Origin of the sequence: Mesorhizobium salmacidum (SeqCode) (assembly GCF_037179605.1) — a bacterium.
Lineage (GTDB): Bacteria > Pseudomonadota > Alphaproteobacteria > Rhizobiales > Rhizobiaceae > Mesorhizobium > Mesorhizobium salmacidum.
Window position 1 is genome coordinate 1 of record NZ_JAPYKS010000025.1, and the last position, 57,671, is coordinate 57,671.

42 protein-coding genes, 1 tRNA gene and 5 pseudogenes are annotated in these 57,671 nt (G+C 60.9%); 18 read left to right on the top strand and 30 right to left on the bottom strand.

The genetic code is table 11. From position 1 onward, the window contains the following. Positions 1 to 63 precede the first annotated feature (63 nt). The 5 genes and pseudogenes from O7A60_RS32155 to O7A60_RS26295 form a co-directional block, all read left to right on the top strand. Positions 64 to 327, top strand: a pseudogene (locus O7A60_RS32155) (IS91 family transposase); the annotation flags it as partial. Positions 328 to 395: 68 nt separating this feature from the next. Beyond that, entirely contained in the window at positions 396 to 554 is a 159-nt protein-coding gene (locus tag O7A60_RS26280; protein WP_337108663.1) for a hypothetical protein, read from the top strand. Positions 555 to 855: 301 nt separating this feature from the next. Further along, positions 856 to 1,833 (top strand): AAA family ATPase, encoded by a 978-nt coding sequence (locus O7A60_RS26285; protein WP_337108664.1) that lies wholly within the window; start codon positions 856 to 858, stop codon positions 1,831 to 1,833. A gap of 12 nt (positions 1,834 to 1,845) precedes the next feature. Next, the gene (locus O7A60_RS26290) at positions 1,846 to 4,182 is read left to right on the top strand and encodes a S8 family peptidase (protein WP_337108665.1); all 2,337 of its coding nucleotides are present in this window, start codon (positions 1,846 to 1,848) and stop codon (positions 4,180 to 4,182) included. 119 nt (positions 4,183 to 4,301) lie between these two features. Next, a complete protein-coding gene (locus tag O7A60_RS26295; protein WP_337108666.1) occupies positions 4,302 to 7,211 on the top strand; it encodes a hypothetical protein in 2,910 nt (969 codons plus the stop codon). A 389-nt stretch (positions 7,212 to 7,600) separates the two neighbouring features. Here O7A60_RS26295 and O7A60_RS26300 read toward each other — a convergent pair whose 3' ends face one another. From O7A60_RS26300 to O7A60_RS26320, 5 genes and pseudogenes are all read right to left on the bottom strand, one after another. Next, positions 7,601 to 9,889, bottom strand: a complete 2,289-nt coding sequence (locus O7A60_RS26300) for a DEAD/DEAH box helicase (protein WP_337108667.1) — start codon at positions 9,887 to 9,889, stop codon at positions 7,601 to 7,603. Next, positions 9,840 to 11,162, bottom strand: coding sequence for an ATP-binding protein (locus O7A60_RS26305; protein WP_337108668.1), 1,323 nt, complete (start codon positions 11,160 to 11,162; stop codon positions 9,840 to 9,842). Before O7A60_RS26305 ends, O7A60_RS26300 begins: the two co-directional genes overlap by 50 nt. Further along, positions 11,159 to 13,684: a TerB N-terminal domain-containing protein gene (locus O7A60_RS26310; protein ID WP_337108703.1), complete on the bottom strand. Its 2,526-nt coding sequence runs from the start codon at positions 13,682 to 13,684 to the stop codon at positions 11,159 to 11,161. Before O7A60_RS26310 ends, O7A60_RS26305 begins: the two co-directional genes overlap by 4 nt. A gap of 843 nt (positions 13,685 to 14,527) precedes the next feature. Further along, positions 14,528 to 14,767 (bottom strand): annotated as a pseudogene (locus tag O7A60_RS26315) (peptidoglycan-binding domain-containing protein); the annotation flags it as partial. 227 nt (positions 14,768 to 14,994) lie between these two features. Beyond that, positions 14,995 to 15,696: a DUF4336 domain-containing protein gene (locus O7A60_RS26320; protein ID WP_337108669.1), complete on the bottom strand. Its 702-nt coding sequence runs from the start codon at positions 15,694 to 15,696 to the stop codon at positions 14,995 to 14,997. Positions 15,697 to 16,436: 740 nt separating this feature from the next. Between O7A60_RS26320 and O7A60_RS26325 the strand changes: the two genes are divergently transcribed. Genes O7A60_RS26325 through hxsC form a run of 3 tightly spaced genes read left to right on the top strand, consistent with a single transcriptional unit; the run spans position 16,437 to position 19,283 of the window. Then, on the top strand, positions 16,437 to 16,667 hold the full coding sequence (locus tag O7A60_RS26325; RefSeq protein WP_337108670.1) for a hypothetical protein: 231 nt from the start codon (positions 16,437 to 16,439) through the stop codon (positions 16,665 to 16,667). Continuing rightward, positions 16,660 to 18,117: a His-Xaa-Ser system radical SAM maturase HxsB gene (gene hxsB / locus O7A60_RS26330; protein WP_337108671.1), complete on the top strand. Its 1,458-nt coding sequence runs from the start codon at positions 16,660 to 16,662 to the stop codon at positions 18,115 to 18,117. The genes O7A60_RS26325 and hxsB overlap by 8 nt, the downstream gene beginning before the upstream one ends. Before the next feature lie 2 nt (positions 18,118 to 18,119). Then, the gene (hxsC, locus tag O7A60_RS26335) at positions 18,120 to 19,283 is read left to right on the top strand and encodes a His-Xaa-Ser system radical SAM maturase HxsC (RefSeq protein WP_337108672.1); all 1,164 of its coding nucleotides are present in this window, start codon (positions 18,120 to 18,122) and stop codon (positions 19,281 to 19,283) included. Positions 19,284 to 20,051: 768 nt separating this feature from the next. On the opposite strand, the gene scpB is transcribed toward hxsC, so the two are convergent. From scpB to O7A60_RS26350, 3 genes are all read right to left on the bottom strand, one after another. Further along, positions 20,052 to 20,798 (bottom strand): SMC-Scp complex subunit ScpB, encoded by a 747-nt coding sequence (gene scpB / locus O7A60_RS26340; RefSeq protein WP_337108673.1) that lies wholly within the window; start codon positions 20,796 to 20,798, stop codon positions 20,052 to 20,054. Positions 20,799 to 20,800: 2 nt separating this feature from the next. Further along, complete coding sequence (locus O7A60_RS26345; protein WP_337108674.1) at positions 20,801 to 21,754, bottom strand: DUF1403 family protein; 954 nt, start codon at positions 21,752 to 21,754, stop codon at positions 20,801 to 20,803. Positions 21,755 to 22,894: 1,140 nt separating this feature from the next. After that, positions 22,895 to 23,608, bottom strand: a complete 714-nt coding sequence (locus O7A60_RS26350) for a DsbA family protein (protein WP_337108675.1) — start codon at positions 23,606 to 23,608, stop codon at positions 22,895 to 22,897. 922 nt (positions 23,609 to 24,530) lie between these two features. Here O7A60_RS26350 and O7A60_RS26355 point away from each other — a divergent pair. Beyond that, complete coding sequence (locus O7A60_RS26355; RefSeq protein ID WP_337108676.1) at positions 24,531 to 24,791, top strand: hypothetical protein; 261 nt, start codon at positions 24,531 to 24,533, stop codon at positions 24,789 to 24,791. 427 nt (positions 24,792 to 25,218) lie between these two features. Here the strand turns inward: O7A60_RS26355 and O7A60_RS26360 are convergent, their stop codons facing one another. Beyond that, complete coding sequence (locus tag O7A60_RS26360) at positions 25,219 to 25,395, bottom strand: hypothetical protein (RefSeq protein WP_337108677.1); 177 nt, start codon at positions 25,393 to 25,395, stop codon at positions 25,219 to 25,221. 121 nt (positions 25,396 to 25,516) lie between these two features. Between O7A60_RS26360 and O7A60_RS26365 the strand changes: the two genes are divergently transcribed. Then, the gene (locus O7A60_RS26365; protein ID WP_337108678.1) at positions 25,517 to 26,350 is read left to right on the top strand and encodes a serine protease; all 834 of its coding nucleotides are present in this window, start codon (positions 25,517 to 25,519) and stop codon (positions 26,348 to 26,350) included. Between the two features lie 211 nt (positions 26,351 to 26,561). On the opposite strand, the gene fni is transcribed toward O7A60_RS26365, so the two are convergent. The 9 genes and pseudogenes from fni to O7A60_RS26410 form a co-directional block, all read right to left on the bottom strand. Then, positions 26,562 to 27,611, bottom strand: coding sequence for a type 2 isopentenyl-diphosphate Delta-isomerase (gene fni, locus O7A60_RS26370; RefSeq protein WP_337108704.1), 1,050 nt, complete (start codon positions 27,609 to 27,611; stop codon positions 26,562 to 26,564). 93 nt (positions 27,612 to 27,704) lie between these two features. Then, positions 27,705 to 28,577 (bottom strand): annotated as a pseudogene (locus O7A60_RS26375) (terpene synthase family protein); the annotation flags it as partial. Further along, positions 28,574 to 30,124: a hypothetical protein gene (locus O7A60_RS26380; protein ID WP_337108679.1), complete on the bottom strand. Its 1,551-nt coding sequence runs from the start codon at positions 30,122 to 30,124 to the stop codon at positions 28,574 to 28,576. The gene O7A60_RS26380 and the pseudogene O7A60_RS26375, both read right to left, overlap by 4 nt. 217 nt (positions 30,125 to 30,341) lie before the next feature. Then, complete coding sequence (locus tag O7A60_RS26385; protein WP_337108680.1) at positions 30,342 to 31,349, bottom strand: polyprenyl synthetase family protein; 1,008 nt, start codon at positions 31,347 to 31,349, stop codon at positions 30,342 to 30,344. A gap of 142 nt (positions 31,350 to 31,491) precedes the next feature. Beyond that, complete coding sequence (locus tag O7A60_RS26390; protein WP_337108681.1) at positions 31,492 to 32,835, bottom strand: cytochrome P450; 1,344 nt, start codon at positions 32,833 to 32,835, stop codon at positions 31,492 to 31,494. Continuing rightward, on the bottom strand, positions 32,835 to 33,671 hold the full coding sequence (locus O7A60_RS26395) for an SDR family oxidoreductase (protein WP_337108682.1): 837 nt from the start codon (positions 33,669 to 33,671) through the stop codon (positions 32,835 to 32,837). The genes O7A60_RS26390 and O7A60_RS26395 overlap by 1 nt, the downstream gene beginning before the upstream one ends. Continuing rightward, the gene (locus O7A60_RS26400; RefSeq protein ID WP_337108683.1) at positions 33,658 to 33,969 is read right to left on the bottom strand and encodes a ferredoxin; all 312 of its coding nucleotides are present in this window, start codon (positions 33,967 to 33,969) and stop codon (positions 33,658 to 33,660) included. The genes O7A60_RS26395 and O7A60_RS26400 overlap by 14 nt, the downstream gene beginning before the upstream one ends. Position 33,970: 1 nt before the next feature. After that, positions 33,971 to 35,263 (bottom strand): cytochrome P450, encoded by a 1,293-nt coding sequence (locus O7A60_RS26405; protein WP_337108684.1) that lies wholly within the window; start codon positions 35,261 to 35,263, stop codon positions 33,971 to 33,973. A gap of 94 nt (positions 35,264 to 35,357) precedes the next feature. Further along, on the bottom strand, positions 35,358 to 36,560 hold the full coding sequence (locus tag O7A60_RS26410; protein ID WP_337108685.1) for a cytochrome P450: 1,203 nt from the start codon (positions 36,558 to 36,560) through the stop codon (positions 35,358 to 35,360). On the opposite strand from O7A60_RS26410, the gene O7A60_RS26415 reads away from it, so the two are divergent. Further along, positions 36,513 to 36,902, top strand: a complete 390-nt coding sequence (locus tag O7A60_RS26415; RefSeq protein ID WP_337108686.1) for a transposase — start codon at positions 36,513 to 36,515, stop codon at positions 36,900 to 36,902. The genes O7A60_RS26410 and O7A60_RS26415 overlap by 48 nt on opposite strands. A gap of 1,295 nt (positions 36,903 to 38,197) precedes the next feature. On the opposite strand, the pseudogene O7A60_RS26420 reads toward O7A60_RS26415, so the two are convergent. Together O7A60_RS26420 and O7A60_RS26425 are read right to left on the bottom strand one after the other, a co-directional pair. Then, positions 38,198 to 38,535: pseudogene (locus O7A60_RS26420) on the bottom strand (ISNCY family transposase); the annotation flags it as partial. 774 nt (positions 38,536 to 39,309) lie between these two features. Continuing rightward, positions 39,310 to 39,471 (bottom strand): annotated as a pseudogene (locus O7A60_RS26425) (ISNCY family transposase); the annotation flags it as partial. Positions 39,472 to 39,489: 18 nt separating this feature from the next. On the opposite strand from O7A60_RS26425, the gene O7A60_RS26430 reads away from it, so the two are divergent. From O7A60_RS26430 to O7A60_RS26440, 3 genes are all read left to right on the top strand, one after another. Beyond that, positions 39,490 to 40,719, top strand: coding sequence for a cytochrome P450 family protein (locus O7A60_RS26430; RefSeq protein ID WP_337108687.1), 1,230 nt, complete (start codon positions 39,490 to 39,492; stop codon positions 40,717 to 40,719). Between the two features lie 170 nt (positions 40,720 to 40,889). After that, positions 40,890 to 40,966, top strand: a tRNA-Arg gene (locus O7A60_RS26435). 864 nt (positions 40,967 to 41,830) lie between these two features. Further along, the gene (locus O7A60_RS26440; RefSeq protein ID WP_337108688.1) at positions 41,831 to 42,943 is read left to right on the top strand and encodes an omptin family outer membrane protease; all 1,113 of its coding nucleotides are present in this window, start codon (positions 41,831 to 41,833) and stop codon (positions 42,941 to 42,943) included. 712 nt (positions 42,944 to 43,655) lie between these two features. On the opposite strand, the gene O7A60_RS26445 is transcribed toward O7A60_RS26440, so the two are convergent. Further along, positions 43,656 to 43,778 (bottom strand): transposase, encoded by a 123-nt coding sequence (locus O7A60_RS26445; protein ID WP_156938323.1) that lies wholly within the window; start codon positions 43,776 to 43,778, stop codon positions 43,656 to 43,658. A gap of 395 nt (positions 43,779 to 44,173) precedes the next feature. Between O7A60_RS26445 and O7A60_RS26450 the strand changes: the two genes are divergently transcribed. The 4 genes from O7A60_RS26450 to fabG all read left to right on the top strand — a co-directional run bounded on the left by O7A60_RS26450 (position 44,174) and on the right by fabG (position 47,450). Further along, entirely contained in the window at positions 44,174 to 44,764 is a 591-nt protein-coding gene (locus O7A60_RS26450) for a NodA family N-acyltransferase (protein WP_027146604.1), read from the top strand. 232 nt (positions 44,765 to 44,996) lie between these two features. Continuing rightward, entirely contained in the window at positions 44,997 to 45,278 is a 282-nt protein-coding gene (locus tag O7A60_RS26455) for an acyl carrier protein (protein ID WP_027146603.1), read from the top strand. Then, complete coding sequence (locus O7A60_RS26460; RefSeq protein ID WP_027146602.1) at positions 45,279 to 46,487, top strand: beta-ketoacyl-[acyl-carrier-protein] synthase family protein; 1,209 nt, start codon at positions 45,279 to 45,281, stop codon at positions 46,485 to 46,487. A gap of 225 nt (positions 46,488 to 46,712) precedes the next feature. After that, positions 46,713 to 47,450: a 3-oxoacyl-[acyl-carrier-protein] reductase gene (fabG, locus tag O7A60_RS26465; RefSeq protein WP_337108689.1), complete on the top strand. Its 738-nt coding sequence runs from the start codon at positions 46,713 to 46,715 to the stop codon at positions 47,448 to 47,450. A 201-nt stretch (positions 47,451 to 47,651) separates the two neighbouring features. On the opposite strand, the gene O7A60_RS26470 is transcribed toward fabG, so the two are convergent. From O7A60_RS26470 to O7A60_RS26510, 9 genes are all read right to left on the bottom strand, one after another. Then, complete coding sequence (locus O7A60_RS26470; protein ID WP_337108690.1) at positions 47,652 to 48,020, bottom strand: hypothetical protein; 369 nt, start codon at positions 48,018 to 48,020, stop codon at positions 47,652 to 47,654. Between the two features lie 141 nt (positions 48,021 to 48,161). After that, a complete protein-coding gene (locus O7A60_RS26475; protein WP_337108691.1) occupies positions 48,162 to 49,322 on the bottom strand; it encodes a DUF4236 domain-containing protein in 1,161 nt (386 codons plus the stop codon). A gap of 48 nt (positions 49,323 to 49,370) precedes the next feature. Continuing rightward, positions 49,371 to 50,420 carry a hypothetical protein gene (locus O7A60_RS26480; protein ID WP_337108692.1) on the bottom strand — a complete coding sequence of 350 codons (1,050 nt, stop codon included), beginning with the start codon at positions 50,418 to 50,420 and terminating at the stop codon, positions 49,371 to 49,373. Next, positions 50,417 to 51,727: a hypothetical protein gene (locus O7A60_RS26485; protein WP_415926861.1), complete on the bottom strand. Its 1,311-nt coding sequence runs from the start codon at positions 51,725 to 51,727 to the stop codon at positions 50,417 to 50,419. Before O7A60_RS26485 ends, O7A60_RS26480 begins: the two co-directional genes overlap by 4 nt. After that, complete coding sequence (locus O7A60_RS26490; protein WP_337108693.1) at positions 51,724 to 52,542, bottom strand: hypothetical protein; 819 nt, start codon at positions 52,540 to 52,542, stop codon at positions 51,724 to 51,726. Before O7A60_RS26490 ends, O7A60_RS26485 begins: the two co-directional genes overlap by 4 nt. Beyond that, positions 52,535 to 53,974, bottom strand: a complete 1,440-nt coding sequence (locus O7A60_RS26495; protein WP_337108694.1) for a hypothetical protein — start codon at positions 53,972 to 53,974, stop codon at positions 52,535 to 52,537. The genes O7A60_RS26490 and O7A60_RS26495 overlap by 8 nt, the downstream gene beginning before the upstream one ends. 952 nt (positions 53,975 to 54,926) lie before the next feature. Then, the gene (locus O7A60_RS26500; protein WP_337108695.1) at positions 54,927 to 55,217 is read right to left on the bottom strand and encodes a hypothetical protein; all 291 of its coding nucleotides are present in this window, start codon (positions 55,215 to 55,217) and stop codon (positions 54,927 to 54,929) included. 93 nt (positions 55,218 to 55,310) lie between these two features. After that, a complete protein-coding gene (locus O7A60_RS26505; protein ID WP_337108696.1) occupies positions 55,311 to 56,309 on the bottom strand; it encodes a GTP pyrophosphokinase in 999 nt (332 codons plus the stop codon). Beyond that, positions 56,306 to 57,379 carry a nucleoid-associated protein gene (locus O7A60_RS26510; RefSeq protein WP_337108697.1) on the bottom strand — a complete coding sequence of 358 codons (1,074 nt, stop codon included), beginning with the start codon at positions 57,377 to 57,379 and terminating at the stop codon, positions 56,306 to 56,308. The genes O7A60_RS26505 and O7A60_RS26510 overlap by 4 nt, the downstream gene beginning before the upstream one ends. Positions 57,380 to 57,671: the final 292 nt, after the last annotated feature.

The following is a 57,671-nucleotide window of genomic DNA, read 5'->3' on the forward strand; positions in this document are numbered from 1 at the left end:
AGACATCGACTGTGGCCCGCGGGCCGCGGGTTCCTGCATGAGAGGCTTTCGTACGCCTGACGGCACCCGAAGCCGCGAGGCTTTCACCGCATCCGGCACTACGGCATGCTCGCCGGCTCCGCCCGCAAGGCCAGCCTCGCGCTCGCCCGCGAACTGCTGAGCGTCGCTGCGCCACCCGATGACGACACACCAGGCGAACCGGAGGACTTCCGCCCGTCATGCCCGTGCTGCGGCGGACGCATGATCGTCGTCGAGGTACTCGAACGCTGGAGGCAGCCACGCGGACCGCCGGACGCTACCGCGACGAACCGGGAGACCGCTCCATGACCCGGCATGGAATAGTCGAGACTTCAACCGCAGGCCCTCAGCCTCCGGTAACGGACCCACACGCGTCCATGGTGATCATCGACGCCGACGGGGCCGCCTTCAGCCGCTTACCGTGCCGACAACATCGCGCGGAGGCGCAACGAAGCCGCCTGTCCGCATCCATCCCGGCGCTTCACGGCGACGGTCGCGCCATCGCCGACATCAGCCGCAAATCGAAATCCCCATAGACATCGACTGTGGCCCGCGGGCCGCGGGTTCCTGCATGAGAGGCTTTCGTACGCCTGACGGCACCCGAAACCCTTCCCAAAGCCGGCATCCGTGATAGCCGACAAAAGCCCCCTCTTCAGACGCGGTGAATGCAGCAAAATCTCCATGACCGCTTCCGACCAGAATGATTTCTCAGTAAGATACCTTAAGGTCGATTCTGACGGTCTGACGCTAGCCGTCGGGGTTCCGTAGCACGGTGTAAATCTCCAAGTAGCTTGCAAGGACAAAAGCATAGGGTTTCGGATGGCTCGCGGTGAATTGATGAAGAAATTGCTGGCGAGTTATGGCCGCGACGATGAGTTTCGTGCGGTTGCGGAGCAAATAATCGACGAGGAAGAGAAGAAGAACAACAGGGTCCTCGCGCGCATCCTTCGCAAGACGTTGGAAAGCGGCCCTTCGCTGAGCGGACCGAAGCCCATGAAGTCGCTCGCGCCACTTATTCCGTTTCCCGATGCTGCCAAGGATTTCGTCGAGCGCGTCGAGCCAACGCACACGACAAAGGACGTAGTACTCAGCGCTTCAAATACGCGCGTCTTCATCGGGTTGCTCAAGGAATTTCGGCGGGCGGAGGACATCCGGCGCAAGGGTCTGCCGGTGCGCTCTAAGCTCCTGTTTTGCGGGCCGCCCGGGTGTGGGAAGACGCTATCGGCGGAGATTTTTGCATCTGAACTCGGCTTGCCAATGTTTGCGGTCAAACTTGACCAACTGATCTCCTCCTACCTCGGCGAAACTGCAAGCAATCTTCGGAAAATATTCGACTTCGCCCGCAAGCAGCCGTGCGTTCTTTTCCTCGACGAGTTCGATGCTCTGGCGCGCTCTCGCGATGATTCAGGCGAGCACAACGAGCTTCGGCGCGTGGTGAACAGTTTGCTCCTGTTCATCGACCGCCTAAGACCCCAGGGCTTCCTGATCGCCGCGACAAACCTAGACCATACTCTCGATAGCGCCATCTGGCGGCGGTTCGACGAGGTGATTTGGTTCGACAAACCCGACGTGCAACTGATTGGGCGCTATCTACGCACAAAATTCCGAAACGTGCTGACTGCCTTCGATGTCGGGACGAAAGCTGGTGAGCTTGTCGGCTTTTCCTACGCGGAGATCGAGCGCGTCTGCATCCAGGCCATAAAGTCGACGGTCATCGAAAAGCGCAAGGACGTCAGGGAGCGGGATTTTAACGCCGCTATCCTCGACGAACAGCGTCGCAGGTCTGGTCGGTCGCGCCTCACCAGCCAGTCGTAGGGGGCCAGATCTATGGCTCGGTACGACCATTTGCAGCTGTTCAGGCTGCCAGAGCAACTCGAACGTCGCAAACGCCCAGGGTTTGGTGCAGCTCCAGAGCGCGACCGTCCGGAGCACAGCAGACGGATCGCTGCAGAACTCAACGAGGCCGTCGCGGTTCAGCAGCGTCGGCGCCCGCCCGAAACGGTCAATCCATCCCTTATCCTCCGCGTGCGTATGACGGGCTCACTGCTCGAAAGTGACTGGGAGGCTCTCGGCCTCACCGTTCTATCGAGCGATGCCGACCGAACTCTCGTACTCTTCTCATCAAACGACGAATTGCGGGACTTCCGGGCACGGCTTGCTGCCTATGGCGGCCCTATTCCGGCTGGCCAGGCGGGCGCGCCCTATGCCAACTTCGTCGCGTCGATCGCATCGGTTGGCACGGTCGAGCCGAGAGACCGGATCGGGTTGCGCCTGAGGGAAGAGGGTTATACCGAACCCGAGGATTTCGGCGCCGTCGGCGAGCTGGTCGCCGATCTCGAGCTGTGGGACCTCGGCCGACGCGAACTTCGTCAGCGCAAGCTTGGTGACATCGAAGCCTATGTGGTCGCCCGAGGCGGCGAATGGCTCGATGAGTACATAGGGCCGTCGATTACCATGGCGCGGATCCGTGCCAGCGGAGAGGTTTTTCGCTCGCTGCTTTCGCTGGAGGACGTTGCATCCATCGACCTTCCGCCGTCCCCGGACGTCGCGACCGCGGAAGCCATGCGCCTCGAACTCGGCGATCTGCCGGAGCGAGGTCACCTGGCTGACGACGCCCCTCTCATCGGCGTCATCGACAGCGGCGTCAACGACCATCCCCTCATCGAAGATATCCTCGTAGGGGCGATCGGCGTTCCCGAACGGTTGGGCACAGCCGATGAATGGGGGCATGGAACGCGCGTGGGCGGCGTCGCTGCCTTCGGAGATCTCCGCGCCCAACTCGCCGAAGGGGCGCTTGCGCGAGGGGCGCGTCTCTGCGCGGCCAAGGTCGTCAACGAGCGTGGCGATTTCGACGATCGGCGACTCGTGCCTTCCCTTATTCGAGAGGCTGTCACTTCGCTTCACGCCCGTTTCGGATGCCGGCTGTTTGTCATCGCGTTGGCCGACCGCAGGCGCGTGTACGACGGCGGAAAGGTCGGCACCTGGGCCGCCACACTGGATGAGCTCGCGCGCGAGCTCGATGTCGTGATCATCGTCTCGGCCGGCAACCGCGCTCCCCGCAGTGGCAATAGGATCGAGCAGGCTGTGACCGAGTATCCCCGCTATCTGACGGAGGAGGCGAATCGGCTGTTCGAACCCGGCGGCGCGATCAATGTTGTGACGGTAGGCTCTCTCGCGCATGGCAATGGCCTCGATGCAAGGCTCGGCGCCGAAGTTGCGGTGCGGCCGATCACGCAGGAAGGGGAGCCGTCGCCTTTCACCCGCGTCGGGCCGGGGGTGGAGGGGTCGGTCAAGCCAGATTTCATCGATCTCGGTGGGACGATGATCTTCGATCCGCTCGTTCAGAGACTGCGCGACGGACGCGACGTCGCGAGCGCCGGGCTGCTGACGCTCCATCACCGGCCGGTCGAGCAACTAATCACCAGCGGTTCGGGTACCTCTTATGCAGCGCCGATCGTCGCCTTCAAGGCTGCACAAGTGCTGTCGCGGTTACCGGAGGCGTCGGCCAACCTCGTGCGCGCACTGCTTGCTAACTCGGCGACCATTCCTCAGGCGGCCCACCAGTGTCTCTCCCCATTTGGAGACGACGCCATCCGCAGCGTGTGTGGCTACGGCCAGATCGATTTGGAGCACGCCGCTTTTTCCGATGACGCACGCGTCGTCCTCTATGCGGAGGACGAGCTGGCGATGGATCATTTCGCTATCTACGAGCTGCCGGTTCCAGCGCTATTCCAAAACACCAATGGCCGGCGCACGATCCGTGTATCGCTTGCTTACGATCCGCCGGTCCGTCACAGTCGCAGTGACTATGCTGGCATCGGCATGAGTTTTCGCCTGGTGCGGGGATGTGATCCGGCGCTGATCTCCGAACACTATCGGCGCCGGCCGCGCGACGAGACGATCCCCGACATCGCAAATCGCTTCCAGTGCAAGATGGCCCCAGGTCCGCAGTCGAGGGAGAAGAGCACGCTGCAGTCGGCTGTCGCGACGTTCAAGACCGACATCTCAACCTATGGCGACCGCTATTACATCGTCGTGCGATGCGAAGCTGGGTGGGCGACAGAGCTTGACCGCCAGCGGTTCGCCCTAGTCGTGCAGGTGGCACACGAGGCCGAGATTCAGATCTACCAGCAGATACGTCAGCGTATCCAGCTGCGCGGTTGAGCCAGTGAAGGCGGACATTGATATGTGCTCGATCCATGCGCTCACGCGGGCCACGTTTATCGCAATTTTCGCAGATCGTCGGTTTTGGGGCGTGTGTTCGGCCCGCACACGCGCATGAAATGGTAAATCCTGTCCAACTCGCCGCCCAGCTTCGCTTTCATTTGAGCGAGTTGGGTTCCCGTAATGCCCATCACGAGTTTGAGCATCTCGCACGCCATCTTGCTCGCGCCCGTATCTACAGCAACATCCTGCCTGCGACCGGCCCCGTCAGCGCCGGTGGGGATGGAGGCCGCGATTTCGAGACGTTTCGAACCGGGATTGCGCTACCCGTAGCCGGCTCGCCATTCGCGGCGCGCTCATCGCGAGATCGGGCGGTCGCGTTCGCCTGTAGTCTCGAAAAGCGCATAGAAAGAAAGATCCGCAGCGATGTCGAAAGGATCGTCGCGACTGGCAAGGTCGAGGAGATCGTCTATTTTTGCGAATCGAACCTCGCGATTGCCAAACGGCAGGAACTCATAGCCGCGGCCAATCGCAAGGGGACTGAACTCCAAATCTTCGACGGCAACACTATTGCCGAGTGGTTGGCTGAGCCCGACCTATTCTGGATCGCGGAGGAGTTCCTGCACGTCCCGGCCGAGATCAGCCCCCAGGTGCGGTCGGACGACGGATATGCGCAGCATAGGGCGGACTGGAAGGCTCGGAAGGTGCTTCCAGTCAGCCGCGCCGACTTCGTTGCGATCAAGGTGGGCCTGCGTCGTGCTACATTCGAGGCTACCGCGCGACCGGACCTATCCTTCTGGTTAGAAAGAATGGCCGGCTTCCTCGTCCCAATTGCTCCGCGCGATCTGATTCGCTCGGCCAGTTATGAGATAGCAGTCGCGCATTTGCGTGGTCGCGGCGACATGACTCCTCAGGCTCATTTGGTTGCCGACTACTTCGTCGACGTCGAAGCCCATGCAGACATCGGCGATCTGACCACGGCTGCTGCGTTACTGACCTATGCGTTTGGCGGATACTGGCTGGGACAGTTCCGCACGAACGAGATCGATCTGCATGACTATCGGCGCAAACTCACAGGTGCCGTGCAATCAGCGCTGGAGGAAGCGATCGGTCCGGGACGAAGGGCGGGCCTGCTGCACGTGCGGGGCCTTCTGGAGCAGACGCCTGCAGGACCCGGTCTCGCGCCCGATTTTTCTGCTGTGATCGCATTCTGGAACGCGATGTTGGACAGCGCCGAGCAAGCGTTACTTTATCCGATCGAAGCTTTTGCGGACTTGTTGGTCGAGATAGTCAAGCTCCGCGGTGACGATGCGGAGTTGCTGGCTCTTGCCGCGCGAGCCGATGATCTGCTGGGTAAACATATGGGCAGCGTCGCGGCCGGCGAGAAGGCTATCGATCGAGCTCTGTCGCTGCTCGAGCGGGACGAACCCGCAGCGGCCATCCGGGAACTCCATCGAGCCAAAGCCAAGTGGTTCTCTAGCGAGCGATTAGCGGGAGCGGTGCGCATCCTGCTCCTGCTTGCCGAACAATATCGCCAACATGGTCTCGCCTATGCTGCGAAGTACCATGCGATGACGGCCGCGCTTCTAACCCGTTACGAGCGGGACGACGACGTCCGTCGCCAGCAACCTGAGGCCCTGCTCGACTTGCTCGATGCTGAAGACGGGGCCGGCAATTCGTTTGGATTTCTTAGGCTGCTTCCTGTGTTCATCCAGGCCCACATTTTCCATGACGATCATCCGCTAAACACCGAGCAGCACCCCCGCCTCCAAAGCAATCTGGGACAGTTGGTGTCCCTGCTTGGTTTCCTGAAGCGGGGTAGTCCTACGACACGCCAGGCGCTAGACGAACTCTTAGCGGAGTGGCCTCCTGTACTCGGAGATCCGATTTTGAGCGCCGCGAACGAGCCGGATGGCTTTTGGAACCGAGGCACCTGGCCGGTGGTGTGGACCGGCCTTGAGGAAGCACTACTCGATCGACCCTTCGGCGATCTCGGGCTCGAGCGACGCGTGCGCTGGGAGGGGCTGGGCATCCGCTGGACTTGCGTCTTCCCCAACGACTATCGCACGACCCCGCCGGCTGAGCAGATCATCGCGGAATTGCAGCTTCTCGTTTTCGCCTTGGCAGAGAGGGACCTGGGAATCGTCCCGGTCGACATCATCGTGAATATCGAGGTTTCTGACGCAGTTGAGAAACTGACGATAGAAGCGCCGACCGAGACGCGAGCGACATTTCGCGTGACGCTGCCGTCGCGGGACCGGGGGCCGGAGGAGAGTGCCGATGTTGTACTGTTGTTCGCTGCCGTCCTGCGCGCCAGCTCCGTGTTCGACGATGAGGCTTTAACGAGGCAGTTCGACAGGTCCGTGCTGGAACCAATCTTTGTTGGTCGACCCTACGCGGAACTGTTCCGGGAGTTTGTTCCTGAGGATCTATTTGCCGAGTCCTTCCGCCAGTCGGTTGCGCCTCTCGATCCCGAGCGTCCATTCGTCAGTCGGGCGGGCCGTCGTGTTGCATGGTTCGACGGACCGAGTCCAACGTTCGAGTTTGAACGTGCTTTCGGTGACGCGCAAAATAGGTATGACAAACTCCTTCCATCGCTTCGCTATACAATTTCAGACATCGCTCATGATACCGGTATTCGCCCACGATTGCTCGAGATGCATAAAAGAGGAATGAAGGATTGGGAGATTTTGAGCATCATAAGCAACATCGCGATGGGCATTCGGCTTGATGCGCCAGAAGATCTCCCCCTTGAGGAACTAAGAAGGCGGGGGATGGCGCTGCTAGACAAGGTCGAAAGCGAGGCCGATGCGCTCCCACCGGCGGTGTTCTCTGATGAGCTGCTAACCACTCATGCCAAGGTCTACCTTGGTGCCTTTTTCAGCAGCTGGCAGCTGCATTGGCCGCCGAACGTGAACTATGAGGGAGCTGAAAAATTTCTGATCTCGCGATTTCGCCTTCGCGACGTCGACGTTCCGCATAAAGATGTATTTGGGTGGGGTCAGGATGTTGCGCCACTCGACCCATAGGCGATGACCGTGGTGGCCGCTGACCGCATGACACGCGGAATTCTGTCGTCTCGCTCTGGGCGGCGCGAACGAACGGTTCGCCTCCTCGCTGATCGTCGAGGGCCCCAGAGATGATGTTCGTCTACAAGGCCGGAACTCTGTGCAACCGCTCGACTGCTGCCTACTCTTGCTATCGCATCGAAGTAAGCGCAGCTACGATAGCATCTGTCCCTATGGCGCTCAACGAGCTTCCAGTCCGCTGACGGCCCAAACGAGACGCTCTTGTGTGCCGCTGAGTGGCGGCAATTGGCGCACGCAGAACCCGGTCAATTGCCGATGCGTCCTCTCTGGCAGCCTTCGACATATGTAAAAGGCTGCCAGCGCCGAGTGCGAGCAACCGATCCCGGCGGTTATGCGACTTCATGCGTCGTATCGATTCCCAGTGCGTTGGCGGCGATCAGCGGCAAGTCCTTGGCGCTGATTCTCTCCACCATTGTGACCAGTGTCATCAGGTGATCGCTCAGGAACGTGTCGAACTTTGCCAATGCCGGTTGCGCCAGTCGTGCAGCAAGTTCTTTACCGTCTGGCGCCGGCGAATCAGCTATGTCCTGCAGAGTTTCGAGGGTTTTCCCGGCCTCGCATTCCTGAAGCTCAATGGCATGACCGAAATGCGATGCTTTGAACTCGCGCGCCAGCAATGCCAGGGTCAGCGTCTGCAGCTTCATGGTTCCGACCCAGGGGAAAATCAGGACGCCCTCCCCATGCGCTATGACTGAACGGCTATCCAGCTGCAGGTCGAGGAAAGAACTGCGCGCCTCGTCCAGCAGCCGGTTGGCGGCAGGATCGAGATAGGGGTACGCCTCATCGGATGCGAGAACCGCGCGCATCGTTGCCACCACGTGATCGTGGACGGCCGCCCCCTTGCCATTGAAATGCGGTGGTTTTCCCGCCCGTGTCGGCTTGACCATGATGACCCGAGCGCGATCGTCGATTTCGCTGACTTGCCAGCGGCGCCCCGCAAAAATGATGGTTTCGCCACATGCAACCGGGGAACTCAGCGGATAGGTGCCGAGTGTGCGTGCATCGTGAATGATGCGGTACTCTCGTTCCGTGGCGAAAACAGCATAGAATTCGTATGATTCCGTGATCTTTTCCCCGGTCTCTCCGATCATGAGCAAGCCTTGCGGAGATTGCTCAAGCAACCGGTTTTCAGGCGTAGCCATGCACCGAAGCAATTCGGCAAACAGCGTCCTGTCCACGGCTTGGAAAGGGCCGCGCTCGCATAACAGGTTCCAGGCGACCGTCGGGCTTACGCCCCCTGTCTGCACTATCAGTGCCATCACTTGATGGAGGAGCGTTGAAAGATGCAGGCCAGCTGGCAATGGCGGCTCACACCATCCCGCCCGCAGGCACTCAACCATCGCAATCGACTGAACCAGATCCAGGCGAAGCCGGTCGATTGGATGTCGCCCCTTACCAATGGGAGGCTCGATGACGAACATGCGCAGCGCCGCGGGCTTTCCGGCCCTGCGGCCGGATCGGCCGAGGCGCTGGCGAAGTGACGCAACCGAAAAACCCGGCCCGATCTGGGCGATTGTCTCCACCTCGCCAATGTCGATTCCGAGTTCCAAGGTGGTGGTCGCGACCGCAGTGGTCGGGCGCGGATCGTCTCGAAGCCGCGCTTCGACCTCCTCGCGCATAGCCCTTGCGAGATTGCCATGATGGGGGAAGAACTCATTTGGAAAGCTCGCTTCGTCGCACATCGAACGCAGCATGTCGGCATAGACCTCGACATTGGCGCGAGATCCGGCAAACAGCAGATTGCTCTGGCCGCGCAGCAGACGAAACAAGTCGGACGCAAGCGCCGCTGGGACCGTCGATGGTTCAAAAGGTTCGGGCGGCTTTCCCGGCGGATCGCGATCGTCTGCGGTAGCCGTGAGATCGCCTGGAGCGGTGCCGTCCAGCAGGTAACCGCGGATCTGCAAACGGACCCCGTTTCCCTCGTCCTTGCCTTCCACGATCGTGACGCTAGCGCCCTTGCCGGGCCGCAGCGCCTCGGCAGCCAAGCTCATGTCGCCAAGTGTTGCCGACAGCCCAATTCGATCTATGCGGTCTCGCGCGGTCGCCACTTCGATCCTGTTCAGGATCGACTGCAGCTGCATGCCTCGCTCGGTGCCAATGAAGGCATGTAACTCATCAATGACCACCGCATCGAGGCGCGAAAACATGTGCGCAACCTCCACGCCCCTGCGGACGAGCAACGCCTCAAGCGATTCCGGAGTGATCAGCACGACACCCGACGGTCGCTTTCGTGCACGGGTTTTGGCGTCCGCCGACACGTCGCCATGCCATTTGTGCAGGAGGACGCCGCTCCCTTCGCACAGGCCTTCCAGCCGCCGGTGCTGATCGTTGATCAGCGCCTTCAACGGGCTGACATAGAGGATGGCGAACCCATCAGCGCTCCCTGCGTGTTCGGCATACCGGGTCAACAACGGCAGGAAGGCGGCTTCAGTCTTGCCGGCGGCAGTGCGTGCGGAGATCACGACATCGCCGCCCGCGAGGATGACCGGGATGGCCTTTTCCTGCACGTCCCGTAGCGACGGCCAATTCCGCTGCCATATCCAGCGCCTGACCGGCTCGGAAAGCGTGTCAAATGCGGAGGGTTGCAAGCTCGTCGTCCGCTCCGCCTTCGGCGTCATCGATCGGCTGATCACCTGCACCGCCTCGATCTTCCGCGACGTCCATCGTGCCGAGCATGTCTTTCCAATCTGTGCCGGGGTTTTGCTGGAGGATCGCGAGCAGATCGACGAAGGCTTTCACCGTGTTGCGCGGAGTCCGAAAATAAGCCTCGCCGATCCGGTTGGCGCAATGGTCCATAAAATCATGGAGTGCCTCGTCCGGCACCAGCCATTTTTCCTGATCGCCGGCCGCGAAGACGTCGCGTAGCCGCTCCAGGAGATGGTAGAGTTCCTCCGGCGTCAGGTTCGGCAGATTGACCACCGGACCGGAATAGTCGGCCAAGCCATTCCCGGCAAAACTGTTCCCGGCAAGGCGGGATTGCAAGGCCTCGTAGGAGTAAAGGCCGCGCCGTGTGTCGAGCAGAAATTCCGGTGTGCCGCCCAGAATGAAACCGATACCCTGCGTCGTACCCTGCAGGACATCGTTAAAGATGCGCAGGAGCTGTTCGTAATTCTGTTTGCGGGCCTGGGCGCTCTGCAGCTTGTAGAGATTGACGAGTTCGTCGAGGCAGACCAACAGGCCGCCAAAACCAGCGAGCCTTGTGAAGCGGGCGAGCAGCCTCAGGCCATCGTAGAAGGACGCGTCGTCGATGATGGTACGCACGCCCAGATCGCCTCGCGCCTCTGTCTTGGTCGTGTATTCGCCGCGCAACCAACGAAGCGCGGCGTCCTGCAAATTGCTGTTTCCTTCCTCGTAACCCCGCGCATAGGCAACAATGACGGTTGCGAAATCATAGCCACCGACCATCTCGCGAAGATCGCCAAGGCCTTCCTTGATGGCGATTTCAATAGTCGTTCCGTTTGAGGAAGCGCGTTCGGACGCCTTTTGTATGTAACTTTCCAGAATGTTTCTGAGCGCGCCTCCGTCTGGTGCCGTGCGGGTCGCAATGCTGGTGACGAGCTCGGCATAGAGCGTGCGCGCCTGCCCGCCGGTGGCGTGGATGCGGCGATCCGGAGAAAGGTCGGCCTGGCAGACAGCGAGCTTGCGCTGAAGTGCGATTTGCCTGATGAGAAACAGGAAGAAGGTCTTGCCGGCACCATAGGCGCCGATGACGAGACGGATACTCGACCCGCCGTTGCCGATCCGCTCGATGTCCTGGATCAGCGCTTCGATCTCGCGCTGGCGCCCCACCTGAATATGCTGGAGACCGATGCGCGGCACGACACCGGCGCGCAAGGCGCTGATAATGGTGTCTCGATCTCTCGGTTTGATAGGCGGGGGTTTTGTCGTCATGCTGACATTCCTTCGACGGATACGGTAAGCGACGGAGATTGGGGAGTAGCCTCGGAAAACAGGCTGGCGTTGACGATGACAGGGTCCTCGCCCTCCAGGACGAGTTCGTCGAAGCGGTCGAGCGACCAATCGTTCAGTATTTGCTTCGCCGCGCCCGGCATCAGGTCGGCATTGCGCACCAAACGCTCAAAATCCGAAGCCGTCCAGGTTTCCTGCTCGATCAGTTGCGACAGAAGCCACGCATAGCGTCGCTCCAACCCGTCGAAGTGCGCATCCCCATTGGACGTCTCAATTTCCTCGATCGCGGGCTGAAGCTCGATTGGCGGCTCTGCTTCGTCCACGAAGATATCGGCAAGGACGCTGGACGTGCTGCGGGTTTCGCGTCGGATCGCTTCGAGACGCGAGATGTCGACGCGGGTCGCAGGCACGCCAGCAGACGCCGGCGACACCGGAATGCCGGGCGGCTGAATCCCGGCGGGGATAACCAGGGGAAAATCATCATTTCCGTCGCGCGGCCTGTTCTGCGGCGCGACACTGCCATGCAGTCGCGAATACAGGGAGTTTCCGTCCAGACCCATCTGCCGGAATAGCTTCTCGAGTTGCGACACTTCTCGCGCGTGAAGGGTTCCGTCTGCGGCTGCTACAGCCACCAATTCATCGGCGAGATCTTCGCGGCGGCCCGCTGGCACGTCCCCTATGCGTTTGGTCCAGTCCACTACGCGGCCGGCATCGGCTGCGCAGACCTTGAGCTCGGCTTTGAGGCGGACACGTTCGTCCCTAGAAAGACCGGGCGCCTCGTCTATCCTCTCGAAAAGCCTGCTTTCCTCCAGGGGGTGGAGGAGACCGTCGGCGAACGCAATCACCATGCCGAGCATGATCGATAGTTGCATGGGGCGGTAGTGCTGGCCCGGTTCGGGATCGGCTTCAGCTTCGCGCTCCAGGGCAAAGACCATTGCCAGTGCGTCTGGCTTTGAGGACTTCAGAGAAAAGCAAGGGTCGGCGGTGTTGCCATAACCGAGGGCGGCCAGAATTCCCGACAGTTCCTTCTGCTTCGCTCGCGCGGCAATTTTGTCAGGCTCGATCCCAGCCAGCTGGGCGAGTTGCTGAATGGATACCAGGGCACCATCGCTCACTAGTTCCTGGAGCCGGCTCAATGGGCTGCCAGCGAGCGTTTCACAATTCTTCACGCGCAAACCCAAGGGCAGCTGAGCCACGGCCGCAAGGCTAGGCCTCAGTCCCTCCGAACGGCCGAGCATGCGGCTGTAGTTGTCGAGCCGATCCGTGCAGTCGTCGAAGATGCGGCGTGCACCGCCTATCGGTTCGCTGCGGTTTGTGATGTCCGGGAGGACGCCAAAGGGGCGGATTGCAAGATCGAACGTCCCGCTGCAGGCACGGTAGTTGACCTTCAGTTTTCGTACTCCGGCGGCCGGAACGCGCACACCATTTGGATATTGCTTCTCCACCGCTTCCGCGAACAGCTCTCGCAACTGAGTCTGTGCCCGTCGCGCCGGCGTTCGCACCCTCGTTTCGGGGTCGGCAAGGACGTAAGCCAACAAAAGGTCCGGCTCGATCGCCTCTCCGCTGCGCACCCGCATCCCGAGGGCGACCTTCAGCATTATCGGGATCTCGTAGCTATTTTCCTCGACCTCCAGATCAAACTTTTCTGGCAACCGAGCCGATTTTAGCTGGTAGGCCGAAAGCAACTCACCAGCATAACGCTTGAACGAACCATTCCCTCCATACACCTGCAATAGCCGGCAAACCTCGGCAACGACACCATCGGCGTCGGGTGGGCTTTCCTCCAACATGAGGCGGCGTTCGAGACCGTAGAAGTAGAGGAACACGTATCCGATATAGGCGTTGGGATCGGATCGCGATCCGGCGAGCCAGTCCAGATAGGATTTTCGCGCCGGGGGCGAAATGCTCGAGTAGGAAGGCCAGTAGCCCATCGTCTGACCTAGCGGATCGCCGTGAGTGGCGACAGTCAATCTAGGATCGATCAGGCAGTTCTCCGGGTCGGTTGAACTGCCCTGCCTCGGCAGGTGCGCACCTACATAGATCATGCCGCCGGGAATGTTATGGTTTCCCACCATTGCTGCTGTATTCGCAGGAATCCAATGTGCCGACTGGCGCGCGGTGGGGCTCGCTCGCACTGCGGGTAGCCGGTCGAACCACCGCGGCTGGTCCGGCCCTGCGGTGTTGGGAACAATAATAGGGCCGCGCTCCCGAATGAGATCCGAAACCTGAGCATTGTCCGATGCGAGCGATCCATCGGTTGTGGTCGTTACCGGGATGACCTTGGTCGCTTCAATGCTTTGCCAACCCGTTTTTGCTGGAGCGGCTGAAGGATTGGGCAGTGGTTTGGGCGGTCTAATGGCTCCGCGCTGTCTGATGAAGTCATGGACAGCTCTATTATGTGCCGCGACAGAAGTCGCAATATCTGGTGGTAAGGCTTGTTTCTGTTCGACCGGTTGTCTTCCAACTGCAATATTGGCTGGAACGATCAGATCGTTCCGAACCAAGAGGTGCCTGTTGCTTCTGGCCGATTGGTCGAGACCGCTATCAAGTTGGCTGCCCTTGCTTTCGGAACCCGACGGCTGCGTCTGATCCGTTGAGGCCGTAGGGGGAATGAGAACAGGACCGCGTTGTCGAATGGATTCCGCTATCTGAGCATTATTCGATGCGAGCAATCCCTCGCTTGTTGTCGTTACCGGGGTGACCTTGGTAGCCTCTAAGCTTTCCCAACTGGGAGTTGCCGGCTGCCTGGCTGAAGGATTGGCCCCTGATTTGGGCCGTCGGATTGCTCCTCTCTGACGGATGAAATCGTGGACAGCGGCGTTGTGTTCCGCGATTGAAGCCGCAACGTTCGGCGACAGGTTCGGCGTTTGTTCGACTGGCTGCCTTCTATCAGCAATGCTGGCTGGCACCACGCGATCGTTCGGAATACGCAGGCGGTGCCTGCTACTTCTGATCGACCGGTCGAGACCGGGATTAGGTTCGCTGCCGGACCCTGCTGGAACCGAGTCCGCGCCCGGCTTTCTTCGCCGTCTCCGCAAGAAGAACGCGGTTACGACCGCTAGCAGGCCCAAATAGATCAAACGCGGTGTGGGGGTGGTTGGCGCCTCGCCCACCTTGTTGGGCTCGGACTCCAAACGATCGGATTTGGCTGACGCGCCCTCAGTGTGCGTCGCCAAAGGCGGCGCCTGGTGGACATCGCCATCAGCTTGCCGGGCTTCTCCGTGACTTGTTTGTGGAGTTGTCTTCGTTGGAACACCAGGCTTCTCCAAGAGCGACGGGGGCGAGTCCGTGGCTATGGGCGTCAATGGGCCCCGCGTCACCTGGGGTTGCGGAAAAAGTGCGGCTGACGTCGCTTCGTCCAAAGTACCGGTCTGAGGAAGATTGTTCGCTTTCTGGAAAGCCTTGAGCGCACTGATGGACCGACGTCCCCAAATTCCGTCCGCGGTCCCGAGATCGTAGCCATGTTCAGCAACGGCCTGTTGAATCTGTCGTGCAGAATATCGGGAATCCTGGGCAGCTGCGGTGCCTGCAACACTCAGCACTGTCGCCAAGGCGACTGCCATCGTCCAATGAAATGGCAACCTCATCCCGTTTGCCCCGCCCTCCGGTTCTGAGCATAGCTGGGATGAGTTCTTTTGAGAACTCGCCCAGAAGTATTTCCAGTTCGAGCGGGAGGGGACGTTTAGTGGCGTATTTTGACTGCCGTCTTTTACGTGCGATGACGGCCGCCTTGGAGCCGGAAGACGACCGTCTACTATTATGTAAGATCACCGGTTAGCTGCCATTCGGCGACCGTCCAATGCCGACGTTGAGACTACTGGAGCAGCCATGAAAAGGCACGCCGCAAAAAGGCTTCGCCATCCGTCCTGACAACCTCACCATGCGCCACGACGACGTGCTCGGGATGTCTTCCGATCAACTCACGAATCTTTGGGCGCGCGGTTGCGCGGTTGCGGAAACTGATCCGATAATCAATCGGGGGATATCCCCACCCCTCGATCATTTTCGAAAGTTTTGCGATTGACCGCATCCACCAAGGCCAATGGCGTTTCAAGAACGTCGCACTGAACGTCTGCGAGAGGTCGGCGATAATAGCGGTGCGCGACGCGCGGTGAAAGAAGATCAGTTCGTCCATGAAAGGCGAATTGGTGAAATAGAACTGGTCGATCTGCCCGTTCCATTCGGCGGGCGCACCGTCGGCCAGCACCCCGGAAAAGCGGAGTTCCTTGCACTTGACGATTGTCGCCGCCGTCGCCCACAAATTCGCGTCCGGGAATGCGGCCTGCCACTCGCCCAGAAACAAGTGGTGCAGCTTGTTGGGGCTGACGATATTCCGAACAGGGCCCAGCGCCCGAATCTCGTCCTCAATCTCTGCCGTCCTTTCGACTGGCGACCATAACCATAGTCCACCATCGGCAAGACGCACGACGACCATGCGTGTCGGATAATCGAAGCCTTTGAATGAGACGACCCCGCCATCCGCAAACCATAGGTTTAATCTCAGCGGCTCCAACATAGTCGGGAAGTCTAATCCGTTAGATGGACGCTTTCCACACCATGGGGGAGGTCGCAGCGCGATTCCAGCGATAACGAGGCAGGGCGCACACCGCCCGATTGGCATTCGAGCGCTTCCTCTCGGTTGGATCCGCCGCGACGCTTCCATGGAAGGCCGCTCACTGCCGATGGCCGGGACGATCCGCGCCAACAACTCGTTAAAGAAGCAACTTCTAATGTACCGTATCTGTTAAGGATTGACTGTCAAATTAGTTGTGTTTGGGCAGTATCTAAGATATCTGAGTAATGAGGCCTACGGGGGGCTCTCCGAGAACCAAAATGCAATGAGGCGGAACAGCTTTAGTTCCCGTGCCTCTTGTATCGGCCGTACTGTAGGAGGGGTTTGAATGTCAAAACGCAGCTTTCTTTCACCGGTCGCTCTGTCGGCGACAATATTATTGGGCACTCAGCTGCAGCCGGCCCTGGCTGTTGCGGCTGCATCTCAAGTCGAGCCAAGTTCGGACAACAACAGACTTAATGCCGACGGCTTTGGCGTAGTCCTGGATCGCTCCCAGGGCCGAGAGATCCAGATGGCCTATCACACAAGCCATTCCAGCCATTCCAGCCACGGGTCACACTGCTCCGGATATTCGTACTGCTAAGTTCATGCAAGCAGAGCGCCTCGAACTTGTTGCGTCCGCGACTGAAACGTTTGATTTGTCAGTCTTTTCTCTGGACTGTATCAAGCGGGCAGCATATCGGATGACGGCCAAAGCCTCCGTCGACATTTCGACGGAGGCCAGGAACGCAGTCTGCGTCCTTCACTTCACCAAGCCTGTCTCTCCGGAAGACGCTGCGAAGGCCGTGGAGGGATTGCGGCTGGAGGTGCTGGATCAGGACCTGCGGTCAGTCGTGGCCGCCGAGACAGCCACTCTCCGCACCACCATTCTCGCGCTCGCATTCTCTCGCTCGGGCCTGCAATCCGTTGACTAAATTCTCGCCGCTGTCGGAGTTCCAGACAACTGAGGACGGCCGCTATCAGCTGGCGCCATTTCGCTTTTCGCGGTTGGACGACGAGCGATATGTGATCACCAACCAGGCCGGGGAATATTCGGTGCAGCCCCGGTCGGTCGTCGCCGCCTTGGTCAGGCACGAGCTGAAATCGTCCGATCCCGCCTACGCCCGGCTGCGCAGCAAGCATTTCCTGTTTGACGCTTCGTCGACCATTGGACCGGGTATGCTGGCGACGAAAGTTCGCACTAAGGCAATGCGCCTGGCGAACTTCACTGCGCTGCACATTATGGTCATGTCGCTGCGGTGTGAGCATTCCTGCCCCTACTGTCAGGTGTCGAGACAGAGCGAAGATCGCTCGGCCTTCGACATGACCGAAGAGACGGCAGAGAAGGCGCTCAGGCTCATCTTCCAGTCTCCGAGCCCTGCGATCAAGATCGAATTCCAGGGCGGCGAGCCGTTGCTCAATTTCGAGCTGATCAGATTCGTGGTGGAAAGGGCCGAGTCGACCAATCAGGTCGAGAAAAGGTCGCTGCAGTTCGTGATAACTACAAACCTGGCCGTGATTACAGACGAGATATTGGGGTACTGTAGGGAGCACGATATACTTATTTCGACTTCACTGGACGGTCCCGCCAAGCTTCACAACGCCAATCGGCCGAGGCCGGGCAAGAACAGTTATGAGCTCGCCGTCGAGGGCATCCACCGGGCGCGGGCGGTGCTCGGTCACGAGCGCGTCAGCGCCTTGATGACGACGACCAAAGCTAGCCTTGGCATGGGTCGAGAGATCATTGACGAATATGTCAGGATGCAGTTCCCTGGCATATTTCTTCGCCCGTTGTCTCCCTATGGCTTTGCGGTCAAGACCAAGTGGTATGGATCCTACGATACTGAGAGCTGGCTCGATTTCTACTTTGATGGCCTCGAATACATCGTCGAGCTCAATCGCAAGGGGACGCCGTTCATAGAGTTTTATGCCTCAACCATCCTGACCAAGATGCTCACCCCGTTCGAGCCCGGCTACGTCGACCTCATGAGTCCGGCGGGAATTGGGATCTCTGCAGTTGTCTACAATTACGACGGCGACGTCTATGCGTCGGACGAGGCGCGGATGTTGGCTGAGATGGGCGACAAGAGCTTCCGCCTCGGCAATGTGCATCGAAACACCTATGCCGAGATTTTCACTTCCGACGCGTTGCTCGATCCGATCGAACAGTCTTTCGCCGGTTCCGCGCCGATGTGCTCGGAATGCGCGTTCGAACCTTTTTGCGGCTCCGAGCCGGTGTTCCACAAGGCGACACAGGGCGATTTTGTAGGCCTTAAGACGCGATCAGCCTTCTGCTACCGCAACATGGCGATCTTCAAGCGGCTGATCGGGCTGATGGAAGGGGATCCGTCGATCCGAGAACTTTTCATGGGCTGGACACGTTAGCGATGCTCGCCCTTAGCGGATTTGCAACCTGGACCAACGTGGACGGCAGCGCACCAAAGGCTCTGTTGCGCCTCTCGACCAACTCAGTTGTCGGGGCTTGCGATCGCCAGCACGACGCATATCTTTTTCGCGGCGGCCCTGTCAGCCCGGACTACAAATGGGTGGTCACGTTCGAACGCTTCAGGCCTGACGTCGAAGCAGCGCGGACGAGCGGTAAGCTTATAGTGCTGCCCAACCACTTCGAGTACCTCGCCGGGGGCGACGTCATCCGATTCGTTCCAGACAGAAAGGCGGTCCGGGTCCTGTTTCGAGCGTCGGCCAATGCTAACTATTTTCTCACGACCGAACGCTGCAACCATTACTGTTTGATGTGTTCACAGCCGCCAAAGGACGTCGATGATGGCTGGCTGGCGGATGAGATCTGCGAGGCTATCCCGCTTCTGCCGACCACCACGCCGTTTCTCGGCATCACGGGCGGCGAACCGACCATGATCGGGGAACCTTTCTTCAGTATCCTGTCGAACGCTAGAGACCACCTTCCAAATACGCCGGTTCATATCCTTTCGAATGGCCGAAGCTTCAGCGACACGACATTCGCCCGCCGGTACGCCCAGATCGGCCACGGCGCGCTCTCAGTCGGGATTCCGCTCTACGCCGCCGATCCGGAGGTTCACGACTATGTTGTGCAGTCGAAGGGGGCCTTCGACGAGACTGTTGCCGGGATCATGAACCTCAAGTCACTCGGCCAAGAAGTCGAAATCCGCGTCGTGGTGCACAAGCAGACCTATAAGGGGCTGACTGATCTGTCGGAGTTCATCTTCCGGAACCTAACCTTTGTCGACCACGTCACCTTCATGGGGTTAGAGATAACAGGCTTTACGCGGGCGAACATGGACAGCCTGTGGATCGACCCGCAAGACTATAGGTTAGAGTTGAGGAACGCGGTCCGCTATCTCGCCGCGGCTCGAATGAACGTCTCAGTCTACAACCATCAGCTCTGCGTCCTTGACGGATCGATTCACGCCTTCGCAAAGCAGTCGATCAGCGACTGGAAGAATGAATATGTTGCCGAGTGTGAGGATTGCAGGAAAAAGGACGAGTGCGGCGGCTTCTTCGCTTCGAGCAAAATCGCAAGAAGCGCCCACATCTCGCCATTTCTGAGCTAATGCCGACGTATTCCAGGCGTTCGGCGCTTTTCAAGGAAGCAGTCCTCCCACGCCGTCGGAGCTTTGAACAACCTTGTGGCTCATAGTGCAAAAGGCTGTGGCCTTCTTCGTGTCTATCATTCTTGTGCAGATCGGCTGCCAGGAAACGTCCGCGGGTGAGATCTATTTGTGCGGTGATAACGCCAAGCTTGTGGTATTTGATAGACATTCAGGGGCCCATCTTGCCCACAAAGAAGCGATGTCGTTGGATGGTGAGGAGAAAATGTACTGGGCCGGATGCGGTTACAGCAAAATTGTGAGCTCCCTACTGATGGATTTGGGCCAACGCAAGATAAGACTATGATTATGCAAGGCATAGGCGATAGCTGCAGTCAGGGTCAATTGTTACTATTCAATTCTATTACTCTTGATATGCTTGTGATTAACAATCGATCGTTTCGAGTTGAGGAGCATTTACATTGCCGCCCGGATTAAGACGGAGGCGGTGCGAAGCAGCGTTCGAGCGTTCTCAGCTTTCACTGTCAGCGAGTGAGAACCTCGCATTGGCCGACGGCCGCTTCTGGCGTAGAGCTGTCGCCTCCCCATGGCGGCTTTGAGGCGCATTCCGGACGATCGCACTTGCAACGCACTGAGTTGGGGAATTTCGACCGATCGCGGATATGTCGATTCATCTCGATTTCGTCGACATGCGGCGCAACATGTCGATGCCGACGACATGTGCTGGCATGTGTCGATCGAAATGCAGGTGACCTCGCGCGTGAAGACCGCCTACATTCGGTCCGAAGCTCCAACCCCGTCTCGAGAGACCTGATCCTCGACGAGATCCGCCTCCGGCTCTTCGCCGTCGCCCTCCCCGATCGCCAGCCCGCCGGGAATATCGCCCGCCAGCAGTTTCTTCTTCGACAGCAACCCAGCGTCTTCGAGCGCCTCGAAATCCGGCAGCTGGCGCAGCGTGTCGAGCCCGAACTGCGCCAGGAAATTTTTCGTCGTCACATAGGTGTAGGGCGCGCCCGGCTGCGGCGAGCGCGGGCCCGAGGCGATCAGCTCCTGCGCGCGCAGCACGCCGATCAGATCGCGCGACACCTCCTTGCCGAAGAAGGAAGACAGCTCACCCCGGGTGATCGGCTGGAAATAGGCAATACACATCAAGACCAGCGCTTCGGACTGCGACAGTTCTTTTGTCCCCTCGCCCGCCGCCGTGCCTAAGGCGGAGCGGATGGCGTCGCCAAAACTTTTCTTGGTCCGGTGCTGCCAGCCGCCGGCGACCGCGACCAGCTCATAGGGGCGGCCGGCGAGCTCGGCGCGGATGTCGTCGATGATCAGCTCGACATTGCAGTTTTTTCCCACCACCCGCGCGAGGACACTCCGTGTCACCGGTTCGCTGGCCGCAAAGATCACAGCTTCCACGCGGCCCATCCATTCACGCCAGCGCAGTTCCGGCGGCAGGTGGTCCAGTTCCGTGTCGAGCAGCACAGGCTGTTCGTTCGGCTTGCGACGGGCGGACGCTTCGCTCATCGCTACAGCCCAAACAGCCGGAAGCTGGTGCGGCCAGACAGCTCGCGCACGGCCTCGAGCTGCTGCAGGCGCTCGAACAGCCGCCGCGCCGCAAAGCGCGACAGGTTCTTTGTCACCAGCGAGCCGGAAACGGCGTCTTCATTCAGGAGCAAAACAATCACGTCGCCGGCGCCTTTCGCGCGCAGTTTTGGCGCAACCGCCAGGAGCTTTTCGGCACGGCGCGACAACTCGCCGGCCAGCCGGCAGGCCTCCGCCGCCGCTTGAACCAGCGCAACGCAGACCGCCCGCTCAAAATTCTTTTCGCCCGGTTTTCTTCTCCTGCCGCCGCCTTCGGCGCGAAACGCCGCGCCAAAAACCTGCGTCATCAACAGCGGCAGCGGTCGCGGCCACCGAAAACTTTGCGCCAGCACCAGATCGGCGAGCCACCAGGCCAACAGCTCGGCATCGGGGCGCAAGGCGACGACGCGGGCGGCGATCGCCGCGGCGGCGAACGGCGCCGGCCGCTGGGATTCGGCCAGCTTTTCGATCTCCGTGCAGAGGTCGGTGAGCGCCGCGCCGTCCCAGTGAAGGCCAAGCTGGTCGACGATTTTTTCGAGCCGTTCTGCCCTGACGACGAGCGGCTGCCCGGCCAGCTGCCGCCAGGCGGCAAAAATGACGCCGGCGGGGCCGGGATCGGCGCCGGCCGGGCAAAGCTGCCAGGCGTCGCGCAGGGCGGCCTCGTCCTCGGCGCGGCCGGCGAGCCGCATGCTGGCGGCGGCGCATTTTAGCGCCAGCCGCTGGCGCCAGGCGCCGGCCCAGGCAGGCTGCGCGCGAGCAAGCGTGTCGAGCGAAGCCAGCGCGGCGCCGGCCCGGAAGGCGGCGTCACCGTCGCTCTGGGTGCCAGCGCTTGCGAGCGCCCAAGCCGGAACGGTGGGCGGCGCGGAGGAGCTGGCGGTCGCGGGATCGAGACGAATCATGATTTTGAGGGTAACGTGGCCGTGCGCTTTTGGCGACGGATTTCGCATCAAAACGCACAGGCTGTCGTACGCATAAAACGAACGATAATGTTGCCTTATCATTCGCATAGCGTGTGCAGCTTAATGGGAGTGTGCGAATGCACTTGAACTACCGTTTCCTTGCACGATGAGTTGGGCCAGTGACACCAACAGCCTCACAGCCCTGCGCTTTGGCCATTGCCGACGACAAGGCCCGCGCCATGCATGATTTGCTGGCGTGCGTTGGGGATGATCCAAATGACGGACAAAGGTAATGGCGGCGGCCCGATCGAGGCCGCAGTGGTCCTGGCTGTGGCATTGGCGGCACTGGGGATTGCCGCATTCTTCGGGGCTGAAATGCTTTGGCCCGGATAGCCGAACCTACGGGCTGGATAGCGCCTGACTTGTACGGGACTAGCGTCCTTCAGAAAATGCCCATGACAACCAGGATGATCCCAATCGCCGCAAGGGCCATTTTCATCTCGAAGGCGTGACCGAAATTGTCAGTCATCTGCACCACGCACAAAGGACGCCCGGCCTGCTCATCGTGTGACACAGGATCATCCCGCAGGCCGGGCCGGACCGGCTTTTGGGGGCATGAGCCGGTGAAGGTTGAGCATGTTCCTAAGCGGACCTGTTCGCAATGGCATGTCCGAATGCGTACAAAATTCCACTCCGGCCTGTCAGGCATATATTCCTATTTGCTTTGGGTTTGTGAACCAGATAATCGCCTGCGCTTTTAGAGAACTGATCATGAACTGCGTGATCTGGTGAAAGCGGGCTTTGGCTGGATCCTGCCGAAGGGAACCTTTTCAGTAAGGTCGACAAACATTGTATGGACCGGAACTCCGGACGACGCTCTGCGCATCGCGGTCAACCTCGAGAAAGAGGCAAGCCTGCCGCATGACGCTAGCGAGCTAGCCGAGCGCTTCGGCTGGGTATCGCGCCCGAGCTGTGCGGTCCCGTTCGAAGACTTTGAGGAAAGCGCCGCTGAATGCGGGATGCACGCTGCCGATGGAACGGCGTGGTGCGCCCACTACCGCGTTGCCGGGCCACATAAGCGATCTGGCCCGGCGAGAGCACCCATGTCCACAGAACGGGATGCGCCGGCCGTCACCACTGTCAAAAAATGGCGAAGTGGTGATCCGGCACGGTATCGACGCTTAGCTTTTCCCGCGCTTTGGCGATTAAGCTTTCCAACGTGGAAATTTCGGGCACCCCTTCGATCACTTCCTCGCCGAGAACCAAGGCCGGCGTGCCGGTGATGTACAGTTCCGTGGCAAGCGTGCGATTGCGCTGGAGGGTGTCTTCGATGGCGGGATCTTCCATGTCCCGCTTGAGCTTCTCAACGTCCAGGCCCACCTGTCGTGCGATAGTCAAAATGGAGAATTCGCTGACCTGGCCGCGAGCAGCCATAAGGGCGTGATGAAACGGCTCATATTTTCCCTGTTTGCGGGAGGCGAGCGCCGCCACGGCGGCGAATTTGGAACCCGGTGCATTGCCCGGATACTCTTTGTAGACAACCTTCAGCTTGGGATCGTTCTTGAGGGCTTGCTGGATGATAGGGTCTCCCGCCCGGCAGTGCGGACAATTGTAGTCCAAAAACATCACCAGAGGGACGTCACCATTCGGGTTGCCAGCAGTTGGCGCAGAGGGATCGTTGAAGAGTGCGTCGCGCCGCTCCGGAATGAGCTTCGGCCAATCCGCCTCGAGCAGGCGACGGTTTTCGCGCTGGCGCAGGAAGTCTGGAACAGGCGGATGAGATTGCGCTGCAAGCCCGACAAGAAGCAGGGCCAGGATTAAAACAACGGTACTGGCGGCTCTTGGTTCAGGCATGGATCTGGCTCCAACCAACAGTGAACGGCAGGGCAGCAAAGAGGGGTTGCGGGCCGCGGGACTCGCGCTTCTGTTTGCAGGTCACAAAAATCAACATACTGTCTCCTGAATCGAGGTGGGCTCCTCCCTCCCCGGCATCTCCGGTCGCTGCGCTCCGGTCGAAGGTTGCTCCCAAGGTCGCAGCAAGCTCCGTGCCAATTGCGATCGGCAGGTTTCCGGGATTCATAAGGGCCTCTCGCGCCGCGCTTTTGCGGATTCCAGCACTCGCCGGCGAATACCCGCACATTCAACTCGGCGACGGGCGACGGGACCGGCGGCGGGATCCCCGCCACCCTGCCCTGTCCGCTCATTCATCGGTTGGCGGCGCAAACAGCGGCACGGCGCCCCATAACCAAGCCAAAACCTCGATTTCGGCTCGAGTTCCCGGATCAAGCTTGTACGTCTCGTTCAGGACGCTCTGGCGTGCGGCGACACCGCGGCGCCTGGCGTCGATGTTTCACACGACGTTGGGCGCTGGCCACGCCTTTTCCGGCGGCGCGAAGCTGCGTGACCGCGTGTCCAAAAGCTGACAGCGACAGACAAAATGTCAGGTTCACTACAACACCTCTGGGCACTGTGGAGGTTTTGACGGCAAATCGCGCTTGCTGGGCGCTGAGGTGCTGGCACGGTCTTTGTAAGTTGAGAGGTGGCAACACGGAACGAGGGTGACTGCGCCCAATGCGCAAGAGAAGCGATGCGCTCCTCCCTTGGACCCCTGTACCCCCTCTGAGAGGGAAACAAGACCCACAAAAGTCGCGCAAGGGTGGCAACAGCCTTGGTCGCAACATGAAGACAATGAGCCGCAAGCATACGCCATCGGTTACGGTGGCGCAGTACTTTATTGCGCAATTTTGACGACAGATAAATAGAAAGAAAAACAGACATGAGCGCGGAAGGAAAAAAGAAGCGTGGTTTAGCTGGCGTTTCAAACGCACGCAGTATTGCATTCCGCTATGGTGGTCGCCCTTCAAATCTTAGTTTGGCGATAGGGCACACGACCCATCCGCGTCTAGGTGGCTCGCTGTTCCTTAATGCTATGATCCTCGGGCAAATGCTCCCAGGATTCAATCCGAGCGAACGAATGTTGAAGGCTGCCGACGCTTGTATCGAGGTGTGCCCTGTTCTCGGTGCGCCTTTCCTGTGAGGAAGCGGAGAAACCGCATGACTTGAAATGGTGTGCTCATCCGATTTGACGGACGAGGAATAGGAGGAGATCGCCCCGCTTATGCGCAAGCCCAAAACTTCTGAAGGCGTTTTGCACCGACCAAGGCCTCAAGGTGCGAGAAGTTGGCTTCGGCATTGGCGCGCGGTGAGGCGGCGGTCTGGGCTTCAAGTCATCGAGGACGACTACGACAGTGAATATCTGTCGACTTCGATCGACATGGGCTCGGCACCTGTCGCGGAGAAGATGTTCAAGCTCATCGAGAAAGCACGGAAGATTGGCATTGGCGTCTTCCGAGGGGTCGCCGGACTACGTTGGATTGGTGATCGGCTACGCAGGTTTGGACCTGCGCCAAATAGAGCGCGGTGTCCAGTTGCTGAGTCAGGCCGTCGATCAGCTACGCAGGTGATCAACCTTTGCTGCGAATCGTGATGCGAAAGAGGAACGCGACATTCGCAATGCCGGCGAGACGTTGAAAGCCCGAGGCGAGGCTGTGATGGGTGACGCCATGCTCGTAGCTGCAGCCGCCAAAGCTGAAGGCACTCAAATATAGTCCCTTGTGCATGCGCGACAGGAGATCCGGCATGAGTTGTGCTGGTCCCGGCCGAAGTGCCGGGATGGCAAGCAGGAGGGCGTATGTAGTATTTCAGCCTGCCCGTACGGCACTCGGCCGTACATATGAAAGCCAAATAGTAAGAGGAAAACTGATGCGACCAATCACCCGTCCTACCCTGTGCGCGCTCGCTATCCTTGTTGGGGGACAACACGCCCATGGTCGAGATCTAACGGGCGAGTCACCGCCGGAGACCACGGCTTTTTTTAGTAAGAAAATCGTGGGTGGCGAGCCGACCAAGATCCGACAGCATCCTTGGCAGGTCGCACTCTATCTTGACGGGAGTTTCCAGTGCGGTGGATCGGCGATCGCAGCGAATTGGATCGTCACAGCGGCGCACTGTTTGGCGGATGAAACAGAGGACGTAAAGGTCCAGGTCAAGGCAGGCGCTGACAATTACTATGATGGCGTTTCGATCGAGGCAACGAATTTTGTTGTTCACGAAGACTATGACCCGAAGACATATGAACATGACGTGGCGCTGGTGCGGGTGGACAGTACGCGACCCGCAGCAGTCATCCCCCTTGCTACCGCCAGTACGCAAATTGCTATTGGCGAGAAGCTTACTGTGACGGGTTGGGGAGACACGCAAGAAAGCAAAGAATCAGACGACGGAGAACCATCAAACCAGCTCCTAAAGGGAACCGTCCCGTACGTAGACAACGAAACGTGCAATGGTCCGGAGGCATATAATGGGGAGATCCTTGCTGGGATGATCTGCGCCGGAAGTGCCAGCGGCGGGACCGATGCTTGCCAAGGGGACAGTGGAGGTCCTCTGACCAAAGGCAATAACCCAGAGAACGCCATCTTGGTTGGAATTGTATCCTTTGGAGATGGTTGCGGACGGGCCCTGAAGTACGGTGTGTATACGCGCGTGTCGTCTGAGCGCGAGTGGATTATGAATGTGATGTCAAGATTCGGTGACTGAGGCGGCGAGTCGGGATGCGTGCAGGATGGAAAGTTCGCGTTGCCGCGTCTAGCTGCCGGTCAGCATCCCGACCGCGCCTTCGGTGTTGGCCAGTTGTGGAAGCGAATCGGCCAAATCGCTCGCCCCCCGCGTCGTCTTGCGCCAGGCCGAAATCGTCCAGCAACTCGGCCAGCGATAGGGTGCCCGCCGCCACGGGCGGGCGACGCCAGCATCAACCGGCGGGCAGATGCGCCGAGGACAACAAGCGGGCCTGACGCAACGCCGCCAGATCGGCCGAGCCGGTGCAGAAGCAGGCAACGGCCAACTGGCGGATGATGATCTCGAAATGCGCGACGACCGCCTCGGTGGACACTGTCGCCGCGCTCAGCACGCCGGCCGCTTGCCCCGCGATGTCCGCGCCCAGGCGGATGGCCTTGGCCACGTCGACGCCGTCGCGGATCCCGCCCGACGCGATCAGCTTCACAGTTGGCAGCGCCCGACGTACCGCCTTCACGCTGGCCGGGGTCGGAATCCCCCAATCGGCGAACGCCATCGCCACTGCACGGTCGGCGGCACCGCGGGTACGCTCGCCCTCCACCGCGGCCCAACTGGTGCCGCCAGCGCCGGCGACATCGATCACCGTCACGCCCGCCTCGACGAGCGCACAGGCCACCGAGGCGGACAGGGCCGACCCCACTTCCTTGGCCACGATCGGCACGCCCACACTGCGCGCGGCGCGAGCGATCTGCGCCAGGATGCCGCGCCAGTCGCGGTCGCCCTCCGGCTGTACCGCTTCCTGTAGCGGATTGAGATGGACGATTAGCCCATCGGCCTCCAGCGCATCCACCGCCCGGCACGCCAGGTCCAGGCCGTCGGTCTCCCGCAGTTGCGCGGCGCCGATATTGGCCAGCAAGGGAATGTCTGGGGCCAGACGGCGCACCGCGTGCGTCAGCCCCCGGGAGTCGCGGGATTGCAGGCTCACGCGCTGCGAACCGACGCACATGGCGATGCCCAAGGCTTGCGCTGCCTCGCTCAGATGCCGGTTGATGGCCTCCGCGCGTGGCATGCCGCCGGTCATGGAGCTGATCAGCAGCGGCGCACGCATGGTCTTGCCCAGCAGCGAAGCGCGCAGATCGATCTGCGTCAGGTCCAACTCGGGCAATGCGCAGTGTTCGAAACGGATATACTCCCAGCCGGCGGCGACCGTGGCCCGCGCCGTTCGCTGATCCAGCGCGATGTCCAAATGGTCCTCCTTGCGCCGGCTCAGGGCGGTGTCGCTCATGCTGGCTCCATCCGTCGAATCGGGGACCGACGGCAGCGCGCGCACACCGCCGCCTCCCGCGCGTTCAGGCCGGCGCACGCTAGCCTCCCCCGCAGCGTCGCTGCGGTAGCGGCTCGTCGAGGTCTGATAGTACTGCGCGCGGATGCCCGTCATGGCCTCGATCAACGCTCCCCATGGCTCGGGAAAGCGTTCTTCCGCCATGACCTGGTGCAGCATGCGCGTTTGGCCGGCCAGCTCGTCGTTGAGGAACTCCAGCACAGGCATGGCCGGGTAGCGCTGCAGCAGCAGGATCGCCGCGTTGTCGGCCTCGCCGGCCGACCTGTCTTTGTCGCGTCCATGCAGATCGTTCTGCAGGCGCCCTATCGCGGAGATGAGCCGCAGGACCTGGCGAAACGCGGGACGCGCGCGCAAGGTCGCCATGTCCAGCCCCCACAGCAACGACAGGCAACAGAGCACGTTCGCGTAGGCGATCGAATCGATGCCGTTGTGCAGGTACTCGGCGTAGGACCAGCGTTCCGCCCCTGCCGCCTGCGCCTGTCCGGCGCGCAGCGCCGCACAGTAAGACCGGGTATCGTCGAGAAGCTGAGCATAGTCGCGACGATCGTATGCGAGCGCGGCCAGCGAATCGCGCAGGACAGCGCAGCTCTCGAATCCGGGCAGCGCGCACGGCACCCCCTTCCCCAGCGCCTGCTCCACGGCGGTGAGCTGCTCCTGCGCGATCAGGCCCCGGTCGTTGCAGTCGTCAAGCCAGAACAGCAGCGCCAATTCGCGATAAAACGCCACGATCAGCGTTTCGTCCCGCGGATCGCGGCCGGTGCGGGCGCTGGTGTCGCGCAGGCTCGGGTGGATGCGCTGCAGGATGTACTGGCCGCCCGTGACCGCTTCTACGGCATGCTCGTCGGCGAACCCGGTCAGGGGATGCCCCCACTCCAGCACCTGCTGCAGAGCGCGTTCGGTCTGGATCATGGCGCCGTTCCTGCTCCCTCGGCCAGGACGCGCCGCCCCCAACGGAGCGCCAGCCACAACCCGGCGAGTTCGGCCACGCGCACCACCCGGGTGGGGCAATACAGTTCCTTGCCGATCCACAGCGGCGTCCGCGGCAATACATGCGCCGCATGGCGGGCCAGCATCCACTTCAGCGCACGCGCCCCCGCCTGCGCAATGCGCCGGCGCCCTGTCCGCTCTTCGCCCCCGTCCATCACGTGCAACGCGAACAGCGCATAGGCGGTTTCCTCGAATGTGGACGCGCGACCGGCGCCCCAGCCGCCGTCGTCGCGCTGCGCCTGCAGCAGTGCCGACAGCGCGCGCTCGTCGCGCCACCGGGGCTTGCCTTGCGCAAGCGCAGCGACCGCATGCGCGGTGGGATACAGCCACGAAACGTGCCATTTTTCGTTGTCCCATAGACCGTGCGCGTTGCGATTGGCCTCGACGTAGGCGCTGGTGCCGCCAGAGGGCTTTCCCAACAGTCGCAACGCATGCAGGGCATGGATGTTGGTCGACACCGAGGCATTGCGCTCGTCGGGGAAGGTGACGAATAGCTCGCCGGTTTCGAATTGGCGCAATGCATCGACCGCCGGGTCGCGGCCCGCAAGGCGCAGGACGCCCAACGCAACGGCGGTGTCGTCAGCATCGGCCGCGAAGTGCAAGGACGGGCCCAGACCGCGCACGCCCAGGCGAGTGTCGAGCTGAGCGACGATGACGCGCACCGCCTCGGCGAGCGCGGGATGCGCGAACAGCCCGGCCAGATGCAGGGTGTACAGCGACCAGCACGGCTCGAACACATTGATCGGCCAGACACCGGGAACGACACCTTCGATCCCGGTGCGGGTCGCCCGCGATGCCGCCTGGAGATACGCGTCGGCGCGCCCGACCTGCGGCGTGCTCCCCTGTGTCACGGCGTGCGCACGCCACGCGGCGGTGGCCGCCGGACTGATGCCGATGCTGCCGTCGTCATCCGGGCATGCGGTGGTCGGCGAGGTCCCCCAGGCTTCCCAGGAGTGCAGCAACGGATGGCCGCTCGGCAAGGTCGCCACCGCCCCCAGCTTGACCATGCGCGCTTGCCGCAACGGCAACAGCGCCGCGTGGCGCGGAAACGCCACGCCGCCCAGCAAGGATGCGGCCTCGCCGCACAACTGTGGCAGGATCAGCTCCGCGCCGATCGGCGCGTCTTCCGGCACCGCATGCGCATAGGGATCGGGCTGGCGCTCGAGGAATCGGGTTGCAGCCTGGACTGCATCGGCAGCGCCGGGAAGAGGATCGGCACGTTGCAATGCCAGCAACGCCGCCCACGTGGGCGCATGGCGAAACAGCGGGAAGTCCGCGCTTCCCCATCCGCCATCGGCCTGTTGCTGCGCAATGAGCCACGCGTATGCGTCCTGCCGACCGGTGACGTTGCCGTGGAACTGCAGAGCTCGCGCCGTGTCGTAGACGGACGGACCGACGCCGCCGCCGTCGCCCATCTCGCTCAGCAGGTGGCGCAATTCGGAAAGGATCTGTTCGGACAGCGCGTTCACGCGGACGTTCCTTCTGCAGCCGGTTGACGAGAACCAGGATCGGGCAGACGCCGGTCCGCCGCATAGGGTTGCTGCGCGTAACGCGCCGCGTGGGCCGTGGCCGTGCTGCCCACCTGCTGCAATCGGCGCCGCGGACTCGAACACGGTGCAGCAGCATCCACCGCTGCCGTCAGCCGATCGCAGCGGCACAGCGGCGACTCCAAGCGGATGAGCGCGCTCATGCGCATGGCGCGTGCTTCAACAGATACGCATTGGCCCGCTGCAGCATCTGCGCCAACCGTTCCGCACGCGGCCCCAGCGGGACGATGGCCTCGCCGGCGTCGTGCAACAAATCAAGCGCGAACTGCCGCGCTGCCTGCAGTCCCATGATCGACGCGCAGGTCGGCTTCTGGGCGGCCGCGTCCTTGCCGGGGGTCTTGCCCAGCGTCGCGGCGTCCGCTGTCGCGTCGAGAATGTCGTCGACCACCTGCAACGCCAGCCCGAAACAGGCGCCATAGCGATCGAGCGCACAGTACAGCGCAGCGTGTGCGGCATCTTCCGCGATGGCGCATAGCGCGCCCATGCGGACGGACGCGCGCACTAGCGCTCCGCTCTTCATCCGGTGCATCGCCACGATCGTGTCCAGCTCGACGTGCTTTCCGACCAGCGACAAATCCATGGCCTGCCCGCCTGCGGCACCCTCGGCGGACACCGCCTGCGCCAGTTCGCGCACGAGCGCGATACGGTTGTCGCCCGGCGCATCCAGGCTCGCCAGGGTTAGGAAAGCGTGCGCCTGCAGCGCATCGCCGACCAGGATCGCAGTGGCTTCGCCGAACTTGACGTGCACGGTTGGAAGGCCGCGGCGAAGCACGTCGTCATCCATCGCGGGCAGGTCGTCGTGAACCAGGGTACAGGCGTGCATCATCTCGATGGCGGCGCCTACGTCGTCGAGCATTTGCGCCGGCGTGTCGACCAGTGCGCCGGCAGCCAGACAGAGCAAGGCGCGGGTGCGCTTCCCGCCATGCAAGGTGGCGTAGCGCATCGCCGCCATCAGTTCGGTCCCACCGTCCTCTTCGGCGCAGAGAAGACGCGCCAGCGCCTGTTCGATGCGCTTTGCGCCGTCCTGCGTCCATATCTCCGGCAGCAGCCTGCCGGATGCGCCGGACGCCTGCGCACCGAATCTGCCGAGCGCGGAAACGCCAGTTCGGTCGTCATGTAGCGTGGAACCGGTCTGCACGTTGTTCATGTCCTTGTACCTGACAGGGGACGGCCACGGCGAGCGGCAGCCGCCGTGGTGTTGCCGGGGTCGCACCGAGCGCGCGCAAGGTGCAGCAATGCCGTGCGTCGCTGGCGCCGCTGCCTCGCCACACGGGGCATGCGATGCCAGCTCATGAGAATCCAATGCGGGTTTTCATGGACGGATGTGCGGTCGGGTAATAGCGCCGGCCTTTTTCGACGCCGCTCAGCAACCGCGGACGCACCCCAGCCTTGTGCATGGTTAGCGCCAAGGCGATGCAGAACTGCACCATTTCCAGCCATACCAGGTGGTAGCCGATGCAGACGTGGGGGCCGGTACCGAACTGCAGCATGTCCACCGGCTGGATCGGCTCCGTGCGTTGCAGCCACCGCTCCAGGCGGAACTGATCAGGCGCCTCGTGCAGCAGCGCCGAGGTCGAGAAATGCAGCAGCGGGATGCATAGATCGGTGCCCGCGGGAATGCGCCGCTGGCCGAGTTGCAATTCCTGCAGCGCGCGGCGCGGCAGGAGCGTGATCGCCGGATGCACGCGCAGCGTCTCGCGGAACAGCGCCTCGGCGACCGGACACTGCGCCAGGTCCGCGTGCCGGGTCGGCACCGCGCCCACGCGTTGCGCCTCGTCGACCAGGGCGTCCCACAGCACAGGCCGCCGCGCCAGCTCGATCACCAACCAGGCCATCGTCGAGGCGGTGGTGTCGTGACCGGCAAGCAGCAGCACGCGGATATTGGCGACCAGGACGTCATCACAAAGCGCACCGTCACTGCCATCGAAGGCGCTCACCATGTCGTTGATCACCCCGGTGCGCGCGGCATGCGCGCGCGCGTCGCGGACGAACTGGCGCAACTGCGCGTCGATCCAGTCGCGGGCGGCGCGACCGCGTCGCAAGGGCAGTCCGGGCAGGTCAACCGGGGGCGCGACGACCAGCTGCAGCAGTTGCCGATACTTGCGATGCCATCCCGGCAGGTCCTGCGCGGGGATTCCCATGAGGCTGAAGATGAGCTTGAGCATCAGGTCGCCGGTTTCCGGCAGGATGATCACCTCGCGGCGGTGGCGCCACGCCTGCACCCGCGCCAGGATGACGGGCGCGAACAGGTCGCCGATGCCAGACTGGGTCAGCCCCTTGGGAAGGAACGCCGCCTTGATCGCATCGCGCGCCTGCCGGTGCGCGCCGCCGTCCTGGGCGACCAACGTTCCACCAAGCAATTCGGGCACGATCTCTTCGATCAGCGCCGAGGACACGTCCTTGTGCCGGAGCAGTGCGAACGCATCAGGATCCATGCAGGTCATCAGGTGTCCGGCAGGGCCGAAATTCAGCCAGAAGTGACTGCCCAGCGTCCGTTCCGCGCGCCGCAGCAGGCGCGGCAGGTCGCAGGCAATGGCGGGAAGATGCCCGACCAGGGGGAAGGCGCCGGGCACGACCGGGATGTCGTACCGCAGCCGGTGCCGACGGTTCAGCGGGTTGAGCAGCATGTTCATCAGCAGCACGCCGCTTCGACAGTGTCGCCGGCAGCCCGCGCGTCGGGGCTGTTGCCGCCATCGGCGTATGTCGGCACATGCGCCAGCATGCCGCCGTCGATGCACACGACCTGGCCGGTGATGAACGCAGCAGCGTCGGAGAGCAGGAACGTCACCAGCGCGGCCACGTCCTCGGGGCGGCCGACGCGCGGCAGGAGCTGGTGGCGGTGCAGATGCCGTTGCATGCATTCGTCCAGCTTGGCGAGGAGACGCTCGGTCATGATGAGACCCGGCGCAACGGCGTTGCAGCGGATCTGCGCATGGCCGTACTGGGTGGCGAGCGAGGCCGACAGCATGTTCATCGCCGCCTTCGACGCGGCGTAGGACGTCTGCGCGGTGTCACCGCTGAGCCCCTGGCATGACGACATGTTGACGATTGCGCCACCGCCGCGGGCGATCATCCGTGGGATGGCCTGCCGGCAGCAGAGCAGGGTGCCGCGCAGATTGGTCGCCATGGTCTGATCCCAGACCGCCAGGTCCAGGTCGAGGACCGCGCGGTCGCGCGGGGTCAGATGCATGGCGCTCGCGTTGTTCACCAGCAGGTCGACCCCACCGAAGTGCCGCTCCGCCGTCTCGAACAGCGCTGCCACCGCCTGCGCATCTGCAATGTCCATGGCCAGCTCCAGCGCGTGGCCCGCTTCGGCCGCGATTTGCGCGGTGCAGGCGATGGCCGCCGAACCATCAATGTCGGCCACCACCACTCTGCCGCCCTCGCGCGCGATGGCGAGGGCGCACGCCTTGCCGATGCCGGCGCCGGCGCCGGTCACCACGGCCACCTTGCCGTCAAACCGTCCCATCGGGTCCTCCTGGATTGCGTTGATCTTCCGCGGCAGGCCGCTCGGCCTCCGCCAGAGGCAGAGGCGCAGGCTTGGTGCTGGCGCGCTCGTTATTGCCAGCGTCGCTTTCGATGACCCGAATGGCGGCGACCGGGCACTGGCTGGCCGCGAGCCGCACGGCGGCGTGCAGCGCCTGCGGGACGGTCGCCACGCACACTTCGGCCACGCCGTCCGGTTCGCGCTGGCGAAAGGTGCCCGGCAGTGTCAGCACGCACTGCCCGGTGGTTCCGCACAGATCCTGGTCGACCACGACGCGCATCTCAGCCCCCCGCCTGCGCATTCAGCCGCACCGGCAGCGCGCGAAATGTCCTAAGGAACGCGGAGGGCTCCCGGGTCGGCTGCTCGGCCAATGCCAGTGTGGGGAAGCGCGCCTGGATCCGCGGCAGGCTCTCGGCCAACTGCACCCGGGCCAGTTGCGCACCGAGGCAGAAGTGGATGCCGTGGCCGAAGCTTAGCATGATCTTCCCCTCGGTCGACATGCCCGGACTGGTGCCGTAGAACCGCGCGGGATCGAAGCGGTCCGGATCGGTGAAGGCGTCCGGGTCGCGATTGCCGGCCGCGATCAGCACGCGCACGTCCGCGTTCTTCGGGATCACCACGCCGCCCAGTTCGATGTCGCGCTGGGCGATACGTGGAATGGAGCTGAACATGGCGGGCGCGTCGCAGCGCAGGACCTCTTCGACGAATGCCTCCACCCCCACGGCACCTCCCTGCAGCCAGTGCCGCTGTTCGGGATACGCCAGCATCGCCAGGACCGCATGGTCGATGGTGGCAGCAGTGGTGGCGAAGCCGCCCAGCAGCATGCCCCACAGCATGCTGATCAATTCCGCATCCGACAGCGTGTCGGTGTCGTGGTCGTGGGCGCCGACCAGCGTCGACACGATGTCGTGGCGGGGATCGGTGCGCTTGCGCTCTACGAGGTTGCCGAAGTAGGCCTGCACCGTGGCGCTGGCCTCGTCCGCGGCGGCGAGTTGGGGATCGCTGGCGTGCGGCCTCAGGCCTTCCAGAATGGCGCCGATCCCTGCGGCGAACCCGAACATGTCGTCCTGGGGCATGCCGAACAATTCGGCGAAGACCAGCATAGGCAAGGCCAGCGCGAATTCCTGATGCAGGTCCACCGCCTCCCCTCGCTCCAGCGCGGGCGCCATGCCGTCCAGGCGCGCTGCGACGATGCGCGCGATGCTCGGCCGCAGGTTGTCGATCTGGAGCATGGTGAAATCGCGCGAGATCAGCCGGCGCAGACGTGTATGCGTCGGTGGTTCCTTCATCGCTAGCGTGGACGCCAGTAGCTTCAGCGACAGGCTGGTCGCCGCACGCGGGAAATAACGCGCCAGTTCGCCTGGCGCCGGTCCCCGAAACGCATCGCCCGCGGCCTTGAGCGCCCAGCAGATGTCGGCGTGGCGGCTCAACAAAAAGAGGCCCGACGCCGCGCGATGCACCGGATCGTGCTCGCGCAACCACCGCATGAACGGATACGGGTCGTGGATGCACGCTGGCGACGCCAGTTCGGCGAAGGCGTCCCGGCATGCCACCGTGGTTTCTTGCACGTCCATCTTGGTTACCTGTTGGCTGGCTGATCTGACCGGCGCGCGCCAGGCGCGCCGGCAAATTGTGGAGAAGATCGCAATTCCCCGCGGCGTCCGGGCATCACCAGAGCACCGGGAACTCCTCGAACCCGCCAGTGATGATCTGCTTGCGCAACTTTAGTTCTTCGGGGGCGACGGCCAGGCGCAGCGCGGGAAGGCGCTGGAAGATCGAACCGAACACCGCCTTGAGCTCCAGCCTGGCCAGTGCCATGCCGATGCAGTTGTGCGGCCCGTGGGAGAACGCCAGGTGCGGAGTTTCGTCGCGTCCGATGTCGAAGATTTCCGGGTCGTCGAAATGGCGCGGATCAAACGACGTCGCCGGCAGGCCGACCAGCACCTTGCTCTCCGCGGGAATATGGACGCCTGCGATGGTCACGTCGGTCCTCGGATAGCGCATGATGCCGTCCCAGCCCGCACCCGGCGGGTACATGCGCATGATTTCCTCCACCGCCTTGTCCACCAGGGATGGATCGCCGACCAGGCGTTCGCGCTGTTGCGGATGGCGGAACATGGCCAGCAGGCCGAATTCGATCTGCGCGAGAGTGCTCTCGTGCCCGGCCACCAGCATGCCCGCCGCCAGGCCGATCGCCTCTTCCTCGGTCGCTTTGCCCTGGTCGACCGCCGCAAGCAAATCCGTCAGCAGGTTGTCGCCCGGATCCTGACGCTTCTCCCGTATCTTGCCGCGAATGTAGGCGCGCAGTTCTTCCCAGGCCAGGCGCGACGCGCTACGCGGGCCGCTTTCATGCTGGTGCGTCATCACCTCGTCGGACAGCCCGGCGAAAAAGGCGTGATCCTCGTAGAGCACGCCCATCAGTGCACTGATGACCATGGCCGGAAGCGGAAAGGAGAGATGGCGCCGCAGGTCGGCGGGCTGGGGCTGGGCCGCCAGCGTCTCGAACAACTGCGCGGCGATCGCCTCGACCTTCTTCGCGAGCAGCTTCATCCTGCGGTTGCTGAAGGCCGGCGCCACGATCGAGCGTAACCGGGCATGCTCGCCCCCCTCGTGTGAGACCAGCCACCCCGGCGAACCGAGAATCACCGAATCCGGGGTGAATCCCGCCGGCGGCATTCCCGCGGGCCGGAACGCCGCGTCGGACAGCACTGCCTTGGCCTCGTCGTAGCCTGTCACCCACCAGCCTTCGTGCCCGGACGGGAAGCGCACGCGGTGGATCGGGCCATTGGCGCGTAGCGCCAACATCTCGGGCGAGGGCTCGATGTGATCTACGCGCCACATCGGCAAAGTCGGCAAGGGTTGTTCGGACATGGTGGCGCTTCACTCTCTGCCTCTACCTGCGACGATGCTTCCCGCTTTCGTCGATCCTCCATTGCCGGCGCCCATCTCGGTCTCGCGTCCAAGCGCTATGAATCCGGCGTGGTCACTCGAAAGGTCCACGTTTCGAAGCCCGGCGACGAGCTCACGCGAACCCTCCAATATGAAGCCTCCAATGTTATCCTCACGCGACAGATCGGCTTCTCTTCTCTGAACGGCTTCAAGGGCGCCGGCTCCAAGAAGGCAAAGGTCGCGGTGGCGCGCAACTTCGCCGTCATCCTGCACGGAATGTGCAAGACGAAGGAGCCGTTCCGCTACGCGGATGCTGCAGCCTGAGGACGAGCTTCGCCGTCCTACCCCAACTCCTTTTCCCGAGAGGTGTCCTGCCGGGACGCCGCGCGGATGAGCTTGCACCCTGGCATGCGGGCCAACGGAACCCGCGAACACCACTTCGACCCACCCGTTCCGACGCAAACACGCGACGACGCTTGCGATCGACCCCGGAGAGAACTCTGAGCCCGGCACGCGCTGCATCAATTGCGAGAAAGGAGCGCATTGACAGAGGCGATTAGAGACCCCCCTGGGGCATGATCGCGGTCGGCCGCGGGACCATCTGGGTCCGGCTCGCACCAAGGGATATAATGCGTCAAGCACGGCACATAGCGAGGCCTGCACGGCGAACGGTTCAATGTGTGTCCCGGCTGCCTGTTCCAGGTGTTCGAAGGCGAACTAACATTTGATGCGGCTTGGGCTGAGGCCAAAGCCGTGAGGAGGAAAGCTGCTGCTGCAAGGGCGCGTGTCATGGATATTCTCGTGTATGGGGGATGGGACTGTCGTTTCGCCGTACTGAGATAGCTACCTGTAGTTGGCGTGTAATGTCACAGCTGTAAGAGCAAGAGCCATGCCAGGGGCGCAGCAGTCGGTTCTTGTTGAATTCCATCACGTCTCGAGGTGAGCGGGTAACGTTGGTTTGTCGAATTCCTTACAAAATGGACGGACCGAATACATCCGAGGCACAGGCAGTGCCCGGCATCAGCGGGAACCAGCAAAGGTCCCCTTGCGTCGAGAGCCGACAAATCGCCCGCTCCAAGCACCGGACAAGATGGTAGACAAGATGGTCTCCAAGCACGTGCATCGCGCTCGACCGGTTACCACGGCTCGTGACGTACCCGAGGGAAGCGGACACGCACCTAGCGGACCCCCGCGGCAAAACTCCCGGCTATCAGGGGCCGACGCTGCTCGTCTACATCGAAGACGCGACCGGCAAGCTGCTGCACCTTCGCTTTGCGGTTGCCTGAGCTCGGCGCGGGCGACAATTCTTGCTGATCGCTTCGTGCCTTGCTGGCCCGCTATGGCCGCCCGGACAGAGTTCGATGCCACCCGTCCCGCGGGGCCTTCGTGCCGGCGGCGAGCCATGCAGGACGGCATCCCCTTCCCTATCGAACTTTCCGACGGGCTCGCGCTGTTCGGGTCGACGCTATCGCCGACGAGAAGGACGTCACAGCCTGCCCGTCAACGGCTTTGCCATCGGCGCGATGTAGAGGTGAAACCGTTCTTTTGGGTTCCTCGTGAGGATCTCAAAAGCGGTCCTGGTCCGTGCACAGCCCTCTCCACCGCAAGGATCGGCGCGTCGCCTGCCGGGCACCCGACAGCAGTATCCGATTGATCTGCGCCCAAGTCTCAGACCGGATAGCGCTGATCGTCTTTTGCAGCACCGACTTCTGCGGGCTCCAGGACAACGGAGCCGGCAAAGGCGCGCGAACGAGGCTGAATCCTTGAGGTGGAAGGCCAACTCCTGGTAGCTCAGTTGCCGATTCAGCAGAGCGCAGCGTAGCGCAACTGCTTCACCGGGCGGGCCCCGCCGCCCGGTGGCCTTGACCCCCGACCCGCACCAAATCGCGAGCCATCAAGCCAAGCTAATCGCGATGCTCATCCAGCCATCGCGACATCGCTTCAACTCGCGACCGATCTCGGGCGCGGCGAAAAGATCGAGTAAGCTGACTTAGACGGTGCGTTCTTGACGCGTTGTCGGCTCCGGCGTGGGCAGGGATTTGGAATCAGAGGCATGATGCAAAACTACCTGAAGCCGCCGGGCCTTGCTTGCGCAAAGCTACGACTCGCTCAAACTTTGCCGTTCATGGACGGAAACTAGCTAAGGACATAGCAGCAGCTTCAAGAGAAGGATAGAGGCTTCGTCTTTCATCCGTCTGGCTTGCCAAGTCGGGGCGAGACGCAATCTGATTTCCGGCGGACCACGGCACCGGGTCCATCTCGAACGCCATGCTCGCCTGGACGGCAGGAGGGCAGCACCTTCGATCCAAAGCCGATGCAGAACGGAATCTGCGAAGCCTTGAACGGCCGCAGCGGGACGAGCGAGCGAACGAGATACTCTCAGTCTGAAACTCGATCACGCTCGATCAGTGATCGCTAGATGGGTCGCCGGATGCAGCGAGCGGCGCCAGCATTCTGCGCTCGGATCACACCTGCGGCCGCATGTAGCCACGCTAACAGCAACACACGGCTGCGCAACTCGACGGCCCCGCGATCGCCTGTTGCTCAGCCCCGCTCTCACACGCCCAATTCCGCGTCCGATTGACGACAATCTGTGTTCAAGTTCAGATCCAGACATCCCAAGGGTTAGGATCAAGCCGGCCGGGGCGATACCTCCGATTTAGGGTCGCTGCTCACAAGCCTTTTGGTGGCATGCCAATTGCATATTCATAGCCATGATACGTTTTCCGAGACGGCTGCCGTTGACGACGATAGCGGCATGGTCTTCGAACAGGATGACCAACTTCTCGCCGGCCGGTACCGGCTCGCCGTCCAGCACGCGCCGCTCGGCTTGTCGGATGATGCGTTCGACCAACGGCCGATAGTAATGGACCTGGAGCTGCCACAGTGCGATGGAAAAGGAGTTGTTGGCATGCGCGTAGAAAACCATCATCGCGATGTGATCGGTGTGTCGGTCGCTCCCAAGCAACTTGAGATTCTGTCTTCTGCGATTCTGCAGCAGGGGGGAATGGCGCGAGTGTCGCTGCCAGGCGATGTGGTAACCTGGGCGGCAGGCGGTCACCAGACGCTCAGGCGGGTACTTTCCGACCAGCGTTTCAACAGGGACTGGCGACAGTGGCGGGCGCTGCAGGACGGCCAGATTCCCGAGGATCATCCGCTGATCGGGATGTGCAAAGTGGACAACATGGTCACGGCGCATGGCGCCGATCACCGGCGCTTGCGTGGCCTGCTGTCCAGGAGCTTCGCGCCCACTCGTATGGCCTTGCTGGCGCCACGGATCGAACAATGCGTCGATCGGCTCCTGGCCGAGATGGCGCAGCGCGGCGGCAGTGCCGATCTGATGTGCGAGTTCGCCGTTCCCCTGCCCACCATCGTAATCGCCGAACTTTTCGGTTTGCCGGAGGAACAGCGCGAGGAGATCGTCGAGCTCACCTACAGCCTGGCCAACACCTCAGCCACAGCCGCAGAGGTGCGACAGACGCGGCAGCGCATCCCGGAGTTCTTCCGTCGCCTGATCGCGCTCAAGCGGGGCCAGCCCGGCGACGATCTGGCTTCGGCCCTGATCGTCGCGCGCGACAACGGCGAGATCGTTTCCGACACCGAGCTCATCGACATGCTGTTCATGGTTCTCTCCGCGGGCTTCGTGACCACTAGCGGCGTCATTGGCAATGGCGTGCTGGCATTACTTACACATCCGCAGCAACTGCACCTGGTGCGCAGCGGCAAAGTTCCGTGGTCACAGGCGATCGAGGAGATCCTGCGCTGGGGCAGCGCAGTGGCCAATCTGCCGTTCCGCTATGCCACCCAGGACGTGGAGATCGACGGATGCAGGGTCCGCCGCGGCGACGCCGTCCTGATGGTGTTCCATGCGGCCAACCGGGACGAAAAGGCCTTCGGTCCCGGCGCCGACAGATTCGATGTCACCCGGGGGCACAACCCGCACCTGTCCTTCGGCGAGGGGCCGCATGTCTGCATGGGCGCCGCGCTGGCGCGCCTGGAATTGGGCTGCGCCTTCCCCGCGCTGTTCGGGCGGCTGGAGGATCTTGCGCTGACCATCGCCGCGGAGGATGTCGTCTATATGCCGTCTTACGTTATTCGCTGCCCGCAGCGCCTGCCGGTCACCTTCCGCCCGGCAGTTTAGAAACGTCCTGCGGTCACAGCCGAAATTCTCCGCATAGGAAATCTGGCGGCGCTTGGTCTCTTTCGGTTCCTCGACACTGAGGGCAAGCCCTTCCTTTTCGGCGTAGGCGCCCTGGACGCATTGACTGCGGCCAGTGCCAAGTATTTCAGCCGGCCCGTGGGCCGGCCGACGGTCCCGTAGCTCAGCTGGACAGAGCACCGGCCTTCTAAGCCGATGGTCACAGGTTCGAATCCTGTCGGGATCGCCATAATTTGAGAGTTACTTAGTGTCGACTGCGTGCGTAACCCGGGATGCTCGCCTCCCTCGTGCGAGACCAGCCACCCCGGCGAACCGAGAATCCCTGAATCTTGGTGAATGCTTGCGGCCCAGCCCCAGCCCGCCGACCTGCCACCTCTCCTTTCGCTTCGGCCACGGTCATCAGGGCGCTGATTGGCGTGCTATCGCAACAAAAATTCTCCATCAATGTTGCCGTACCGCGGTGTGATCCGCCAGCGTCGGCGGCCATCGCTATCCTGAGTTCGAAGGCCGCTCACGCCGGCAGGAGATCGCTGTCGAAATGCCCACACGCTGCCTCGTATTCGCAACCGCGCTCGCTGGCGGCGTTTTCGAGCCGAGGGTGTCCCGACCCCAGATCCCGCGTCGACAAACGTGTGCCGGCGTTCGCGCCTGACTAGGAAATCCGGGATGTGCGCGCCTTCTCCCGAGCGGAGGTTGCGGGAAAGCTCGACCACGTGTCGACTTCGTCAAAAGTCGGGAAGGCAGCTAAGGTCTCATGCCAGCGGTGTCCCAAAGGGGAGCTCTGGCCGCGGGAGACCGCCTCCTTGATGCCCCTGTCCGATATCCGACAATGTCGGCTGTCAGACACCGCCTCTGACGGTCATCCCTTGTTTTCAAAGGGAGCTTACGTTGGCACGATCTATGATGGGTGGGGCCTGCGGGAAGGGAGAGCATCAACAGGTCAGGCGCACTGAAGCATAGCGTTGCCCCGAGCAGGATGCCGATCGCTGCATTCCCCTGTGGCAACGGAAGCAAGCTTTTGTGACCTTGTCGCGAGGGGCACGGCTCTGCTCACAGCGTCCAATCGCATTCATTTTAGCAACGAGGAAGCCCAGTGACACCCCACAACTGCGATGCCAACGAGGAAATACGGATAACGCAAAAAGCCGTGCTTGCCTTTACGATGTCTTACACCGCTTCCCGGTCCCTGCTCGTCGCAGTTGGCCGCCGCTTCTATCGCACATGCACTGCACAGCTCGCAGAAAACAGCCGCGCAATCTTGATCGGTCTTGTTGCTTTCTGCACGTCCTCGACAAGTGCCATGGCTGCTGATCAGACAATTTACGCTGCGCCTGACGACGGCATCATATTTCTCGGCGGTGTCGGGTATACTTGGCTCAAAGCCAACGAGCTCATCTTGGACGAGGCAGGCCATCATATCAGCCAACTGATCTGGGAAACGCAGGCGCCGGTTCTGACCACCGGCTTCAAGGCTGAGATGGATAACCGTTGGACGATCTCGGCTAGCGCTATGACTGCTTTGTCGGGCAACAGCTACATGGAGGATTACGATTGGGTTGATTTGAAGTTTAAGAAGCCTCCGGACAACGTGAACTTTAATTGGGACCGTTGGTGGGATCTGTCGGTGCATCCCGACACCAGGCTCAACCGCTACATCAATATCGACATCGCAGTCGGCCACGACTTCCCGATCGGCAATGCCACGACCCTCAATCTGCATGGCGGCTTTAAATACACCAACATCAAGTGGACTGCTTACGGAGGTTTGGGAGTCTACAGCTATGATGGCTTCCGTAACCGGCACAGGTCGTTCCCGCCCGGCGAACCCGGCATCACCTACGAGCAGCGTTTTCCGGGCGTATTCCTTGGCGCGGAGATAACGACGAAGCTCGGTGACTGGACCTTGTCGGGGTTGCTTCGTGGCGGCCGGATGGTCAATCCCGAGGCTGACGACTACCATTGGTTGAGGGGACTTCTATTCGAAGATCGCTTCAGCTCGATCGACTTCATCTCGCTCGGCGCCAAGGCCAATTATCAAGTGACTGAGAGCGTCAGCATCTTTCTCGCGGCCGACGTGGACAGCTACCTCCGAGAGAGAGGCGACGTGACGGCGTCCGGTGCCAAAGGCGCTCGGCTCCACAAGGGCGCAGCTGGCATGGACTTCTACGCCGTCACCACATCGGTCGGCTTCAAGTTCAAGTTTTGAATCCTTCGGAAGCTGATATCGCAACTTCGGCCGGTCAGCGAGAGTGCGTCTTGCAGTCGATGGACATTCGCATTGGAGCGCGAAGGCAAGAAGGAGCTGCCATATCTTGCATTCAGGTTAGATGTCCATGGGTATGGCCATGCCGGGTGGGGCACCGGCGGGGGACGGATACCTTGGCAGGGTTCCTGTTGAGGTTCTCTCAAAGCCCCCTGGCATGGTTCACGGGATACCTCGACGCTCCTGAGAAAGCGCAGAAAAATTCGCCGAGATGGACGCTGGTACCTAACCGGCCATGTTGGTGGGAAGGACGACGATGGCCATTTTCGCCTTTCATCGCGGGATGACGAAGTCGTCATCCTTGCCGGGCGACCGAATTGGTCCGTATCGAGTCTAATGGCTCTCGCGCCCGCCCGCGGTGAGAATGGGCCATGATTGGAATTCCCGACGACGTTCAGGCGGCGAAGCTCGTCTTGGCTGCAGCAGCCGCATAGCGGAACGGCTCCCTCGTCTTGGAGGATGACGGCGAGCTTGTGCGCCACCGCAACCTTTGCCTTCTTGAAGCCGGCGCCCTTGGCGATCCGCGGGCCCAGGCCTTCAGAGAAGAGAAGCTAACCTGTCGCGTGAGGATCACATTGGCGACTTCATATAGGTGGGTTCGCGTGAGCTAGTCACCGCGCTGGGAGAGACGCCGGATTCGATTGACCCTCCGGATTCATAGCGCCTGGGCGCCGGCCTTGGAGGATCGACGGAAGCGGGAGGCATCGTCATAAGTCGAGGCAACCGACAGCGCGATGACGGCGCCGACGCCGGGAGCCGTCATGAACAGGCGAGCCATAGCTTCTGTTTCGCGGCAGCGCGAACGCGCGCGTCAAGAACCTTGATCCGTTCGGATATGAGGCAAGCCTTTGAACCGCATTTTAGCTATCCATTATGTGGATGCCTCAAATCGAAACAAACGATTTGATCGGTTTTGCAGAACGCCGCATAGGGACAATTCAAGAAAGCCCCTTAAAGGAAGTTGTCGATGTTTGCGTTAGCTCCTAGGAGCATTTTTGGCCCGCGTAGCATTTTCTGGTGCACGCCTTCTGGTGTTCGCCGAACCTCCCAAGCCGCGTGCCCATTGTGGCTGGGTTCTTCGGTCCGCGCAAGCCACGTCGTCGGCTCGCGGCAACAGGCTCTTTCCTGCACAGGTGCTTACCTCAAGAAACAGCAATAAAGACGAGGTCTTCCATGCGTTCTGACGTGCGGTGGCGGTTGTGCTGGGAAAATGAATTGCAACTGGCCGACCATGCCGAACTGTCCGACTTCTTCCGAACGAACTATGGACGGACTGGGGCCTTCCACGCAAAGCCATTCCAAGGCGGCCGCAGTTGGGGCGGTGCGAGGCCGGAATTCCGCGCAATCGGCTACGATGCGCACGGCTTAGCGGCTCACATTGGCATACTGCGCCGGTTCATCAAAGTTGGCGAGGTCGATCTATTGGTGGCCGAACTGGGATTGTATGGGATCCGTCCGGATCTTGAAGGACTCGGAATAAGCTTTTCACTGGGCGTTGTGTTTCCAGTGCTGCAGCAGCTTCGGGTTCCATTCGCTTTCGGCACGGTTCGGCACGCGATGCGCAACCATGTTGAGAGGTTCTGTCGAGGCGGTCTGGCGACCGTTATTTCGGGCGTTCGCGTACGGTCGACGCTCCCAGATGTGCATCCCGACCTGCCGCCCACGCGCCTTGAAGACGTGCTCCTCTTGGTCTCGCCAATTGGACGCTCGATGGACGAGTGGCCGTCCGGTAGCCTGATCGACCGAAACGGTCCGGAGTTATGATGCGGGCTACATACCAAGAGGTACTGACGCTGACCTTTCACGAGCAATTCATTCTTGCCGGCGACCCTCTTCGTCATCGGCACGCCTGCCGCAGAACGCCGGAACTAATCCGGCTCTAATGAGCATTGGGCTTCGTCGGCTGGCAAGCTTAATGGCTATTTTTGCCACGCCGCCGATCTCAGGAGTCGAGCCGCATCCACGTCAAAATAAGCTGAAATGGGAAAGGAACACAATGGCTGATCAACTTACAACGGAAATCATTGCCATAATCAAGAAACGGGTCGAAGCGGAGAGCGGCGAGGAAACGACTGCTTCCATCGTCGGCGAAATAACGGCTGAGACGGAAATGACCGAGCTTGGCATCGATTCACTGGGATTAGCTGACGTGCTCTGGGATTTGGAGCAAGCCTACGGCATCAAAATCGAAATGAACACGGCCGAGGCGTGGACGGGTGTTCAGAATGTCGGCGGCATGGTTGAAGCCATGCGCGGCTTGCTTGCTAAGGTGGCTTGAATGGACAGGCGCGTCGTCATCACCGGAATAGGCGGGTTGTGCGGACTGGGCACCGACGTCGCCTCCATTTGGACAGGGATGCGCGAAGGCCTCTCCGCCATCGGCCCGATTGTCAATGCAGACCTTCATGAGCTGAAGGGCATGATCGGCGCCGAGATCAAGGCGCTGCCTGAGCACGACCTTGACCGCAGGCAGCTCGTCTCCATGGCCCGCTTCAGCCTACTTTCTGTTCTTGCGGCGCACGAAGCGATGCGAGAGGCCGGACTTTCCTGCGATGAAGGAAACGCCCATCGCTTCGGCGCGACGGTCGGCGTCGGCTTCGGCGGCTGGGACGCGGCCGAAAAAGCATATCGCGCCCTGCTTTTAGGCGGCGCGACCCGCATTGATCTCATGACTGGAGTAAAGGCGATGCCGAGCGCAGCTGCCTGCCACGTCAGCATGAGCCTCGGCCTGCGCGGGCCGGTCTTCGGCGCCACGTCCGCCTGTGCCTCGGCCAACCATGCGATCGCCTCGGCCGTCGACCAGATCAGGTACGGCCGGGCCGACGTGATGCTTGCCGGAGGCAGCGACGCGCCATTTGTGTTTATTGTGATGAAATCGTGGGAGGCGATGCGCGTACTCGCTCCGGATACTTGCCGGCCCTTCTCCGCCGACAGGAGGGGCTTGGTGCTGGGCGAGGGTGCGGGTATGGCCGTGCTGGAAAGCTATGAGCATGCCAAGGCACGCGGCGCCACGATCCTTGCCGAGATCGCTGGCATCGGGCTTTCCGCCGATGCCTTCCACATCGCTGCGCCGACTGTCGAGGGGCCGGAAGCGGCGATGCGCGCCTGCCTTGCCGATGCCGGGTTGAATGCCGAGGATGTGCAGTACTTAAACGCGCATGGCACCGGCACGAAGGCCAACGATGAAATCGAAACAGCGGCCATCAGGCGCGTCTTCGGTAATCATGCCAATTCGATGTCCGTCTCTTCCACCAAGTCCACCCACGGGCATTGCCTCGGTGCAGCGAGTGCGCTTGAAATGATCGCCTGTGTGATGGCGATCAAAGACGGTGTTGTGCCGCCGACCGCCAATTATCGCCAGCCAGACCCCAATTGCGATCTCGACGTCACGCCCAATGTTGCGCGCGAGCGCAAGGTGCGCGTGGCCATGAGCAACGCCTTCGCCATGGGCGGACTGAACGCAGTTTTAGCATTCAAACAGGTGTAGAAGCCCTGCGAGATGCCTCCCGCAAAGGTCACCGACCCGTATCACTCCGTCGGTCCGGCTGAATGTTGCATGCAGTACTTGGCGTAACCCCCAGCACGAAGCCTCAGATGAGGTGATCACGTTGTCGAGCGGCGCCGCGCATCCCGTGGCCGAGACCGACCGCAGCAAAGGCCTGTAAATTGCACAATTCATCACCGGCCTGCACGATTGAGAAGAGGATAAGAAATGTTCGAATTGAATGGCCGCAAGGCGCTCGTCACCGGCGCAACGGGAGGCATCGGTGAGGCGATCGCCAGGGTGCTGCATGCTCAGGGCGCGATCGTCGGACTCCATGGCACGCGCATCGAGAAACTGGAAACGCTGGCGGGTGAGCTCGGCGACCGGGTCAAGCTGTTTCCGGCCAATCTGTCGAACCGCGATGAAGTCAAGGCGCTCGGCCAGAAGGCGGAGGCAGATCTCGAGGGCGTCGACATTCTGGTCAACAATGCCGGCATCACGAAGGACGGGCTGTTCGTGCGCATGTCCGACGCCGACTGGGACAGCGTGCTCGAGGTCAACCTGACAGCCGTGTTCCGGCTGACCCGCGAACTCACCCATCCGATGATGCGGCGCCGGCACGGCCGCATCATCAACATCACTTCGGTCTCCGGCGTCACCGGCAATGCCGGCCAGACCAATTACTCAGCCTCCAAGGCTGGCATGATCGGGTTTTCCAAGTCGCTGGCGCAGGAGATCGCCCCCCGAAGCATCACGGTCAACTGCGTCGCCCCGGGCTTCATCGAATCGGCGATGACCGACAAGCTCAACGACAAGCAGAAAGAAGCGATCATGGCGGCGATCCCCACGAAGCGCATGGGCACCAGCGACGAAGTCGCTTCCGCAGTCGCCTACCTCGCTTCCAATGGAGCTGCCTACGTCACCGGTCAGACAATTCACGTGAATGGCGGCATGGCGATGCTTTGAGCAGGGGCAGACCGGAGTCTCCAAAATGGCCTTGGGTGACCGCGGTCCGTGACCTCCGCAACCACACTGTCTGGCACGTGAACGTCCGCGACCTGTGTCCGGCCTGGCTGTGACCAGAAGCTTATGGCTGTAGATTTCCAGCTCGTCATTGCCTGCGTCCGGTGGATAAATGGATCACCAGCCTGGACAAGCTTATTGCGCTCAATGCTGAGTTCGTCGTGCCTGGCCGCCATATTTCAACTGCGTGCCGGCGTTGATGAATTGATCGTAGGGCAGAGCGGTACCGAACGCATCGCAACCGTCAAATCGCCCCGGTGTGATCGGGATGATTGTGGTTATAGAGGATCGCACGGCATCAACCGGGCTGGCCGAGGTGTGGAGAATGATCGGGCTGCCTTCGGCCTGGCTCACGGTGACGTTGCTGGCGGAATACCCGATGGCCGTGTAGACGCCCCCTTTTTCGACGCGTTTGCGGAATCCTGAACGCGCTTTCAGAAATCGTCGGCAGCGAAAGCCGGAGACGCCGAGCGTTGTTACGATAACTATGACGAGACCTTCGTTGCGTTTCAAAATGAGCCTGACATCTTACCTTTATCTCCTCAAGACCATGCCTCTGGGGATGGCGCGCGGCACATACCGACAATGTGGCTCTGTAAGATAACCTCCTATCTTCTCGAGCCGTTTACAGGTCGCACAGGGCGGGTATTCGTGTCAGCCCCGGGGTGAGGGTCCACGTGCGTCCATCTTTGTGGCCTTGCGGCTAGAGCCTAGATGCAATGCCGCGAGTGCCATTAGAGCCTGGCAAAAAGGCTGACTCACGCCCGTCCTGGAGAATTCCAAGAGTTCGTTCAGTCCAGTCGCACTGGAGAGGCGCAAGGCTTCGTAGCGGCAGACGGGAATCTGCCGATTGTTTTTGAATCGCCTGTCCGGCCCACCGCTTTTGTTAGGGTGGGCCCAAGTATGTGCAACCACTTCAGCGTCGGACGGAACTCTCCCCGTCTCGATGAAATTGCTCGGAGCAAACTGTGTATGGAGATCGGCGTATCCAACCGCGCCGAAGCGGTTGCCGTCCTTCACGAGGACGAGATCTGGCATGAAATAGAGAACCTGCCGTCCTACGTGCATCGAAGGCGGTGTAACGTTGCTGCGAACGACGTGCGGTAAGGTGTTTGCAAGTGTTGTGGGCTTTTTGTCGACCAGCATGCTGGCCCCGGCATTGCGCTTCCAAGTTGTCAGATCCTGGATCTTGCCGCCGGCAGCGACATGCCACCTTCCTGCGCATCGAGTGAGCGTTTCGAAGGCGGCAACCAGCCCGCCATAGGCAGCTTCGGCGTCTTGCTCCAGATCATAATAGAGCACGCTTACCCTGAGGTAGCCATCAAACCATTTGCCAATGAGCATGCCCGGCAGAAAAGCAGCGGTCCCCAGCACAGGCCCGGAACCTCCGAGCGCTTTCCCAACAAGGAACCCGGCTATTCCGAATAGAACTGCTAGCGCCACGGAGAGCCGCTTCTGCGATTGCCTGGCGTTGATTTCATCGAGCACATTTGCAAACGTCTCATCCCGCATGTCCATAACGTCGCCGGACTCGATCTCTCTCATCACGACGTCATCCGTGATGTATTGTGGGGCCGACGGTTGCGGTTGAGCTTGCGACGTGTGACGGGTTGGCTGTTGGACACCCTTTTTCGCGCCGGCTTTTCCGAGCGTGCCGCGATAGTAGAGATCGCCTAGGCCTGCGTGGATATAGTGGCCGCGCGGCCCCGTTCCGATCCGAAGACCTTTTACACCAACCGAGACGCCGACCCCGCCTGACGAAAAGTTGAAGCGGAACGGACCTGCACCGATCGATTTTCGAACGTAAAACCCCATTCCCAGAGCCCCCAACCCAAATGCTAAGCCACTAGCATTCTTTCCCACTCACGACTTCGATCCCCCAGCCGGCGCGAGGTCGGTTTCGCGGGAGCGCTGCCTCACCCTGATTTCAATTCGTCGTCTCGCCTTCACGTCGCCGGCCTGCGCTCCGTCGGTCAGATGGTCGCCAGGCAATATCAGCTGGCCACCCGACATCGGCAGGATGGTGAACCGTTTCAGCTCGGGCATATCGCGAAGGATGCTCGTGACCGAGATTGCACGTGCCAGCCCAAGGCCGGCGTTGTCGGCCGGATGAAGCGTACCGACTTCTACCTTGCGGGCCAGGACCGGTTGGAGACCTTTGTCCATGTTCGATAACTGACCGGACATGGCCTGCTCGTCCGTATGTCCAATCACCTCGATGACGTCGACGCCGTATGATGTTGCAATGCCCGCAATCGTCTTCGACAGGTCGCGCAACCGCAGCCTGAAGCTATCGGAAAGCTCCGCACTTCCGGTATCGAAATTATAGCCGCTGAGTTCGCTGAGACTGATGATCGGCGGCCAATCGTGCGGCTTGGCGGCCATCGCAGGCGCGTCTGCCTTCTTCAAGGCATCTGAAAGGTCCTTCGAGGTCTTGGCCGTACCAAGGTAGCCAAACTCGTTCAGCACCTTCGTGCGCTCGATCATCGTTTTGGCTTGATCAGCGTCGACATCGTTGTCGGAAAGGACCCTCGTGACCGGGGCCAGTTTCACCGCTTCTTCAACCGAAAGCCCTGCCTTTTTGATGCTTTCAATGTTCTCTTTGGCCAGGACCAGCTCACGCCATTGCTGGTCGGGCACGTTGCGCCCTGTCGCGGGTTTGACCATTTCATTCAGCTGAGCAAGGAGCCGCTTGTTTTCCTCGTCGAGCTTACGCGATTCCTGTTTGAGGGACTGGGCAATCTTCTGTGCCTCTGCAGCCTCTTTCTGCTTCTTGGCGATAATTGCGCCGGCTGCAAGCAGCAGGCAGAACACCAAAAGCAGCATCGTCTCGGCCATTGTCAGCCCCAGGATCAGGCCGCGGCCGTAGCCCTTGCGCTCAAAAGCGACCGCCGTTCCGCCGACCTCGCTCACCGGCCCCACCAGCCGCTTTTTCGCGGCGGTTCAGCCTTCTCTGGCGCGCCGCCTAAGGATTGGAAGGAATCGCTTTGAGCACCTTCGGAGATGGTGACTATTGCCTCTTCACCAACACTGGCGGCAGGTATCCCTGCGCGTGCTGGATCGATTGCTATGGCGTCGTTGGCAGCATGGCTGGCGCGAGCCGCCTGAAGACTCCTTTCTGCAATTGTTGCAACGAGTTCGCTCGTATCCTTACTCTGCTTTTGCATCACTGCCGCAAGCGCTTCGGTTAGGCGCTGCTGCGCTTGAACATTCTCCGCTGTCCTCTCTGCCGCGGCTGCCGCCCGCTCTACACCACTCGCCACCTTCGCCACTGCGTCAGCGAGACCGGCCATACGAGCTTGTTGCTCCTGCGAGGCCGTCTCGGTCTTGACCGCATACTGGGCGACAGCGCTGCCCAGGAGCTTTACCATGGGCGCCAGATCGTTCTTTAGCACCTCGTCAGGCACGACAACTCTTTCCAGCTTCGTGGCCACTGTGTCAGCTTGTTCGCCGAGCTTACCGACCGACGAAGACATCGAGCTGTTGGCTTTGTCGAGCAAATCAGCAGCAGCTTCGACCCGCTGCGCAATCGAAGAGAACTGACTTTCGACCTGCCCGAAATTGTCTTTAAGCGCATCACTGAGCTTGCCAGATGCCTCCTGGACCGGCTTGATCGATTCCATGGCGATCTTGTCCAATGCGGATCTTATGTGCTCGCCGTTCCGCTCTGCTTGCACGGCAATCTCTGCGAAGCCCTCTTCGAGCATTTGATGGCTGACGCGGCGAAAGTCAGCAAACTCCCTGGTGACGCTCTCCATCTCGGCTCTTACTCGCCGAGTCATATCGGCGAGTTCGTGCCTGGCCGTCCGCTCGATGTCGGCCGGATCCCGGCGCATCTGATTGTAGAAAATTCTGAGCGCGATGCCGGTGATGGTCGACGTAATAGCGATACCGAAGTTGCGAACGATTGCATCAGTGGAGCCTTCCGACCCGAACTGGAACAACGACACGCCAAGGCTCGTGAGCGTGAACAGAAAGCCCATGTAGTAAAGATTGTCGCCGGTCTGCTCATCGTGAAGGCGCAGCTTTCCAGTGAAGATCGAAACGCCGAGATAAAAGAGCATCAGGCATACAGGTGCACCCGCGGCCGCGATCGGGTTTACACCTGAGAGCTTCGCAATGGCGATGAAAACGCAGCCTCCGAGCGTCAAAGCCGCGAAGACAACAAGCGGGAAGCCTCGATGCCCCAATAGGGAATTGTCGTGCTTTCTCGACATCAATTTAACCCCTCCAAGCCAACCAGCTTTTGGAACTCGCCGTGGTGGCTTTGGACCCATTGCGTCCAGAACTCGGCATGGTCGAGCGACTGAAACGGCTTCTTTGCCCGGTCGATGTAGAGAATTGTCACGTCCACTCCATCAAGGGAGGTGCCGTAAGTCCGATCGGCAGCGCTATTGACGTATTTCTGGTAGTCGAGCCCGGATCGGTACTGCGAATAAAGCGCCGTATGTTCAATCATGTCCGAGGCGACCACCAATCGCTTTGCGCGACCCTGTTTCGCCAAGCTGCTGTCGAAGAGCGACAATTTGATCTGCTGAATGCCGGCCATGATCGGAGACTGGCTGGCGGAGGCAGCATTCGGAATTTGATCAGGAAGCTTGTTCAAAGGATCGCCAAAGGCGCCTTCCCACTTCTTTTGACGACGCACTGGGTTGTTGGTCCAACTATCCACCGTCGACCCATCGCCAGGATTGCACCCATCGAACATCACGGTCAGGTCGCCCGGCTCAGAGTTCAGCGTGTAAATTCTCATATATCCGCCTGGCTCAACCCGCCCGATTGTCTTGCGGAACTCGTTCCTCAGATCGGCCATCGTCGTTGTCGAAATCGGATCGGTGGCATCGACGAGAACAGCCGTGAGACTGGTTGGCCCATCCAACGGACAATTCGTGCTGGTGTCGATCTGACCCTTGCCAGATCGCGACCACATCCAGCCAAAGCCGGCCAGCATCGCAACCGATAGCAGCCCAAGGGCGACAGCCGCGACGATCGTGCCCGCATGGCCGTTCTTGCGCCTGCGAGCTCGCCTAGCCATTCACGCTGTCCGGATGAAGTTTGTCGAGCTCGCGGTACTTCTCAATCCCCCGCTCGCACTCCTGGCCGATAAGGCGGACTTGACCATTGAGCTCTTCTTGCGCCTCGCGGATGGATGCGCCAACGTCCCCCTCGCTCCACTCCCCGTCACCGGAAATTTGAGGTTTGATGCGATCGAGCTTGTAAGGCGCCCCGAAATGTTTGGGGGCAGGCTCTTTCCTCGCCTGTATGTTCGCTTCCCTGTATTTCGACAGAAGCTGGTTGCAGGCTCGCTCCAACTGGTCCTGATGCTGTGCAAAAAGCGCCAGAAGTCTGGACCGATGATCGACGATCGCACGATGCTCCCTGCGACGGCTGCCGAGTTCCTTGACGATGTCCTCAACCTTTTCATTGTGGTCGTCGCGAACATCTTGCAGTTCTTCAATCAACTCCCTCTTCCGGTCGATATAGTCCTGCCGCTTACGGACCAGCCGATTTTCGACGCCAGCGTAACCCGGATACGGGTCAAGTACGAACCAGCCGTCAATAAATGCGAAAATCGAAAACATGAGGCCAATCGCAAACAGCAGCCACGACTTCACGTCCATAAGGCCCGCCGGATTGGCAAGCATGTTTCGGATGACCTCTGTGCCGGCGCCGTCCGCGAGCGAGCCACTCACCTCGCGATAGTGCGCCAGCGCCAGATTTATGGTCACGGCCAGAGCGACATAGACAACGATCGAGAAAATCCCGACCAGCTTCCCAAAGACCGACCGGTGGGTGACCAGGCGGGCGCAGAAAACCGCGAGAAGCAATGCGGCGCCGATGTTGATGAACGAGAATGCTGCTGCCTCCAGGATGCCGCCAAAGAACCCCTGCTCATTCCCTTTGGCAAGGAAACTCCCGTTCATCCCTGTTTCGACAAGAAAAAGGAGCAGCAGCAGCGAGAGCCGCAAAAGATGAGCCGCGCCGTGCTGGACGCGCGCCGCGCGAACCAATCCGTGCTTCTCTTTGAACCAGGCGTGCTCTTTCTCAGCGTCGTCGAGAGCCCTTCTTAATCCATGGAGTTCATCCAGCCCGACCGTAACCGAAGCTTTGAAGTCTGATACGCTGGCCGCGTTCGCCTGACGGATGAGACCGAACTGTTCTTCGAAATCGAGGCCGGCGAGACGTCCGCCGAGAAGCTGCAGGTTGTCCTCTAGAGTATGATAGGAAGCCTTTTTCTCGTCCTCGACCCGTTCAATGATCGCATGTTCGAGATCGTCGAGATTCTTGGCGGTCTTCGGGGGCTGGTTGCCCTCGCCACGCTCTTTCCCGCGACCAGCGAGATCCATATCGCGATCAATCTTGGCGACATCCAAGCTGCTGAAAAGCTGGGTGCTCGCTCGGAAATCATGATTGGAATCGCGCAGAGACTCGCGCAGCCGATTCAGTTTTTCGAATTTAGAACCCACGCCCTTCGTAATCCTAATTCTTTTCGCCCCAAGCAGAATGCTTTCTATGCACAGTAGCGCTAAAGGGCAACCATCGGCGTTCGACCATCGTCGGTTCGGCACCGGTGAAATTCGGCAATGGTCGGCCACACGATCGGGCCACCGCATTCGCCCCAACGGGATCAATGCGTCTGAGAGCTGTTTGGACGATGCGAAGGAGTGAGTTCGAGACGCGGTGAATCTGGTAGGATTGCCTGAGCGAAATTGCGTTCCTGCGCATTCGGGCTCGACCCGCACTGCAACCCCGGATCCTCCGGGGTGTGCCACCAGATGCGAGGGGCTGACGCCGCCAACTGTTGGAAGCGACGCAAAGCCCATGCTTAGCCGACCACATAACGGCATCTTCCGCCTGCTTCGAGCAGGGGTTGAAAGCCGTGCCATCTTCCACATGCCATTACAGATCGGCCGAGCGGTGGTAATGGACGCTATTCCAGAAGTCCACAACCTGTCGCGAAGCACGGCAACCACAGGGAGACGCTGGAAGGCGAGGCAAAAGCGCTCGGCAGCACATAGCTGCCGACACCATTGTTGTCGCATCGGCACCGACATGGCACAATGTGCGGATGCCCGCAGATACTCGCCCCTCGAATGTTTTGACGGTGGCCGAATTGGCCGATCCTAAGCGTGCCGTAAGTGCCGCGATCGAGCTTTACGGGCGCGACGCTGCGACTGCGGTAGCTTGGTCCGCGCTAGAGGCGAATTTTGCTGGTCGAAACGCCGACTACCGCTTTTGGTGCCTGGTTTTTCGAGAACTGGCCGACGGAAGCATGAAGCAATAACAAGGCCTCCGTCGGCTTTGACCGGCGGGCAGTTCTTACGGGGAAAGGCCGCGGGGTGGGACGTGCGGTCGGCGTCACGACCCTGATGTTTCGGAGTTGTTCCCACCGCACGAAAAAAGCTCAGGCGCGGACGGTCAGACTGAGACTCCGCAAACCATCTTGAGCACGGCAAGCCTAATTTTCGCCAGTTTTCGTACTGACGCGAGAAAATTGTGATCGGCAGACTCCGCGACGAAGACCAAGGTCATCAGATCCAGCAAGAATTGGTGGATTGCGTCAGCGGTCATTGCCGACTCGAATTGATGCAGCATCGCCCGGGCATCGTTGACTGTTTCACCTTTGGGCGCATCGATCAACCCTTCAAGTCTTTCGAAAATTTCCAATTCGGCAATCCCCTCAGTGGGCGCTGAAATTTCCACAATCACAGTTGCTGCGTACTCCGATCGCCTTACAGACACCTGACGTGACGCGCCCAAGTCTCGGCTGCGCCTTACATCGGCGCCGCCGCCGAAAGGCGACTACCCCTTCGCTGCGGCCCGAGCCAAGCCGAGATCACTGTATATTGGGCCGAACTCTTGGTCAGTAAGCGGGCCATTCTCAGGCGCACCGCGAGGCGCAACTTTGATGGCCCAGTAGACCAAAAGTATAGCAGGCTGACGGAATAATAGGTCTGTTGGGGCGCGTTCTCTAATACGGTCCGCCAGAAAGGCTTTGTCATGAAGAAACTGCTTTAGGTTTTCCTCGAAGCCCTCCTTCGCCCACTGGCCAAAGTGATCAATCAGCAACGTATCCAGCGGCGACGGCTGAGGCTCCAACCCCGTAAATGAGCGGTACAAGCGGTCGACAGCTGCTGATACCAGGCGACTTGGAGCCAGTGCCGCATCCAACCATTCCCTTACCCTCATGAAGTAGTCGTCCGTGGCCTCCATCAGGGCCATGCTCTTAGCGGCCGAACGCTTCACTTCAGGCGAGGCTTGGACGCTAGGCTTGTATATCGTGTCGTGCGTTAGTTCGCTGTAGGCGTGCTGGAGTAACGTGCGGACCTGAATCTCGCAGGGTTTACCGGCCTCGACGATCACATCATCAAATGTCAACTCCTCCTTTGACCGAACTATGTAGTGAACTGACTGATAGTCGAATTCGTACGGCCGCTGCCTTCGCTCCTCTTCGTAGTCCCGCGCGAGGACGGCTGTCCAATTCGGGCATCTCTTGATTACCCTCTCTACAACCTTGATGTCGGACGAGACCAAGACGACGACACGCAAACCGACCTTGTCTTCGATATCGTTGTAGGGATCCGCATAGGGTTTTCCCCGCCTGAAAGCTTTGGTCAAGAGCGACGACTCGTCTTTTGTCCGTGGCCTGATCGGGATACGGAGGAAAAGCTCGACAGCCGTTGGTTTAATTTCCTCGGCGATGGCATCAGTCAATGTCGCCGAGACAAAATTTCCCCAAGCAGCATACATCGGGCGCTCGGCGCGCCACCGCTCGAGTAGCTTGGTTTCGCGGTCCGTCATTGCTCGCCCGTTAAGCGCTCACGGATGATAACCCGCGTCCAGCTATTGCTATCGCCGAGGATCCCGTCAGCTGGAATTGGCTCCATATGCACCTTGGTCTTCAGTGCCTCGGGTGAAGCGGAGAGCTCAATGTCTCCGCCAAACTTTAGCCGACGCCTGCGAAGTCGACTGCCCATCTGCGACGTGTCTCTCACGACTGCATTCGGCGTGAACTTCCTGTTGGTCATGAAATCGGCATATGGGTCTTGGAGTTCTGCCGGAAAAAATCGACTGCCAAACTGGTCAGCGGTGAACGTCGGATCTTGTTCGTCCCGAACGAACACATAGAGGCTATCGACCATATCACGCTTCTTCTCGGGCTGCAGGTCTGAGCCACGAATGAACTCCTTTGTCAGATCGAAGAACCTCATGGTCTCGTAGGGACCGTCGCTGGGCAACGCGCAGCCAAGAAAGCCATCGTAGAAATACGTTGCTGCGGCCTCTCGATTGCCGGCGGAGATGTTGCTATCGAAAATGAAGGCGCGCCGGCCCTCGGGCTTCGGTTTTGTCGTGTCATCAAATGCCATCACGCCAATCTTATAAAGACGTGTTGCAGGTGTGAGAAAGATATTGTTCAGGAACTCGATTATGGCAATTGCGCCCGCAAGAGAACGCCGGAAGCCTTGTTGGATTTCCGCCTTGATCACGCCGATAAACGGAACCGACACTGCGCCCACCGTCCCGTTGAACACAATGACCATGCCGCCCGGTATACGCCGGGCCAGCTGTGACTCAGCAAGCTTGGTGGCCAATTCCTTGGAGCCTAGTAGGAACGCTGCGTCGTCGGAACCGATGAGTCCTTCTGCACATTCCAAGAAGCTGCCGGCACCAACCTTCACAATCCGCATCTGCAGGCTTTGGGTCTGACCCGACAATGCATCGGTCATCCGAAGTCGAAAGGCGCCCATAGCCTCAGCGCTCAGGGATTCCAGATTATTGGAATACGCCGGTGGCTGAATAGATCTGTCGTCGTTGCGGCGAAAAACCTCGTGAACCGCAACGCGGTGAACCTTTAGATTTTCAAATAACATAGCTGTCCCGTCTGTCCTATAGTGCAACTACGTGAACGTATGCTGGCTGGGTAAAGAATTCTCTCACGTCAAAGCGGTGGAAGGAATATCCGCCGAAAGTCGCGCCAAGGAGAGCTTTCCGATCTCTGCCCACGCAGGCGATGGGTCCGGCGGAACAAGTCGTCCTCCCGAGGTCGGATTGCACGTTCAAGGTGGCGAGCCTGCTTGGCTCCGCGACGATCCCCAATTCGCGCCCCGACGCCACACACAAGAATTCCACGGAGAAAAGAACTGCCGTAGCATCCTCTCGGTG

Coding starts and splice junctions, on each gene's coding strand:
- O7A60_RS26280 (WP_337108663.1), top strand. CDS start 396: ATGGTGATCATCGACGCCGACGGGGCCGCCTTCAGCCGCTTACCGTGC.
- O7A60_RS26285 (WP_337108664.1), top strand. CDS start 856: ATGAAGAAATTGCTGGCGAGTTATGGCCGCGACGATGAGTTTCGTGCG.
- O7A60_RS26290 (WP_337108665.1), top strand. CDS start 1,846: ATGGCTCGGTACGACCATTTGCAGCTGTTCAGGCTGCCAGAGCAACTC.
- O7A60_RS26295 (WP_337108666.1), top strand. CDS start 4,302: ATGGTAAATCCTGTCCAACTCGCCGCCCAGCTTCGCTTTCATTTGAGC.
- O7A60_RS26300 (WP_337108667.1), bottom strand. CDS start 9,889: ATGACGCCGAAGGCGGAGCGGACGACGAGCTTGCAACCCTCCGCATTT.
- O7A60_RS26305 (WP_337108668.1), bottom strand. CDS start 11,162: ATGACGACAAAACCCCCGCCTATCAAACCGAGAGATCGAGACACCATT.
- O7A60_RS26320 (WP_337108669.1), bottom strand. CDS start 15,696: ATGTTGGAGCCGCTGAGATTAAACCTATGGTTTGCGGATGGCGGGGTC.
- O7A60_RS26325 (WP_337108670.1), top strand. CDS start 16,437: ATGACGGCCAAAGCCTCCGTCGACATTTCGACGGAGGCCAGGAACGCA.
- hxsC (WP_337108672.1), top strand. CDS start 18,120: ATGCTCGCCCTTAGCGGATTTGCAACCTGGACCAACGTGGACGGCAGC.
- scpB (WP_337108673.1), bottom strand. CDS start 20,798: ATGAGCGAAGCGTCCGCCCGTCGCAAGCCGAACGAACAGCCTGTGCTG.
- O7A60_RS26345 (WP_337108674.1), bottom strand. CDS start 21,754: ATGATTCGTCTCGATCCCGCGACCGCCAGCTCCTCCGCGCCGCCCACC.
- O7A60_RS26350 (WP_337108675.1), bottom strand. CDS start 23,608: ATGCCTGAACCAAGAGCCGCCAGTACCGTTGTTTTAATCCTGGCCCTG.
- O7A60_RS26355 (WP_337108676.1), top strand. CDS start 24,531: ATGAGCGCGGAAGGAAAAAAGAAGCGTGGTTTAGCTGGCGTTTCAAAC.
- O7A60_RS26360 (WP_337108677.1), bottom strand. CDS start 25,395: ATGCCGGATCTCCTGTCGCGCATGCACAAGGGACTATATTTGAGTGCC.
- O7A60_RS26365 (WP_337108678.1), top strand. CDS start 25,517: ATGCGACCAATCACCCGTCCTACCCTGTGCGCGCTCGCTATCCTTGTT.
- fni (WP_337108704.1), bottom strand. CDS start 27,611: ATGAGCGACACCGCCCTGAGCCGGCGCAAGGAGGACCATTTGGACATC.
- O7A60_RS26385 (WP_337108680.1), bottom strand. CDS start 31,349: ATGAACAACGTGCAGACCGGTTCCACGCTACATGACGACCGAACTGGC.
- O7A60_RS26390 (WP_337108681.1), bottom strand. CDS start 32,835: ATGAACATGCTGCTCAACCCGCTGAACCGTCGGCACCGGCTGCGGTAC.
- O7A60_RS26395 (WP_337108682.1), bottom strand. CDS start 33,671: ATGGGACGGTTTGACGGCAAGGTGGCCGTGGTGACCGGCGCCGGCGCC.
- O7A60_RS26400 (WP_337108683.1), bottom strand. CDS start 33,969: ATGCGCGTCGTGGTCGACCAGGATCTGTGCGGAACCACCGGGCAGTGC.
- O7A60_RS26405 (WP_337108684.1), bottom strand. CDS start 35,263: ATGGACGTGCAAGAAACCACGGTGGCATGCCGGGACGCCTTCGCCGAA.
- O7A60_RS26410 (WP_337108685.1), bottom strand. CDS start 36,560: ATGTCCGAACAACCCTTGCCGACTTTGCCGATGTGGCGCGTAGATCAC.
- O7A60_RS26430 (WP_337108687.1), top strand. CDS start 39,490: ATGCGCGTAGAAAACCATCATCGCGATGTGATCGGTGTGTCGGTCGCT.
- O7A60_RS26445 (WP_156938323.1), bottom strand. CDS start 43,778: ATGGCTCGCCTGTTCATGACGGCTCCCGGCGTCGGCGCCGTCATCGCG.
- O7A60_RS26450 (WP_027146604.1), top strand. CDS start 44,174: ATGCGTTCTGACGTGCGGTGGCGGTTGTGCTGGGAAAATGAATTGCAA.
- O7A60_RS26455 (WP_027146603.1), top strand. CDS start 44,997: ATGGCTGATCAACTTACAACGGAAATCATTGCCATAATCAAGAAACGG.
- O7A60_RS26460 (WP_027146602.1), top strand. CDS start 45,279: ATGGACAGGCGCGTCGTCATCACCGGAATAGGCGGGTTGTGCGGACTG.
- fabG (WP_337108689.1), top strand. CDS start 46,713: ATGTTCGAATTGAATGGCCGCAAGGCGCTCGTCACCGGCGCAACGGGA.
- O7A60_RS26475 (WP_337108691.1), bottom strand. CDS start 49,322: ATGGGGTTTTACGTTCGAAAATCGATCGGTGCAGGTCCGTTCCGCTTC.
- O7A60_RS26490 (WP_337108693.1), bottom strand. CDS start 52,542: ATGGCTAGGCGAGCTCGCAGGCGCAAGAACGGCCATGCGGGCACGATC.
- O7A60_RS26505 (WP_337108696.1), bottom strand. CDS start 56,309: ATGACGGACCGCGAAACCAAGCTACTCGAGCGGTGGCGCGCCGAGCGC.
- O7A60_RS26510 (WP_337108697.1), bottom strand. CDS start 57,379: ATGTTATTTGAAAATCTAAAGGTTCACCGCGTTGCGGTTCACGAGGTT.